Origin of the sequence: Hyphomicrobium sp. DY-1, assembly GCF_047497105.1 — a bacterium.
Classification (GTDB): Bacteria; Pseudomonadota; Alphaproteobacteria; order Rhizobiales; family Hyphomicrobiaceae; genus Hyphomicrobium_B.
In genome coordinates this window covers 2,396,523-2,454,193 of sequence record NZ_CP134870.1, presented here as the reverse complement: position 1 = coordinate 2,454,193, position 57,671 = coordinate 2,396,523, and the positions used below count along the sequence as shown (strand labels likewise).

47 protein-coding genes and 1 tRNA gene (2 of these 48 cut by a window edge) are annotated in these 57,671 nt (G+C 60.6%); 27 read left to right on the top strand and 21 right to left on the bottom strand.

Translation table 11 applies throughout. From position 1 onward, the window contains the following. Positions 1-832, bottom strand: partial view of a crotonyl-CoA carboxylase/reductase gene (gene ccrA, locus RLW41_RS11610; protein WP_013945752.1) — the 5' portion only. It extends 482 nt beyond the left edge of the window; the window shows 832 of its 1,314 coding nt (coding positions 1-832); it begins with the start codon at positions 830-832; its stop codon lies off the left edge, out of view. Between the two features lie 224 nt (positions 833-1,056). Between ccrA and RLW41_RS11605 the strand changes: the two genes are divergently transcribed. The 5 genes from RLW41_RS11605 (at position 1,057) to RLW41_RS11585 (ending at position 4,440) form a co-directional block, all read left to right on the top strand. After that, the gene (locus RLW41_RS11605) at positions 1,057-1,419 is read left to right on the top strand and encodes a hypothetical protein (protein ID WP_409561890.1); all 363 of its coding nucleotides are present in this window, start codon (positions 1,057-1,059) and stop codon (positions 1,417-1,419) included. Positions 1,420-1,554: 135 nt separating this feature from the next. Beyond that, on the top strand, positions 1,555-3,531 hold the full coding sequence (locus tag RLW41_RS11600; protein WP_409561889.1) for a methylmalonyl-CoA mutase family protein: 1,977 nt from the start codon (positions 1,555-1,557) through the stop codon (positions 3,529-3,531). A 91-nt stretch (positions 3,532-3,622) separates the two neighbouring features. Next, positions 3,623-3,925 (top strand): hypothetical protein, encoded by a 303-nt coding sequence (locus tag RLW41_RS11595; protein WP_409561888.1) that lies wholly within the window; start codon positions 3,623-3,625, stop codon positions 3,923-3,925. 11 nt (positions 3,926-3,936) lie between these two features. Beyond that, the gene (locus RLW41_RS11590; protein ID WP_409561887.1) at positions 3,937-4,281 is read left to right on the top strand and encodes a hypothetical protein; all 345 of its coding nucleotides are present in this window, start codon (positions 3,937-3,939) and stop codon (positions 4,279-4,281) included. A gap of 73 nt (positions 4,282-4,354) precedes the next feature. After that, positions 4,355-4,440: transfer RNA gene (locus RLW41_RS11585), tRNA-Leu, on the top strand. A gap of 108 nt (positions 4,441-4,548) precedes the next feature. On the opposite strand, the gene RLW41_RS11580 is transcribed toward RLW41_RS11585, so the two are convergent. Continuing rightward, complete coding sequence (locus RLW41_RS11580) at positions 4,549-5,259, bottom strand: tyrosine-protein phosphatase (protein WP_414461518.1); 711 nt, start codon at positions 5,257-5,259, stop codon at positions 4,549-4,551. A gap of 275 nt (positions 5,260-5,534) precedes the next feature. Then, positions 5,535-6,800, bottom strand: coding sequence for an MFS transporter (locus tag RLW41_RS11575; protein WP_414464587.1), 1,266 nt, complete (start codon positions 6,798-6,800; stop codon positions 5,535-5,537). A gap of 236 nt (positions 6,801-7,036) precedes the next feature. Between RLW41_RS11575 and RLW41_RS11570 the strand changes: the two genes are divergently transcribed. Then, the gene (locus tag RLW41_RS11570; RefSeq protein ID WP_414461517.1) at positions 7,037-8,317 is read left to right on the top strand and encodes a cation:proton antiporter; all 1,281 of its coding nucleotides are present in this window, start codon (positions 7,037-7,039) and stop codon (positions 8,315-8,317) included. A gap of 9 nt (positions 8,318-8,326) precedes the next feature. Here the strand turns inward: RLW41_RS11570 and RLW41_RS11565 are convergent, their stop codons facing one another. From RLW41_RS11565 to RLW41_RS11535, 7 genes are all read right to left on the bottom strand, one after another. Beyond that, entirely contained in the window at positions 8,327-8,671 is a 345-nt protein-coding gene (locus tag RLW41_RS11565) for a cupin domain-containing protein (RefSeq protein ID WP_414461516.1), read from the bottom strand. 26 nt (positions 8,672-8,697) lie between these two features. Then, positions 8,698-9,996 carry a glycosyltransferase gene (locus tag RLW41_RS11560; RefSeq protein ID WP_409561883.1) on the bottom strand — a complete coding sequence of 433 codons (1,299 nt, stop codon included), beginning with the start codon at positions 9,994-9,996 and terminating at the stop codon, positions 8,698-8,700. A gap of 91 nt (positions 9,997-10,087) precedes the next feature. Beyond that, positions 10,088-10,876: a sulfite exporter TauE/SafE family protein gene (locus RLW41_RS11555; RefSeq protein ID WP_409561882.1), complete on the bottom strand. Its 789-nt coding sequence runs from the start codon at positions 10,874-10,876 to the stop codon at positions 10,088-10,090. Positions 10,877-10,894: 18 nt separating this feature from the next. Further along, on the bottom strand, positions 10,895-12,562 hold the full coding sequence (locus RLW41_RS11550; protein ID WP_414461515.1) for a TIGR01244 family sulfur transferase: 1,668 nt from the start codon (positions 12,560-12,562) through the stop codon (positions 10,895-10,897). Between the two features lie 38 nt (positions 12,563-12,600). Then, positions 12,601-13,494, bottom strand: a complete 894-nt coding sequence (locus RLW41_RS11545; RefSeq protein ID WP_409561880.1) for an MBL fold metallo-hydrolase — start codon at positions 13,492-13,494, stop codon at positions 12,601-12,603. Between the two features lie 35 nt (positions 13,495-13,529). After that, positions 13,530-13,742: a DUF2892 domain-containing protein gene (locus RLW41_RS11540; RefSeq protein ID WP_409561879.1), complete on the bottom strand. Its 213-nt coding sequence runs from the start codon at positions 13,740-13,742 to the stop codon at positions 13,530-13,532. Positions 13,743-13,823: 81 nt separating this feature from the next. Continuing rightward, positions 13,824-14,489, bottom strand: a complete 666-nt coding sequence (locus RLW41_RS11535) for a Crp/Fnr family transcriptional regulator (RefSeq protein ID WP_414461514.1) — start codon at positions 14,487-14,489, stop codon at positions 13,824-13,826. Between the two features lie 231 nt (positions 14,490-14,720). On the opposite strand from RLW41_RS11535, the gene RLW41_RS11530 reads away from it, so the two are divergent. Beyond that, on the top strand, positions 14,721-15,206 hold the full coding sequence (locus RLW41_RS11530; RefSeq protein ID WP_414461513.1) for a hypothetical protein: 486 nt from the start codon (positions 14,721-14,723) through the stop codon (positions 15,204-15,206). Positions 15,207-15,264: 58 nt separating this feature from the next. On the opposite strand, the gene RLW41_RS11525 is transcribed toward RLW41_RS11530, so the two are convergent. Both RLW41_RS11525 and RLW41_RS11520 read right to left on the bottom strand, forming a co-directional pair. Beyond that, the gene (locus RLW41_RS11525; RefSeq protein ID WP_414461512.1) at positions 15,265-17,580 is read right to left on the bottom strand and encodes a TonB-dependent receptor domain-containing protein; all 2,316 of its coding nucleotides are present in this window, start codon (positions 17,578-17,580) and stop codon (positions 15,265-15,267) included. 218 nt (positions 17,581-17,798) lie between these two features. Then, a complete protein-coding gene (locus tag RLW41_RS11520; RefSeq protein ID WP_414461511.1) occupies positions 17,799-18,569 on the bottom strand; it encodes a phosphatase PAP2 family protein in 771 nt (256 codons plus the stop codon). A gap of 255 nt (positions 18,570-18,824) precedes the next feature. Here RLW41_RS11520 and RLW41_RS11515 point away from each other — a divergent pair, with 255 nt between their 5' ends. From RLW41_RS11515 to RLW41_RS11505, 3 genes are all read left to right on the top strand, one after another. Then, positions 18,825-19,166: a hypothetical protein gene (locus RLW41_RS11515; RefSeq protein WP_414461510.1), complete on the top strand. Its 342-nt coding sequence runs from the start codon at positions 18,825-18,827 to the stop codon at positions 19,164-19,166. After that, positions 19,163-19,444, top strand: coding sequence for a hypothetical protein (locus tag RLW41_RS11510; protein WP_414461509.1), 282 nt, complete (start codon positions 19,163-19,165; stop codon positions 19,442-19,444). Before RLW41_RS11515 ends, RLW41_RS11510 begins: the two co-directional genes overlap by 4 nt. Positions 19,445-19,694: 250 nt before the next feature. Then, a complete protein-coding gene (locus tag RLW41_RS11505) occupies positions 19,695-19,997 on the top strand; it encodes a hypothetical protein (protein ID WP_409561872.1) in 303 nt (100 codons plus the stop codon). A gap of 97 nt (positions 19,998-20,094) precedes the next feature. Here the strand turns inward: RLW41_RS11505 and RLW41_RS11500 are convergent, their stop codons facing one another. Further along, positions 20,095-20,268, bottom strand: a complete 174-nt coding sequence (locus tag RLW41_RS11500; protein ID WP_414461508.1) for a hypothetical protein — start codon at positions 20,266-20,268, stop codon at positions 20,095-20,097. A 218-nt stretch (positions 20,269-20,486) separates the two neighbouring features. Between RLW41_RS11500 and RLW41_RS11495 the strand changes: the two genes are divergently transcribed. Next, positions 20,487-21,329, top strand: coding sequence for a lytic transglycosylase domain-containing protein (locus tag RLW41_RS11495; RefSeq protein WP_409561870.1), 843 nt, complete (start codon positions 20,487-20,489; stop codon positions 21,327-21,329). 14 nt (positions 21,330-21,343) lie between these two features. Here RLW41_RS11495 and fabF read toward each other — a convergent pair whose 3' ends face one another. Then, positions 21,344-22,627, bottom strand: coding sequence for a beta-ketoacyl-ACP synthase II (fabF, locus tag RLW41_RS11490; RefSeq protein WP_414461507.1), 1,284 nt, complete (start codon positions 22,625-22,627; stop codon positions 21,344-21,346). Between the two features lie 440 nt (positions 22,628-23,067). Between fabF and RLW41_RS11485 the strand changes: the two genes are divergently transcribed. The 4 genes from RLW41_RS11485 (at position 23,068) to RLW41_RS11470 (ending at position 25,896) form a co-directional block, all read left to right on the top strand. Then, positions 23,068-24,045 carry a hypothetical protein gene (locus RLW41_RS11485; RefSeq protein WP_414461506.1) on the top strand — a complete coding sequence of 326 codons (978 nt, stop codon included), beginning with the start codon at positions 23,068-23,070 and terminating at the stop codon, positions 24,043-24,045. A 21-nt stretch (positions 24,046-24,066) separates the two neighbouring features. After that, the gene (locus tag RLW41_RS11480; RefSeq protein WP_414461505.1) at positions 24,067-24,432 is read left to right on the top strand and encodes a lysozyme inhibitor LprI family protein; all 366 of its coding nucleotides are present in this window, start codon (positions 24,067-24,069) and stop codon (positions 24,430-24,432) included. A 113-nt stretch (positions 24,433-24,545) separates the two neighbouring features. Further along, on the top strand, positions 24,546-24,854 hold the full coding sequence (locus RLW41_RS11475; protein ID WP_414461504.1) for a hypothetical protein: 309 nt from the start codon (positions 24,546-24,548) through the stop codon (positions 24,852-24,854). Positions 24,855-25,020: 166 nt separating this feature from the next. Further along, positions 25,021-25,896, top strand: a complete 876-nt coding sequence (locus tag RLW41_RS11470) for an aldo/keto reductase (RefSeq protein WP_414461503.1) — start codon at positions 25,021-25,023, stop codon at positions 25,894-25,896. On the opposite strand, the gene RLW41_RS11465 is transcribed toward RLW41_RS11470, so the two are convergent. Continuing rightward, positions 25,880-27,877: an MFS transporter gene (locus RLW41_RS11465; protein ID WP_414461502.1), complete on the bottom strand. Its 1,998-nt coding sequence runs from the start codon at positions 27,875-27,877 to the stop codon at positions 25,880-25,882. The two genes, RLW41_RS11470 and RLW41_RS11465, sit on opposite strands and share 17 nt — an antisense overlap. Before the next feature lie 359 nt (positions 27,878-28,236). Between RLW41_RS11465 and RLW41_RS11460 the strand changes: the two genes are divergently transcribed. Further along, positions 28,237-29,325 (top strand): D-alanyl-D-alanine carboxypeptidase family protein, encoded by a 1,089-nt coding sequence (locus tag RLW41_RS11460; protein ID WP_414461501.1) that lies wholly within the window; start codon positions 28,237-28,239, stop codon positions 29,323-29,325. Between the two features lie 21 nt (positions 29,326-29,346). Here RLW41_RS11460 and RLW41_RS11455 read toward each other — a convergent pair whose 3' ends face one another. After that, the gene (locus RLW41_RS11455) at positions 29,347-29,694 is read right to left on the bottom strand and encodes a hypothetical protein (protein ID WP_414461500.1); all 348 of its coding nucleotides are present in this window, start codon (positions 29,692-29,694) and stop codon (positions 29,347-29,349) included. Positions 29,695-29,860: 166 nt separating this feature from the next. On the opposite strand from RLW41_RS11455, the gene RLW41_RS11450 reads away from it, so the two are divergent. Continuing rightward, complete coding sequence (locus tag RLW41_RS11450; protein WP_409561862.1) at positions 29,861-30,097, top strand: hypothetical protein; 237 nt, start codon at positions 29,861-29,863, stop codon at positions 30,095-30,097. A 62-nt stretch (positions 30,098-30,159) separates the two neighbouring features. On the opposite strand, the gene RLW41_RS11445 is transcribed toward RLW41_RS11450, so the two are convergent. Continuing rightward, positions 30,160-30,864: a CAP domain-containing protein gene (locus RLW41_RS11445; protein WP_409561861.1), complete on the bottom strand. Its 705-nt coding sequence runs from the start codon at positions 30,862-30,864 to the stop codon at positions 30,160-30,162. A gap of 321 nt (positions 30,865-31,185) precedes the next feature. Between RLW41_RS11445 and RLW41_RS11440 the strand changes: the two genes are divergently transcribed. The 3 genes from RLW41_RS11440 (at position 31,186) to RLW41_RS11430 (ending at position 38,935) form a co-directional block, all read left to right on the top strand. Next, positions 31,186-32,361 (top strand): hypothetical protein, encoded by a 1,176-nt coding sequence (locus tag RLW41_RS11440; RefSeq protein ID WP_414461499.1) that lies wholly within the window; start codon positions 31,186-31,188, stop codon positions 32,359-32,361. Between the two features lie 19 nt (positions 32,362-32,380). Continuing rightward, positions 32,381-35,749 carry an ATP-binding protein gene (locus tag RLW41_RS11435; RefSeq protein ID WP_414461498.1) on the top strand — a complete coding sequence of 1,123 codons (3,369 nt, stop codon included), beginning with the start codon at positions 32,381-32,383 and terminating at the stop codon, positions 35,747-35,749. Positions 35,750-36,466: 717 nt separating this feature from the next. Next, complete coding sequence (locus RLW41_RS11430) at positions 36,467-38,935, top strand: transglycosylase domain-containing protein (protein WP_414461497.1); 2,469 nt, start codon at positions 36,467-36,469, stop codon at positions 38,933-38,935. Between the two features lie 29 nt (positions 38,936-38,964). Here the strand turns inward: RLW41_RS11430 and RLW41_RS11425 are convergent, their stop codons facing one another. Further along, a complete protein-coding gene (locus tag RLW41_RS11425) occupies positions 38,965-39,879 on the bottom strand; it encodes an SDR family oxidoreductase (protein ID WP_414461496.1) in 915 nt (304 codons plus the stop codon). A gap of 83 nt (positions 39,880-39,962) precedes the next feature. Between RLW41_RS11425 and RLW41_RS11420 the strand changes: the two genes are divergently transcribed. From RLW41_RS11420 to RLW41_RS11390, 7 genes are all read left to right on the top strand, one after another. Further along, positions 39,963-40,571: a TetR/AcrR family transcriptional regulator gene (locus RLW41_RS11420; RefSeq protein ID WP_414461495.1), complete on the top strand. Its 609-nt coding sequence runs from the start codon at positions 39,963-39,965 to the stop codon at positions 40,569-40,571. A 154-nt stretch (positions 40,572-40,725) separates the two neighbouring features. Continuing rightward, positions 40,726-43,116 carry a hypothetical protein gene (locus tag RLW41_RS11415; RefSeq protein ID WP_414461494.1) on the top strand — a complete coding sequence of 797 codons (2,391 nt, stop codon included), beginning with the start codon at positions 40,726-40,728 and terminating at the stop codon, positions 43,114-43,116. Between the two features lie 159 nt (positions 43,117-43,275). Next, complete coding sequence (locus RLW41_RS11410) at positions 43,276-43,851, top strand: hypothetical protein (protein ID WP_414461493.1); 576 nt, start codon at positions 43,276-43,278, stop codon at positions 43,849-43,851. A gap of 378 nt (positions 43,852-44,229) precedes the next feature. Then, positions 44,230-49,548 (top strand): alpha-2-macroglobulin family protein, encoded by a 5,319-nt coding sequence (locus tag RLW41_RS11405; protein WP_414461492.1) that lies wholly within the window; start codon positions 44,230-44,232, stop codon positions 49,546-49,548. Between the two features lie 111 nt (positions 49,549-49,659). Beyond that, positions 49,660-51,729, top strand: a complete 2,070-nt coding sequence (gene pbpC / locus RLW41_RS11400; protein WP_414461491.1) for a penicillin-binding protein 1C — start codon at positions 49,660-49,662, stop codon at positions 51,727-51,729. Positions 51,730-52,002: 273 nt separating this feature from the next. Next, on the top strand, positions 52,003-53,106 hold the full coding sequence (locus RLW41_RS11395) for a poly(3-hydroxybutyrate) depolymerase (RefSeq protein WP_414461490.1): 1,104 nt from the start codon (positions 52,003-52,005) through the stop codon (positions 53,104-53,106). 74 nt (positions 53,107-53,180) lie between these two features. Then, positions 53,181-54,131, top strand: coding sequence for a hypothetical protein (locus RLW41_RS11390; protein ID WP_414461489.1), 951 nt, complete (start codon positions 53,181-53,183; stop codon positions 54,129-54,131). Here the strand turns inward: RLW41_RS11390 and RLW41_RS11385 are convergent. From RLW41_RS11385 to RLW41_RS11375, 3 genes are all read right to left on the bottom strand, one after another. Continuing rightward, positions 54,128-55,108, bottom strand: a complete 981-nt coding sequence (locus RLW41_RS11385) for a LysR substrate-binding domain-containing protein (protein WP_414461488.1) — start codon at positions 55,106-55,108, stop codon at positions 54,128-54,130. The two genes, RLW41_RS11390 and RLW41_RS11385, sit on opposite strands and share 4 nt — an antisense overlap. A gap of 232 nt (positions 55,109-55,340) precedes the next feature. Continuing rightward, the gene (locus RLW41_RS11380) at positions 55,341-56,075 is read right to left on the bottom strand and encodes a hypothetical protein (protein WP_414461487.1); all 735 of its coding nucleotides are present in this window, start codon (positions 56,073-56,075) and stop codon (positions 55,341-55,343) included. Between the two features lie 155 nt (positions 56,076-56,230). Next, positions 56,231-57,671 carry the 3' portion of a TIGR02302 family protein gene (locus tag RLW41_RS11375; RefSeq protein ID WP_414461486.1) on the bottom strand. It continues 1,226 nt past the right edge of the window, so 1,441 of the gene's 2,667 nt are visible here — the last part of the coding sequence; the start codon falls outside the window, past its right edge — the gene reads right to left on this strand; the stop codon is at positions 56,231-56,233.

Here is a 57,671-nt window from a genome sequence, read left to right as displayed (position 1 = left end):
GCAGCTGTCCCCAGCACTTGAAGTCCTTGCGGTTGATGACGCCTTTTGCACCGAGCTGCATGACGAAGTCGCGCTTGTCGTCATCGGAAACGACGCCGATGGCGTTGGCGCCCGACGTCGCACACAGCTGCACCGCGAATGCGCCAAGACCGCCGGCAGCACCCCACACCAGCACGTTATGGCCGGGCCGCAGGACATGCGGACGATGGCCGAACAGCATGCGGTAAGCGGTTGCGAGCGTCAGCGTGTAGCAGGCGCTTTCTTCCCACGTCAGATGCTTCGGACGTTCGAGAAGCTGGCGGTCCTGCACGCGGCAAAATTGCGCAAACGAACCGTCCGGCGTCTCGTAGCCCCAGATGCGCTGCGACGTCGAAAACATCGGATCGCCGCCGTTGCATTCTTCATCGTCGCCGTCGTCTTGGTTGCAGTGAACCACAACCTCGTCCCCGACCTTCCAGCGCTTCACCTTTGAGCCAACGGCCCAAACGATGCCCGAAGCATCCGATCCAGCAATGTGGTAAGGCTGCTTGTGGACGTCGAACATTGAGATCGGCACGCCCAGCGATGCCCACACGCCGTTGTAGTTGACGCCGGCCGCCATAACGAGGACGAGCACGTCGTGGCTATCGAGTTCCCACGTCGGCACCACCTCAACCTGCATCGCCTTGTCGGGCTCGCCCTGACGCTCCTTGCGGATCGTCCAGGCGTACATGTTTTTGGGAACATGTCCGAGCGGGGGAATTTCCCCGATTTCATATAGGTCTTTCTTAATTCCTGCCGTCACCGAAGCATCGGATACTTCGCTTTTGGCTGCCAAGTTCTGGCTCGACATTGGTGTTGCGTCTCCCGACCTTGTCCCCGCGACGAGGGCCGTTATGGCTCGTCTTCTTCGCGTTTGCCCCCTGCTCTCCGCGCGGGGATCGCAGTATGAAGCACGTTTTTGCGCTGCAATGAAGAGGGTTAGTCCGCAGTTAATATTCGCTCAATTCCTCTTTAACGGGAGAACGATATTTTAGCTGCCTAATCCGCCCTATATGGGCCTCTAGGACGCACGCAATGCAAGACTTTTGGTGGCAGCTCCAGGACGTCGATTCCATCACTGTCTATATTTCCCTCGCATTTGCGGGCGCCGTCTGTCTGTTTATTCACGAGATTGTCGGCTCGCCAACGCTCGCTTGGCTCTCCACGCCCATTCTAGCGGCTGGAGGCATCCTCGCCCCTACCCTTCTGGCCCAACAGTTGATTACCCTTTCGTACGATAAGACCGTCAACACCGCGATCTCGGTGGCGATCGGGACACTGGCCGCATTGTTTCTTATTCTCATGGGCAACTGGCTTTGGGCGCTTTTCACCGAATACCGCGTGAGCCGGACGAAGCTCGTCGCCATCCCATCCAGGCCGCCGCGCATCCGCCGCTAGGCTCATTGCATCGCCGCCGACAAAACCGCCGCAACCCGAAAACGCGGCGAACTGCCGATTTTGCTGTATCGCCGCAATCGGTTACTTTAGGTCTTTTCCAGTGTCTTTGACCCGAGCCTAAGGGGCACCCTTTCGATGTCGGATAAAATCGTGCGCGACAAGCCGTGGCTGTTCCGGACCTACGCCGGACACTCGACCGCTGCGAAGTCGAACGCACTCTATAAGAAAAACTTGGCAAAGGGCCAGACGGGCCTCTCGATTGCTTTCGATCTCCCGACTCAGACCGGCTACGATTCCGACCATGAGCTTGCCCGTGGCGAAGTCGGCAAGGTCGGCGTCCCGGTCTCGCATCTGGGAGATATGCGCACCCTGTTCGCCGATATCCCCATCGAGCAGATGAACACCTCGATGACGATCAACGCCACGGCGGCTTGGCTGCTGTCGCTCTACATCGCCACAGCCGACGAGCAGGGTGCCGACCGCAGGAAGCTGCAGGGCACCATTCAGAACGACATCATCAAGGAATACCTGTCGCGCGGCACCTACGTCTTCCCGCCGGAGCCGTCGCTGCGTCTCATCAAGGACACGATTGTTTACTCCTACCAGCACGTGCCGAAGTGGAACCCGACGAACGTCTGCTCCTACCATCTGCAGGAAGCAGGGGCCACGCCGGTGCAGGAACTCGCCTACGCGTTGGCGACCGGCATCGCTGTTCTCGACACCGTGAAGGCTTCCGGCGAGGTGCCCGAGAAAGACTTCGGCACCGTCGTCGGGCGCGTCTCCTTCTTCGTGAATGCCGGCCTCAAGTTCATCACCGAAGTCTGCAAAATGCGGGCGTTTAACGAACTTTGGGATGAAATCACGCGCGACCGCTACGGCGTCACGGACCCCAAGAACCGCATGTTCCGTTATGGCGTGCAGGTGAACTCATTGGGCCTGACTGAGCCGCAAGCCGAAAACAACGTCTATCGCATTTTGATCGCGGCGCTCGGCGTTACGCTCTCCAAGAACGCGCGCTGCCGCGCCCTTCAGCTTCCGGCATGGAACGAGGCGCTCGGCCTTCCGCGGCCATGGGATCAGCAGTGGTCACTGCGCATGCAGCAGGTCCTCGCCTACGAGACCGACCTGCTTGAATTCGGAGACATCTTCGATGGCTCGGCTGAGATCAAGCGCAAAGTCGACGCCTTAAAAGAAGAGGCGAAGAACGAACTCCAGACGATTGAACGCATGGGCGGCGCCATCGCCTCCATCGATTACATGAAGCGCAATCTCGTCGAGAGCAACACCGCTCGGCTGTCCGCCATCGAGTCAGGCGAACAGGTTTTGGTCGGCGTCAACAAGTGGACCGAGACAGAACCTTCTCCGCTTGGCGCAGGTGAGGGAGCGATCCTCGTCGTCGATCCAGCCGTCGAGATCGATCAGGTCGAACGCCTGAAGTCTTGGCGCGCGTCGCGCGACGACAAGGCCGTCGCCAAAGCACTCGCAGATCTCGAAGCCGCCGCGAAAGAGGGGCGCAACATCATGGAGCCCTCGATCGCTGCCGCCAAGGCCGGCGTGACGACGGGCGAATGGGGCGGCCTGTTGCGCAAAATATTTGGCGAGTACCGCGCTCCGACCGGCGTCTCGCAAGCTGCCGTCGCGCGCGATAGCGCCGCCTTGGAAGAGGTGCGAAAATCGGTCGATGCAGCCTCCGAGAAGCTGGGCCGCCGCCTGAAGTTCCTCGTCGGCAAGCCCGGCCTCGACGGCCACTCGAACGGCGCCGAGCAGATCGCCGTCCGCGCCCGCGACGTCGGTATGGAAGTCGTCTACGAGGGTATTCGCCTCACCCCAAGCCAGATTGTTCGCGCCGCAGTCGATGAGTCGGTTCACGTCGTCGGCCTGTCGATCCTCTCCGGCTCGCACGTCCCGCTCGTCAAAGACGTGATGGATCGCATGCGCAAGGAAGGCTTGGAAGACGTCCCGGTCGTTGTCGGCGGCATCATCCCGCCGGAAGACGAAAAGACGCTAAAGGCCTTTGGGGTCGCTGCCGTCTATACGCCCAAGGACTTCCAGCTGAACGACATCATGGCCGATATCGTGAAGCTCGTGGATCGCTACGCGAAGGCAGCCTGACGACGGAGGCTCATTGTCCTCTCCCGGATCCGGTCGCCCGCCGCGGCGACCGGCGCGGAACGCGTGTCGCCGCAGCCCCTGAAAAGAATCGATGAAGACCTGGGTCGTCCTCTTCCTGATCTTGCTTGCCGCAGGCATCGCCTGGGGCCTCGCCCGTGATCTGTTTTCGCGAGAGAAAGGGGCGCTCACCGGCACCGTCGTCGCCGTCGACCGAGGGAATCCGGTGCCGAAATGGTTCCCAGCCACCCCGCCGCGGTTCAAAGTGCGGCTGCCGGACGGCCGTATGATCGACGTGGCGACCAAAAATCCCCAAAGCTTTCCCGTCGGCGCGGACATATCCATCACGGAGTGGATGACACCCTGGGGCCAGGTCTGGTACACGCAGCGCGATTAAGGGAGGGGCCCTTGCGCGAAGAAACTAGAAAGCGTCTTGAACGAGCACTCTGGATTGACCGCGCCAAAATGGCCGCCATCGGCCTCGGCATCATCGCGGTGATCGGCTTGGCATTCAGCTACGAAGAGCTGGATCTCAAGGTCGACAATAAGGACATCGGTGGCACAGTCACGGACCTGGAGCCCCTGGTTTCCAAGCAGAATTCGGCTGACGGCGAAAATGTCATCGTCCGCCTGGACGACGGCCAGCTCGTCCGCGTGCTCGCCTATAAATCCCGTAACCTCAAGATCGGCGACAAAATCCAGGTCGTCGAGCACCACCACGCTACGGGCCGGGTGACGCATACCCTCAGATAACCGCTTGCCCTGCGTTGACGTGGCGACAACGGCCGTTATAAGTCGCCGCTTCGCCCCGTTTCCGGGGCGGCTTGCCTCAGTGGCGGAACGGTAGACGCGGCAGACTCAAAATCTGCTATCCGCAAGGGTGTGGGGGTTCGAGTCCCTCCTGGGGCACCATTTTTTGCTGGCACGCTGCCAGGCACCCCCTGCGCGCGAGACATTTCGCGGTGCTGAATTCCTGAAGCGATTGGACGCCCGCAGTCGGGCACCGCCGGCCTGGAAAGCCTACCCCTCACGCCGTAACAGCTGATCGACAATTGCTGTCGGAAAAGGTCGGGGTTGAAAACGCGCGGTAACGGCATCGCGATCGTAGCAGGTTGCGACCCACTGTCGAAAATCAAGCCCCCGCGCCTCGCCTTCGGCGCGATAGGCCTTGATGACCTCTCCGAGAATCCCGGCGCGCGAAGTGCGCAAATGGCCGAAGCGAAGCGACAGCTGACGCATCGCGTCATCGGCGCGGCGGCCCTCGATCGCCATGAGATAAACGGCCGCGACGAAACCACTCCGATCCGCGCCCGATTTGCAGTGAACCAGCGCCGGATACTCGATTGATGAAAACAGATCTATCAGCGCAAGCAGATCGTTCCTGTAAGGCGCCTCTCGGCCACGAATGCCGACCTTATAAAGTTCGAGACCGAACCGCTCACAGGCTTCTTGCTCAAGGGGCCAAGGCCGGAACGGGAACCCCCCGCGCACACACAGCACCGTGCGAATGCCGCGCCGTTTTTCCCGCCGTAAGTCACGGGGAGTCGGCTGTGCAGAGCGCCACAAGCGCTGATCGACCCGATGCCGGTTGCAATAGCAGAGCCGCAGCAGACCGTGATCGACAAAAACAAGATCGAACCAGGCACGCACCCGATCGGTTGGGGTCAGCACCGGTCTGGGAGCAAAGCCCTTCGTTCCGACACCATTTGCTCTATCGACGACTTCGTCCATCAATCTCGCGCCGGGATTTCAGTCGGTTAGTACGTGTAAATCACAACGATGACGCGACGACGATGCCCCCAAACTGCCTGAAGACAGGGCGCATCCGCCGGAGCCATGCATCTATGCCTTTAACCTGGACCAAAGGGCAATTGCAAATCTCCGACGCAGATGCGCGAAGATAAAAAGAGCATGCAATTTCAGCCACATAAGTCCACGTGTCGAACGCGCTACTGTGCATCGAAATGCGCGGCGTCATACTCAGCCAGAGCCCCTAGGCAAAATGGCTATGTCGTCTGTTCACGCCGTAGCGTCACCGCCTCGTGGGCGCCGCTGCCCCTCCCGAGACCCAAGAGGGCCAGGAACGTCAGTGTGGCGGCCGCGGTGAGATAAAGCCCGACAGCGTAAATCCCGTATTTCGTCGCCAGCGTCGTCGCGATATAGGGTGCCAGCGACGCACCGAAGATGCCCGCAAGATTGAAGGCCAAAGACGAGCCGGTATAGCGAACTCCCACTGGAAACGGCTCCGACAGCGCCGTCCCCAGCGGCCCATATGTGAATCCCATCAATGCCAGGCCGATGATCATAAACATGATCACGCTGAAGGTCTGCCCCGATCCGAACAGCGTCTCGAACGATAATCCGAAGACACCGATCAGCGCCGTTGTCCAAAGCAGCACTGTCCGGCGGCCAAAGCGATCTGCGAGCCATGCCGAAAGTGGAATGGTCACGGCAAAGAAAATCACACCGAGCATCTGAATGGGCATGAATTCATCGCGCGTGAAGTGAAGCGCGCTGATCCCCCAGCTCAAGGCGAAGACGGTCATCAGATAGAACAGCACGAACGTCGCCAACGCACCGAACGTCCCCAGAATCAAAAGCCAGAAATGCTGTGTCAGCACCGTCGCCAGCGGCACACGCACGCGCTCGTCTTTCTCGATTGCGCGCTGGAAAGCCGGCGTCTCGGAAATGCGCAGCCGGACATAAAGCCCGACAAAAACCAGAACGGCACTCGCGATAAAGGGAATGCGCCAGCCGAACGCCTTGAATTGCTCGTCCGTCAGCGTTTCGGTGATCAGCAAAAAGATGCCAGTCGAGCAGAGAAAGCCGATCGGCGCGCCGAGCTGCGGAAACATGCCGAACCACGCCTTCTTCGAGTCCGGCGCATTCTCGGTGGCGAGCAGCACCGCACCGCCCCATTCACCGCCAAGCCCGAGCCCCTGAAAGAGGCGGCACGCAGCAAGCAACAACGGTGCCCAGATACCGGCTTGCGCATAGGTCGGCAGCAAACCCACGGCGACGGTCGAAAGACCCATGGTGAGAAGCGCCGCGACGAGCGTCGCCTTGCGTCCGATGCGATCGCCGAAATGGCCAAACAGCATGGCGCCGATCGGGCGCGCGAAGAACGCAATGGAAAACGTCGCGAACGATTGCAAGGTCGCGGTCGTCGGATCGGCGTTTGGAAAGAAGAGGTGCGGAAAAACCAGAACCGCCGCCGTGGCATAGATATAAAAGTCAAAAAACTCGATCGCCGTCCCGGCGAGACTGGCCATCAGCACGCGGCGCGTAGAAACCGGTTTCGATCCTGTCAAAGGGCTCACCTGGCGAAAAGCGATTCGGACTGACGGAATATTTCAGCCGACGCCGAGGTCCGCAAGCCGAAGAGGCTTCATCTTGCAATAGATGAACGGCAAATTATGACAGCGCGTCCGCCGTGATAGGCTGCCGGTCACGGTCCTTCCGTAACTGGCATTCGAGCACGGCTTCCCGCTCAGCAAGGTGAAAATCTGTGTCCGCATTCGATATCGGCGCTATTATTCTCATCCTCGCCACCGTCGTCGGTATCATTAACGAGCGCTATTTCCGCATCCCGAGCGTGATCGCGCAATTGCTTGGCTCATTGCTGCTTTCGCTTCTCGTCCTGCTTGCCAGCCACACGATCGAAAATTTCCACATCGCCGCGCTGATCGAAGAACGCATCGGCGGCGCGCACCTGCCGCGCGTCTTGCTGGACGGTCTTCTCGCGTTGCTGCTTTTCGCGTCGAGCTTGCACGCGAACCTTCGCGATCTGCGCATTAACGCCGTTGCTGTATTCAGCCTCGCGACGTTGGGCGTGATGCTCTCGACGGCGATTTTCACATTCTCGTTCTGGGGCGTGTTGCATCTTTGGGGCATGGCAATTCCCCTTGCCTGGTGTTTCCTGCTCGGAGCGATCCTGGCTCCGACCGATGCCATCGCGGTCGAAGGCCTGCTCAAGTCCGCGCCGCTCCCGCCGTCTTTGAAATCGACCATCGTGGGCGAAAGTCTCTTCAATGACGGAACGGCGATCGTATTGTTTCTGTCGGCGCTGGCCGTGATCGCGGGCGACCGAAACGTATTCGGTCACGGCCGGTTTCTGTCGGCGATGCTGGTCGAAGGAGGCGGCGGCATCTTGCTCGGTTTAGTGACTGGATTTCTCGTTTCGTGGCTGATGACCATCATCAAGGACGACGAGATCGCGATAATCGCCTCTCTCGCATTGGCACTTGGAACTTATCGGCTGGCAACGAGCATGGGATTATCCGGCCCGCTTGCCGTCGTCATTTGCGGCATCGTTCTCGCCAACCGGCCCATGTCGAAAATTGACGACGATGAAAGACAGCGGAAAATCCGCGTTTTCTGGTCACTGGTCGATAGCGTTCTCAACGTGCTCTTGTTTGTCCTGCTCGGCTTTGAGATTCTAGCGATGACCGTATCGCAATTCGCCATCGTCTCGGCGGCAACGGCGATCCCGCTTGCGTTTCTCTCTCGCTTCCTGAGCGTCGGACTTCCGCCGTGGCTCCTGCGACGGAATACGAAAGAGCCGCTGAAAACCCCATTCCTTTTGACCTGGATTGGACTGCGCGGCGCGATTTCAGTTGCGCTGGTTCAAATCGCGCCGCAAGGCCCCTACACCGATGACCTGATCGCTGCTTGCTACGCCGTCGTGATTTTCACCATCGTCGTCCAAGGACTTCTGGCGCCGCGCGTCATCGCAGCCCTCTACGGAACTCCGCCCGATGGAAAAGGCGAAGCGGTGAAGCCTTCGTAACTTGCGGCATCAACGGATCATATAGACTTTGCGGACGGTCTCGTGGACGGTGCAGACGCCCTTCCAGTCCTGCGGAAAAAATGCAGCCGTTCCCGGCAAAATCTCGATCACTTCGCCATCGTCGCGAACGTACGTGCACCGGCCCGAGAGGAAATGGCAGAACTCATCGCGCGTCACATGGCATTCCCACTTTCCCGGCGTGCACACCCAGATTCCGCACTCCGACTCGCCATTCGCGTTCTTATGCAGCAGCTTGCCCGACGTCTGCGATTGCCCTTCGAGCATCGTCGGGATGACACCCCAATCTGCAAGATCGGTAACGTTTTCTGGGTTGCGTATAATCGGTGTGGTCACGGATTTGTCCTTGCTGGATGGATCGTTCAACCGTCGTAGCGGCCGCTTTGAAGCAATGCCTCGATGATCGCCGCGGCTTTCTCCGGGCCGTTTTGTGCGAGCATCTGAGCGCTTGTCTTGGCAAGCTTTGCCTGCATTGCCGGATCGTGCAGGCAGGCGTCAAGCTTGGTCGCCAGTTCTTCGTCGCTCCAATCGTAACGCGGCATCTTGAATCCGTGCCCCGTCTCCTCGACGCGCATGGCGTTATCGTGCCCGTCCCAAACATAGGGCATGATGATAGCGGGCTTCCCGAAATAGAGGCACTCTGTGAACGAGTTGTTGCCACCGTGATGAATGACGGCATCGACCTGCGGAATGACCGACGGCTGCGGAAACCACTTATCGATGACGACGTTCGGGGGTACGGACTCATATTGGTCCATGTAATCGCCGACGTTGACGAGCGCGCGGTATGGCAGCGTGCCCATCACCCCGATAATCCGCTTCAGGAGTTCGGTGTCGCCCGATCCGAGACTACCGAACGAAACATAAATGAGCGGCTTGTCGTTGTTCGCTGCAAACTCCGGAACCTCGTAGGGCTTCTCCTTACGTACACAGCCTTCGAGATACTGAAACTGCGATGGCGTCAGAGGCTCGCTGCGGCTGAACTTTGCGGCTTCCGGATAAAGCAGCAGGTTCATGTAGGGCGAAGCCTCGAAGAACTGGCCAATCGGATACGGCGCTTCGTTGCAGTCCGCCAGAAATGCATTGAAATCGTCATGAATGGGTTTGATCACGTCGTTGAAGTGATCGCGATACCGCTGATGGCCTTCGGTATCGTTCTGCGCACATCCCGAAAGATGCGGAGGAATGGCCGGATCCTCGATCTCGTTTTCCGAGCACGAGATGATCCGCACCCACGGCTTGCCGAACTGCTTGATCGCGGGAAACAGGATCACGTTATCGACGGCGATGAGATCGGGGTTGAGCGTGCTCAAGACGCTGGGCAGATCTTTTTGCGCCCATTTCGCGCTATCGACGATCGCGGTCCAACAATCCTTCACATAGTTGTCGATCTGATCGTACGGGGATTTGCGGAAATTCGGGATATGCCCGTTGATGAAATCGATCCAGAACTTGGCCATCTCTTCCGGCGGCATCGGCTCCGACAGATTGACAGGATGAGCTTCAAAACCATACGAGCGATAAACGTCGACGAAACCGGGATCCGACAGAAAAACCGCTTTATGTCCACGCGCCTCTATGGCCTGAGCAATACCCACCGAATTAAGCGCCGGCCCGTAGGCGGCCTCTGGAAAGAACGCCACCGTTTTCTGCTCGGCCATCCGCACCCCGCTCCCTACCAGCCCGATCACCGGTCGATATCATCAACCGGCGGACCAAGCTTCGGCAAGAGGGAACTGAGCGCTTACGCGCTCAACCGGTGATCGCAGGAATGCCGCGGGCAACGACGTAGACGCCGACCACGGCCACGATCGCGGCGAAACTTTGCGACAGCAGACGCTTCTCTTTCGCCAGCGCCGAGCTGGCTTGCCGTCCGATAAGACCACCAATGACACCGCCGGAAATGAAAAGTCCGACAAGCTGCCAATCGACAAATCCCGACAGCGCATAATTGCCGGCCGTCGTGAAACCGAAAGCTGCGACGCAGAACAGTGATGACCCGATGGCGAAAATCATCGGCATGTTCGTTGCAGCCATGAGCCCTGGAACGATAAGGAAGCCGCCGCCGATCCCAAAGAACCCCGAAACGGCGCCGACCAGGACGCCATAACCCAAAAGATAGGGCAACAGTTTCGGCGCGCTTTCAGCGGTCAATTCGACTGTTTCGTTGCCGCCGGAATGTTTCTTCATGAACATCATCCCGGCAATGACAAGCATGAGAATGCCGAAGAACAGCAGCAGCTTTTGGCCGTCGACCTGCTTTCCGAGTTCCGACCCAAGTGCGGCTCCGACGATACCGGCCGCGGCAAATACGATGGCGCACCGCCATTTGACATGATCGTGCCGCGCATGATCGACAAGGCTCGCGACGGCACTTAGGGCCACCGCAACGGCGCTGGTGCCGATCGCCACATGCGGGGACTGCACGCCGACAACGTAGACGAGCAAGGGAACGGCTAGAATCGATCCGCCGCCACCGATCAATCCCAAAACGAATCCGACCAGCGAACCGGAGAAGACGGCTAGAAGATTGTGTTCCATGAAATCACGGCCTTCCCGTTAGGCCATGACTTTGGGCTTTGCCATCCACTCGCGGCCCTTCAGCATGGCCTGCCAGTAGATCGGCGGGAGAATGCGTTCCTTGAGAAGCCAAGCCGCTCGCGATGGCTTGCGACCATCAAGCAGCACCGATGGGAATGACGGCGAAAGCTTGCCGCCATAAGTGAACTCGGCAAGCACGATCTTTCCGCGTTCTACCGTGAGCGGGCAAGAACCGTACCCATCATAGACGCACTGGCTTTGGCGATACCCCATGTCGTGAAGAACGTTTTCGGCGACGACGGGCGCCTGTTTGCGCGCGGCGGCTGCAGTTTTCGCGTTCGGCGTATTGGTGGCGTCGCCGAGACCGAAGATGTTGTTGTACGTCTTATGTCTCAGTGTCGATGGATCAACATCCACCCATCCTGCAGCATCGGCCAGAACACTAGCACGAATGAAATCCGGCGCGATCTGCGGCGGACAGACGTGCATCATGTCGAATGACTTTTCGACTATCTCTTTCGTGCCATCCGGCAAAGCCTTCGCGAAACGCGCGCGCTTCGCCGGACCGTCGACCGAAACTAGATTGTGCCCGAAGTTGAGCTGCACATGGTAGCGCTCAATGTAGTTCATCAAGGCGGGAACATAGTCGGGCACGCCGAACAGCACCGCACCGGCGTTATCAAACTCGATGTTGATCTTGTTGAGGCATCCTGTCCGCAGCCAATGATCGGCCGACAGATACATCGCCTTCTGCGGCGCTCCTGCGCACTTGATCGGCATTGGCGGCTGGGTGAAGATCGCCCGCCCCGCCTTCAGCCCTTTGACCAGCTCCCATGTATAAGGAGCAAGGTCGTAGCGGTAGTTCGACGTTACGCCGTTCTTGCCGATCGTCTCCGTCAATCCTTCGATACCGCCCCAGTTGAGCTTCAACCCGGGACAAACGATGAGATGGCCATAGCGAATGGAACGGCAGCCTTCGAGCACGACGCTATTGTTGTCCGGATCGAAACCGGCAACCGCGGCCTTGATCCACGTCGCCTTTCGCGGGAGCACGGAACCCATCTTCCGCACGGTTTGCTCCGGCGTAAATACGCCGCCACCAACGAGCGTCCAGCCCGGCTGATAATAGTGAACGTCGGCCGGATCGATGATCGCGATTTTCAGATTACCCTTTCGCGCGAACAAACTTCCGGCAACCGCAGCCCCTGCAGCGCCGCCGCCGACAATGACAATATCGTATTTTTCGACCGGGCCGTTCGATGCGATCCGGCCGCCTGTAGCGATGCGACTGGCAACGCCGGACATGTCGTAACCTGCCGCACTCGCCTTCGACAGAATGTCGGCCATCGGCATGCGGCCGGCCTCGGCGAGCGCCCAAAGCGTGGTGCTGCGCGTGCCGGTCCGGCAATAAGCAAGAATAGGTTTGGGCATATGCGCAAGGGCTGCGCCGAACTCCACGGCATCGGCATCGCTGACCTTGCCGCTTTCGACCGGCACATACCGTGCCGTCAGTCCACTCGCTTTCGCAGCCCGCTCGATTTCGGCAAATGAGGGCTGATCCGACCCTTCGCCATCAGGCCGATTATCAATGATCGACTTGAATCCCATGGCCGCCAGCTCGGCAACATCTCCGGGCAAAATCTGAGGCGAAACCGAGAGATCGTCGGTAAGCTTTTTAGGGGTCATCACGAGGTCCTATGGCGAAAATCGAAAAAGGCGGGGGATTAGAGTTCGTTGATCGGCACCTTGAGCTGTCGTTTGCCGTTGGCGTCGGCATCGGGAAGATTGCCGCCGCGAATGTTGACCTGAATGGACGGAATGATCAGCTTGGGCAGCGCCAGAGTTTCATCGCGCGCCGTCCTCATCTGGACGAATTCGTCCTCGCTGACACCGTCGTGGACATGAATATTGTGCGCACGCTCTTCCGCGACCGTCGTTTCCCATTTGATGTCGCGGCCATTGGGGCCGTAGTCATGACACATAAACAGGCGCTCTTCCGGCGGCAGAGCCAGAACGCGTTTGATCGAGTGGTAAAGCACCCGTGCGTCACCACCCGGAAAATCAGCCCGCGCCGTGCCACCGTCTGGCATGAAAAGCGTGTCGCCAACGAACGCGGCGTCACCCACGACATGCGTCATGCATGCAGGCGTATGTCCCGGCGTCAGCATCGCGAACGCCACCATTCCGCCGATCGTATAGGTATCGCCGTCTTCGAAAAGGCGATCGAACTGGCTGCCATCACGCCGGAACTCGGTGCCGTCGTTGAAGATTTTACCAAATACTTCCTGCACGATCTTGATGTTCGCGCCGATCCCGAGCTTACCGCCAAGCTTGCCTTGAATGTACGGCGCCGCCGACAGGTGATCGGCATGTGCATGCGTCTCGATCAGCCATTCGACCTTCAGGTTATGATCCTGAACGAAGCGAATGATCTTATCGGCCGACTGATAGCTGATGCGGCCCGCCGCGTAGTCGATATCCATGACACTGTCGAAGATCGCGCAGGCGTCCGACTTCGGATCTTTGACGACATAGCTTACTGTGTTGGTCGCCTCGTCGAAAAAGGCGGTGACCTCCGGCTTGACTGAGAGATCGACGGGGTGGGGGATTTGATCCATCGCTGTGCTCCTCGAACGCCCCTCGCGGCGCTTTGTTATTTGTTCTTGCCGGCAGCCTTGGCGCAGCATCCGCAGGTGCTGACGCCGGCAAGCTGATAGGCCGGACAGAACCGTGCGAGACCGGTCAAAAACGGCACCAGCCCCACAAGGCCCCAAAGCGTTTTCGGTCCGACGAACACAAGGCTCAAAAGGATCAGACCGACGACAATCCTGAGCATCCGATCGAACATCCCGACATTTGGGCTCATAGTAGCCTCCGAAATTAAATTCCAGAGACTGGTCTAATGTTAAAAAAAACTCCGTATGTGATCAAGTCACATAGCAAAATACTAATGCATAGTGGCGAGCTGACGCAGGGCCCCCGGATTGGTCAAGTCAATGCTACCTCTGGATGTGGTGCCCCATCCGCGGCGCTGAAATTCGTTCAATTGCCGCCCGATCACCTCGCGCGCCGACCCAAGCTCGGCCGCGAGTTGCTGATGCGTGATTTCGATATGTCCAGCCGCGTCCGCAAGTTGCAGCAAGCGTTGCGCCAGCCGTTCGTCGATCCGTGAGAACGCCACCTCCTCGATGAGCTTGAAGAGCGTCGTGACGTTGACGCTGAAAGCCGTGAATACGAACTTCCGGAAAGCGGCAGAGCGCGCAATGGCTTCGTCAAACGTCGCTCTCGGAATGGCGACGGCCGTCACCGCTGTCTCAGCCACGCCTTCAGCCTGATAGTCCTCATATCCCATCAGGCAGGCCGTGGTCAGCGCACAGCTTTGCCCGGCGGCGACCCGATAGAGCACGATCTCGCGACCGTTCTCAGAGACCTGCTGCACGCGAACCGTCCCTTCGAGCAGCAGCAGATAATTTTCCGGCGATTGTCCCGGCCCGAAGATCCGCGTCCCGGCCGGCAAATCCACGACCATGCTGGTGCGAAGAAGTAAATTCGTGATCTCCGGTTCAAGGGGCTTGAGACCCGGAAATTTTGATGTCCACTGATGATCTGCCATAACGAACTCTTCGCGCTGCGCAATAAACGCTGATCATCGGGCATATGTCGCGATTGACCGGCGTTGAGCATGACGCACGATAACCAACAAAATTTCGAAAAAAGCCAGCAAGAATAATCGCCCGCTCACACCGAAACGTCTGCAGGCGTAACAGTACTCAATTCCGCAGCGCAAACAGGAACCAGATAGGCGGCCCAGTCGTTCTTCCGACAGGTATTCGGAGGAAAAAACATGACATACGAAGATCCGCAATCCGGACGTGAACGCAATTTAGGTCAAGACGACGTCGGTAATTCGACGGGATCATTGATCGTCGGCATCGTCTTCCTTGCTGCGATCGTCTTTGGCGGTTGGTACTTCTATAACCAAAGCCAGAAAGTCGCCGATACGACCGCAACGCAGCCCGCTACCTCATCGACCGCAGAGAATTCTAACGCGACGATGTCGCCGCAAAGCTCAGGGCCAGGCGTTGAAGGCGCAGCCGGCGGCAAGAACGGCCCGGCAGCGCAGCCTGGAAACAGCAGCTCTTCGACGGGTGCCTCGTCGGGTAACACAGGCGTCGGCGGCGACAACACCAACATCGACAAGTCGACCCTCCCTTCACAGGATGCAACCGGCGTAAAGGGTGACGAAGGTAGCAAGAACGGTCCGGCAGCGAATACGCCCGCTCCGTCAAACAACAGCAACAGCACGACAACTCCGCCAACCAATCCGTAACCGCGGATCGACATGCCGGCATGAGAAGCTCGCCCCGCCGGGGCGAGCTTTTTTCGTTCTAGAACTTCTGCGATACGCCGACGAAATATCCGCGCCGCGGACCGTACTGCGGCGCGAACACGCCGATGCCTTCACCATCGCGGATCGTGTAAACCTCATCGAACAGGTTGACGACATCGAAACGCACCGTCGTCGGGCGCCCGAACAAATTCGCAAACTCATGCGAGATCCCGAGGTTGACTTGCGTGTAGGCCGGAACGCTCGCACCGTTCGGAACGTCGTCAGTATCGGTACGCAGCCCACTGCCGTAAATCATGTCGATGCTGAGCCGCGTCCCATCCCACAGATATGAAAACCCGGCCGACGCCGTAATCGTCTGCGAATGGTCGGTGAAGATGTAATGGTCGGCAATGAACGCCAGATCATCCGGATCGATCAGGAACTGGTTGGAGATGATGTTCTTGCCCTTCTGCTGGCCGATTGCGACATTGCCGTAAGCGCTGAAATTACCCCAATTGTATTTGGTCGTAATTTCGATGCCCTTGTTGACGGCCTTTTCATAGTTGAAGGCATTGAGCACGAGAGCAGCGCCGAACTGCCCGTCATCGAGAAGATCATGCGCTAGCTTGTAGTAGGCATCGACGCCGACTTCGAGCCCGGGAAAAATCGTCTGCGTAATGCCGGCATCGAAGTAGTGCGACCGCTCAGGCTGCACGAGCCCGCATCCGCCTGCCGGACAACTGCTTGCCGCGACAGTCCCATCGAAAAGCGCAATGTTTGTCGGCCCGGATGCCACTTGCGGGGGCGGTGTGAAATACCGGGCATATCCCGCATGCAGCGTTGTTCCTTGGAACGGACGGTATTCCAAACTGACCCGCGGGCTCCACTGATTGGCATCCACGTATTCGTACATCTGGTCGAAACGCAGACCGGCATTGAGCGTCAACTTGTCGGTCAAACGAATTTCGTCTTGTGCATAGACGCCGATCAACCAGCCAAGTTTCGAAGTCTCGTCGAGCAGCCCATTCTCGACAGAGCCATCGTCGGTGATCACAGACGAATTGCTGATCGCTTTCGTCTGCTCGGCGCTGACGGTGAACCCGGCCCGCAATGTGTTGTACGCATTCAGCCGATACGAGCCGTCAGCTTGCACGCCATTGAGGAAACTGCGCCGCTGGACATCCGACGCGATGCCGTTGAAGAACAAGTCACCCGTATCGTCCGGCTTGAAATGCAGATCGCTGTAACGTGAGAAGTACGCGATTTGATAATCGCCGTTCTCGATCTTCTTCTGCAGCGCGATCACATCATAGTAGTTCTGCTCGAACTGGTTTTCGTTGAGCAGCGCCGAGTTGAAATAATTCGGAAGACCGCCATTACCTGCAAATGGCGTATCCGTCGGCAGCCCGGGCGTATTCGGAATCTGAAAATTTTGCACCGACACGCCGGATATCCAGCTCAACCGCGTCGAGTCATCGAGCACCGCGGAGACATAGCCGAACCCCTTCTCTTGATCGGTATGATCGTGAATGGCGTCCCGGCTCGACGTCGGGTTTTCAATCCCTTCATCGTTCATCAGATAGCGGCCGGTGAAAAAGTAATCGACCGCTCCGGTGCTGCCGCCATATTCGAGACTGGGCGTAAAGGTGCCGCGACTGCCGCCATAAAAGCCGATCGTGCCGCCCGGCTCCTGCGCGCCCGACCGCGTCGTGATGTCGACCAGCCCCGTGGTATGCAATCCGTACTGTGCCGGCAAAGCACCGGTCACCAGCGACAGATTGCTGATGAAGCTTGTTTCCAGCACATCGCTGAAGCCCGAAACGCCATCGGGAAGCAGAATGCCGTTGATCCGATATTGCACATTGGCGTGGTCGTTGCGCACATGGAGCTGCCCGCTCGCCGCCGAGTCCTGACTGACACCCGGCGCCTGCAGAAGCGCCTTGCTCACGGGCGTTTCCGTACCTTGCGGCAACGCGCGAAGCGCATCCTCACCGAACGAATACTGGTTCGTTCCGATCTGCGTGAAGATCTCGTTGCGCGCCGCGTTGAAGGCATTGTTCTGAAACACGAGCGGATTCTCGGCGCTTTGCGCTCCGCCAACGGACGGCTCTTGGCTCGGCGCCGATGGTCGCGCGTTTGCATGCGATGGCGGTGTTTTGGCGCGCCGAGCCGTTTTGACTTTTTTAGTCGCCGCCTTGGCGTTCGGCTCAGCCACGACGACGGCAGGAAGCTGCGCTTCCGTCGCATTGTCCGTCGTGCCCGGCGCAGGTGACGCCGTTCCCCCCGTCGTCTGCGCCGATGCGCTCGAAGCATGGATGACGCTCACACCCGAACACAGAGCGAGCATAAGCCCGCGCACTCTCGAAATAGCCATACCGGATCTTTCGTATTGTATGTTATAATATCCGATATAGAAAAGCGCGAGGCCAAACATGCAAGCGCGCGTGCCGTCGCGCCCTCCGAATCTGCGATTGCATGTTGTTGTGAAGCCACAAGCGGAGACGTGAGGCTTCAAGCAAAAAATGCCGCCCGCTGAGACAGCAGGCGGCATAGAGACGATACAAAATCAGCGAGACGATAAGCGCGCGTGATTTACGGTTTCGCAGCGGGCGTTTCGACAGACGCTTGCGCCGGAGCAGCGGCGGGCACCTCGGATGCAAGGCCCAGCGCGCCGCGAACGCATTTCGTCGCTTCGGGTAACATGGTCCGGAACTGCGCATCGTCGGAGAACTCTTCTTCCGCCACGGCCATGCCGAGCAGCTTTCCAGCTTCGATGTCGCTGCGATAATGCACGCCCGCAATCATCCGGCTGTGACCGTAATCCGCAGCCCGCGCCAGAAAGACGGCACGCTTTTCCGGCACCATATATGCGAGGACTGCGCCGAGCGCCGTACCGGCCGTCGTGTGCCCCGATGGATAGGATGGGCTATACTTGTTGCTGGACTCCAACGGCTTCAGATCGTTGTTTGGAAGATTGAACGGCCGCGTCCGGCAGAATGAATTCTTGGCATGCTCAGCCGCGGATTTCGTCCGCTCCATCAGCCGATCAAAGATCGGATGGCAAGCCTCAAGTGCCGCACCATCGAACTTGATATCAGCGCCCTCGATAAAACGCGCGAGCGAAATTTTATAATCGGCGTGTGCATGGTCTGCCTGCGCCTCTGTTCGATTTTGCTGCAATGTCTGCAGTTCTTCGAGTTCCACTTTCGTCTGTGCGCAGCTATCACAGGGTGGCGGCGACAATAATTTGACGAGCGGATCTGTCGTCGGCTTGGGGCAGGATGCCTCCTCTGCCGAGAGCGCAATCGGCATCGAGATGCATGCGACAAGCACCGCGCAAAAAATCGTGGTTTTCCGAAACATCGTGCCGAGCCTCTTTAATTGTAAGCTACGCATGGTCGCGCATTGGAATACCCCCCAATGGGCCGCGAGCGTTAAAGACCTATGACACCCATCCTTCACGAGTGCGAAGCGAGATAAAGTGTCCCAATCCCCGTTTCGCAATAGCCGTTGGATGACGGACGCCGATCCATCGCCCGCCCCGAGCAAGCCTGCGGCGTCCGATAGCAAGCCGAGCTCGGCCCCGCCTCCCTCGGTCGCACGCGCCCCGCGATTATCGTGAGCATCAATATCGCAGCGATCGTTGGTCTCTCGTTCCGGTATTTGGCTCAGCCGCAACCGGTCCTCGTGCAGGGCGAGGCTGCCGCTATTCTTCATGGTCGGCGTCGCGTGGCCGCGCGAGGTGATCCCTGCGGCGCTCAAATCCTTCAGCTTCATCTTCCCGAGCACATCGGCCATCGACGTCTAGTACGCGTCAACCGGATGGGTGCGACACTGCATGAACTGTCCCATGACTGGCTACAGCTCTGGATTCTCGTCGCCGTTTACACGGCACTGACGGCCCTGTCCGGTTGGCTTCCGGGCCGCCGCTCGGCTCGGCTTACGAACGGGCAACGATGATGAAAACCCGCATTCTCCTGCTCGGATTGGTCACGCTGTGCGCAGCGGGCGGCACCTATTATCTCCACCGCGAGCCACCGGCCGAGATCGCAACGCCCATCGGCATCGTGCGCGAAACCGAAATCAGGATCGCTCCCGAAGGCATTGCCCGGCTGGACTCGATCCTCGTGAAGCCCGGCCAGCAGATCCACAAGGGTGACGTGCTCGCGGGAAGCTCCTACCTCTCGGTGAATTCGCCGTGTGGCGCGCGGCTCGGGCCGTCAACGATCACGACCTGAACAGCTTCCTGGTACGGATCGACCCAATCAAACCGGCCGAAGGCATCGAGCCCGGCATGAGCGCCTGGATCGAGAACGCTTCGCCGCCGCGCAGCTAAATATCCGCCGCGAAAAAATCCAAATGACCGCATGTGATGCAAATGAGCCGCGATTCCACCGAAATCGACCAACGTTCATTATTTGTCATGAACACCGTTTCTTGCGCTGTGGCACCCTCTCCGCTTGCTATTCACATTGAGGAGTGAAGCCGATGCGCAAGATCACTGTTTTGACATTTGCCGCTCTCGCCGCTGCGACGTTCTCCGCCGCTCCGGCCAGCGCTCATTCGCACTCATGCTTTAAAAAATATTCGATGGGCGAGGCGCTCACCGAAGACACAGCCAAGTTCCAGGCTGACGAAGCTCTTCTTCAAGCCACAGACTGGGGCGTTTGGGCAGTTTGGATGACGGGCGCGGGAACACCGGGTTACACGTTCAGCCCGCGCAAATACCATTGCTCGCAGGGCGGCTTTGGGTGGACCTGCCATGCACAGGCGACACTCTGCAAACTCTGAGATTTCGACGAAGCAAGGCGAAGGAGGCGGCAAGCGGGCGCCCCTTCGCGATCATTTCGATGCATTAGTCCAAGTAGTGTCCACTTCGCCAATGGCGTTATTTGCGCTTCCGCCGCGCCGCATCCGTTTTGATGGGCTTATGGCGCAAAAATCCGGATAAACCCGAAGGGTCGTCAGAACTGGTTGAAACGGCGAAGATGATCGCGCCGACGACGACCAGTCCAAGCATTAGAGCGCCAAGGTCTACGAGCGAAAAAAAATCTGCCGTCATTACACGTCATCCGCAATCGCGATAAAGCGCGATGGTTCGCATGATGTCCCGCCCCCGGCTGTTCCTTGCGGAACAACCCGTCGGCATTGTCCGCCCAACGTCAGTGCGCCGAGATAAGCATTTGGCGATGCGCGCAATCTATGACAGTAAGGGAGATGGCCGACGGCCGACATTCTCAATAAGATCTTATTTGCACTCGACAATTCCGGAAGAACCGCATGTCATCCGCCCCCGTCGCATCGCCGCTGTCCAAACTCCGGGCCGCGGCCCTCGCCTGCCTCGTGCTGTCTGGAACCGCGGGACAGGCGCTCGCCCAGTGCGGCAACGGCCCCAGCGGTTTCAACGCGTGGCTACAAAAATTCCGCCAGCAAGCCGCAGCGCAAGGCATCAAATCCAGCACGGTGGTGTCGGCGTTATCGGGCGTGACGTACGATCCGACCGTAATCCACCTGGACCGCTCACAGCACTCATTCAAGCTGAGCTTCAAACAATTCTACGCCCGCCGCGTCAGCAACGCGATGATCCGGCACGGCCGCGCGCTGATGCAGCGCCATCGCGCCCTCTTCGATCGCATCGAAAAACGGTTCGGCGTGCCAGCGCCCGTTATCGTTGCGATCTGGGGACTGGAAACGAACTACGGCGCCAACCTTGGCGCCCGCTATTCGATCATCCGTTCGCTCGCAACGCTTGCCTATGATTGCCGCCGCACAGAATTCTTCACCGGCCAGTTGCTCGACGCCCTGCGGATCGTTGAAGAAGGCGACCTGACACCATCGCAATTGCGCGGCGGGTGGGCGGGCGAAATCGGCCAGACGCAATTCCTGCCGACGCCCTACATCCGCTACGCCGTCGATTTCGACGGCGACGGCCGCAAGGATCTGATCCACAGCGTACCGGACGTTCTGGCCTCGACCGCCAACTTCCTTGCCGGGCACGGCTGGCAGCGCGGCGCAGGCTGGCAGCCCGGATCGCCGAACTATGGCGTCATCGCCGAGTGGAACAAAGCCGACGTCTACGACCGCACGATCGCGGCCATGGCCGACCAGATCGCCGGCCGTTGAAACGCCGGATAACGTCACGTCGCCCAGCGGCGGAAGATCACCGAAGCGTTGACGCCGCCGAACCCGAAGCCGTTCGAGAGCACGTATTCAACCTCGCTCTTGCGCGCCTCCGGTCCAATCAGGTCAAGGCCTTGCGCTTCCGGATCGGGATCGGCGAGGTTGAGCGTCGGCGGCAAGACGCCGTCACGTAGGGCCAGCACCGAGAAGACCGCTTCAAGTCCGCCCGCTGCCCCGAGTAAGTGCCCCGTCGCTGACTTCGTTGATGAAATCGCAGCGCCGAGACCATTTCCGAAAAGCGCACGCATAGCTGCGAGCTCCCCGCCGTCTCCCACCTGCGTCGACGTCGCATGCGCATTGAGATACCCGACGTCGCCCGGCGCGATACCCGCCATCGCCAGCGCCGCCCGCATGGCGCGCAGTGCGCCGTTTCCATCCGGCGGCCCGGATGTCAAATGATAGGCATCGGCGCTTGTCCCATAACCCACCAGTTCGGCAAGCGGCTTGGCCCCGCGCGCCAGCGCATGCTCGTCTGTCTCGATCACGAGCATGCCGGCACCTTCGCCCATGACGAAACCGTCGCGCGCCGCATCGAACGGCCGCGAGGCTTTCTCCGGCGTATCGTTGAAGCCGGTCGATAACGCCCGCGCCGCTGCAAACGCACCCAGCGCCACACGATTGATGCATGCTTCCGCGCCACCGCACAGCGCGATATCGGCTTCGCCGCTGCGGATCATGCGCATGCCGTCGCCGATCGCCTGTACGCCCGCAGCGCATGCCGTGACAGGCGCACCGAGCGGCCCCTTCAAACCGAACATGATCGAAACGTTGCCAGCCGCGAGGTTGACGAGAAACGCCGGGACCGTGAACGGCGAGAGCTTTTTTGCGCCCCGTTGATCGACCGTATGAACCGCATCGGTGATGGTGAGAAACCCGCCGATGCCTGAGCCGATTACCGTCGCCGTCCGCTCGCGCGATGTTTCATTGTCCGGTGCCCACCCTGCCTGCGCCAACGCTTGGCGCGAGGCTTCAACGGCGAATTGAATGAAGCGATCCATCTTTCTCCGGTCTTTCACCGGCACGGCCTTCGCGACGTCGAAACCGTTGGGATCTTCGCTGATGTCAGGAACGACGCCCGCAACCTTGCAATCGACATCGGGAACGATGGCATCGTCGAGCCGCCGGATTCCCGATTGGCCGGCGACGAGGCGCTGCCACGTCGTCTCGACGGTCGCTCCAAGAGGCGAGACGACGCCCAAACCGGTCACGACGATCCGCGGACTTGTCTTTCGATCTGCCAAACTGCGTTCCCCTTCCGATCCAAATTTTGCTGGGCGGCCCTTCCGTGTTCGGGGCCGCCCGCGGCAACGCGCAAATACATGATATATGCAATTTAAAATGACAAGCGGACGATATGCATCGGCCACAGAAGAACGTCAAATTCGGACACGATTAGGCCCTCCAACTCCGCCCTGCCGTCAAGCCCCCTGTTGCAAGCTTGCAGCGCTATCCCAGTAGGCGTGCTGAACGCCAGCATTTTGCGCAACAAAGTGCGCTCCGGCACTATGCGGCCGCCGTCCCAAGCCCTAGAAAAAATCCATTCCGGTCACCGCAATTGCGCGCGTCCAGCTCGATTGCGGCTTTTACTATCTACCGCGCCCGCTGGATGACCCTCATCGTCATAGTCGGGCCGGACACGTCGATATGTCAGCGTCTGTTTTGTAAGCAGAGTATCGTAAGAGTGGGTAGCGTTCGGACCATACTGGCCAGCCTGTTTACGGCTCTCGGCGGCTTTTTCCTCCTCGCCATGACGGTGGGGGTGGGCTTTGCCCTCTATCTCGCAACCGCGCCTGATAGCGTCTCGGCCCCGGCCGACGCTGATGCCGTCGCCGACCGCCCTCTCGTCCGCGCCCAGCTGTCACAATCGCCGAACCTTATCCGCGAAGCCGCGATGTCGGTGCCGCGCCCGGTCGGCCTTCCCGCCCCCGCGGTCGATCGCGCCGCCCTCATTCGCAAACTCCAGAAGGCCCTGGCCCGTGCCGAATGCTATGACGGCCCGATCAGTGGCGTCTGGAGCGATGCGTCGAAAGACGCTATGCGCGGCTTCCTCAAAACCGTGAACGCCGAACTGCCGGTCGGCGCACCGGACGCAGCGCTCGCCGCTTTGATCGACTCCAACGCGGCTGCGATCTGCCGTCCCGAACGCACAATCGAAACTGGTGCTCTGGGTTCGGCGTTGCAGGCATCTGCTGCTGAGGCCAACGCCGTGCTGCAAGGTTCAAAGATGCGTGCAGCTAATGGCGCCGCGGAAGATCGTCACACCACGCCCGCACCCTCTCTGCTCGGCCGCGCCTTGGCGCCGGCTGGAATGCTGACGCCAACGGCCATGGCTGCATCGGAAGATAAGCCAGCATCATCCAGCACGCCTCGCGCCGCCGCGCCGGAAGTGACCGCCAGCAACGATGTATCGCCGACCGATGATACGTCCGCTCCGGCTTCCACACTCCATTTCGAAGGCGACAGCCCGCTTCCGGCCGCGCAATCCGTCGATCCACAACCGTCCGAGATGACGCCGCAGCCCGAGCCTCGCAAGGCAACATCGGTAAAGACGAAAAAAACCAAGACAGCGCGGCGCCGTCCTGCCAAATATGAGGACGTCGAAACGACGATCAGCAAGGGCTTCAATTCCTTGCAGCAGTCGCTCTCGTCGATGTTCTAGCAATTCCCAACGGAGCAAAGAATGATGCCGAGACGCGCCATACTTCCGATGGTGACGGCGATAGCGCTCGCAAGTGCCTCAGGCGCGGCTTGGGCTGGTGATTACGCCCCTCTCAACTGTCACAAAGCCAGCTCCCCCTCAGAAAAAACGATCTGCAGCTCATATCCGCTCGGCCAAAGCGAAGCCCGCATGGCGACGCTGTTTTCGGTCGCGACATCGCTCGTCGCCATGGGCCAGCGTGGCGACATCCAGGATGCCCAGCGCAACTGGCTCGCGTCGCGAGACGCTTGCGGCAAAGACGTTGGTTGCCTCGACGCCGCCTACCAGCGGCGCATCGGCGCACTCAATAACGTAATTGCGAATATTGCTTCCCGCGGACCGTATTGAGCCTTCCCTAACGGCTCCCCATATGTCGGGCGGAACGTGACCGGCGGCCCAGCGTTCCGCCCCGGAAACCCGCTGCGTGCCCGCATGCACGTGCGCCGATTGGAGAAACTTCCATGTTGAAGTCCAATGCCGCACAGTTCGTCTTCCTCACAGGCTCATTCATGATCGCAGCCGCGACAAGCGCTAGCGCTATCGAATGTCGGGAAGACTATCAGATCGTGAACGGCCAACCGATCTCGACACCCTATTGCCGCGACGGCTACCTTGCTAAGGTGGCCCGCGAATACGGTTTCAAAGCCTCGGCCAGCGCCATTCGAAACAATCCATCGCGCAAGGAAGAAGTTTGCCGCTTCATCGGCAACGACATCCGCGTTCAGACCGCGTGCTCGGAGGTGCTGCCGACACCGAGGGACTCGCGTTGAGGTAAACAAGCGCCGCGATCATTGGCTCGATAGAATTCGACCGGTTATCGCGACGCTTTGTTCATGCGTTGTGTCGAATGCCGTTGCCAACCAATCCTCATGCGTCCCGAACCGGGCGCGACCCTCCGACCTGAACCGCTCACTTAGAAACGAAAGGCAGGCAGCAATGTCATCGAGCACAATCGTCAAAAACCACTCCGGAGTCTTCAAGATCGGCGGCGACATGCCGGTCAACCGCCTAGGCTTCGGCGCAATGCGCATCACCGGCAACGGCATTTGGGGTGAACCCTCCGACAAGGACGAATGCCTGCGCACGCTTCGCAAGCTTCCTGAACTCGATATCGATTTCATCGACACCGCCGACAGCTACGGCCCCGAAGTCAGCGAGCGCCTGATCCGCGAAGCGCTCTATCCCTACAAGGGCATCAAGATTGCGACCAAGGCCGGCCTCGCCCGCACAGGCCCCAACGTCTGGGTCCCGCTTGGCCGCCCCGAATACCTTCGCCAGCAGGCCGTTCTCAGCCTTCGCCGGTTGGGCGTCGAACGCCTCGACCTCTGGCAACTGCACCGCATCGACCCGAAGGTGCCGCAGGCCGAACAATTCGATGCGATCAAAGAGATGCAGGCTGAAGGTCTGATCTGGCATGTCGGCTTGAGTGAGGTCGGCGTGAAAGAGATCGAAGCGGCGCAGAAATTCTTCAAAGTCGCGACGGTGCAGAACCGCTATAACCTCGCCGACCGCGCCAGCGAAGACGTGCTGGACTTTTGCGAAAAGCATGGCATCGGCTTCATCCCTTGGTTTCCGCTTGCAGCCGGTGATCTCGCTAAGCCCGGCTCACGCCTCGAAGCAATCGCCAAAAATCACGACGCCGGTCCGAGCCAGATCGCACTCGCGTGGCTCTTGAAGCGCAGCCCTGTCATGCTTCCGATCCCCGGCACCTCGAAGGTCAAGCACCTTGAGGAAAACATGATCGGCGCCAACATCAAACTGAGCGATGCTGAATTTGCCGAACTCAGCGCACTCTCTAAGCCGAAGGCATAACGCCCGGCTTCACAGGCGGAGAGCTGGCGAATGACGTCGCCAGCTCTTTCATCAAAGCGCGCACTTCCGGACGCTCGTTGCTATCCCAGTCCGCGAGCATCTTCTCCAAATTATCCTGCCGCTGACGCAGCAGGCGCGCATACAGCTGCTGACCTTTCTCCGTCAACTCCACAAAGCCGCCCGGCGCCTCGCGGGCCATGCCGGCCTCTTCGAGACGGTGAAATACCCGCGGCTGCCGCGTTTCCTTCGGCCCGAGCCGCTGGCGAAGTTCCGCCTTGTCGGCCCCGCCGCCGATTTCGCCAAGCCGCGCCAGAAGCCAGAATTCATCCGGCTGCAGCGCGACATCGAACCGCTTCGCTGCCTGCTCGTAGTAGCGCCAGCGGTTTTCTTTCGCCGTAATACGCTCGACGATCCGCGCCAGCTCTTCAAGCGACGTCGCATCGCGCGGCATTTGCAGCGGATCGTTCTGCGGCTCCACTGCCAGGGTCGCCCTTAGCGGCACCTCCTTGATCAGGAACGACAGCAGAAACGCAACGAACGCCGTTGCGGCGGCCGTCCGGAAAACCGGATGCAACGCCGCGACGAACAATTCGTTGTACGTCGCCTTCAATTCGGCGGAGAGCGCGCCGATTGCAGTCGGATCGCTCATCGTATCGGCGAGCTGCGGAGCGTGGGCTGCAATTTCTCGGTTCAATGCAAAGCCGAAGATCGCTCCAAACAGCGCCGCACCGACCGAGCCGCCAATCGACCGGAACAACGTCGTGCCCGACGTCGCGACGCCAAGCTGCTCGTAGGCGACCGCATTCTGCACCGCCATCACCAGGATCTGCATGACCATGCCGAGCCCCAAGCCGAGCAGAACCATGTAGACCGACGCCGTCGACGCCGAGGTATCGACCGTAATGGACGATAGCAGCACCAGCGCCACCGTCATCATGCCCGTTCCCATGATCGGAAACATCTTGTAGCGGCCGATCCGACTGATGATCTGCCCGCTCGTGATCGAGCTGACGAACACGCCAAGCATCATCGGCGTCAGATGCAGGCCCGCGCTCGTCGGATCGAGCCCTTTGACGATCTGCAGGTAGAGCGGCAGCAGCGTGATCGAACCGAACAGCGCCAGCCCGACAATAAACCCGATCGCCGCGGCGACAACGAAAGCGCGGTTGGCAAACAGCGTCAGCGGCAACAGCGGGTCCGCAACCCGCATCTCAATGTAAATGAATGACGCCAGCGACACGACACCGAGAAGCGAAAACGCCACGAGACTGACCGGTGCTTCCGATGCCAGTGTCGCCCCGAGGCTCGTGACGATAACGATCGACGTCAACGTCAAGGCCAGCAGTATGGCGCCGGGATAATCGATCTGGATTTGCGACGGTTTCCGATGCGGGCGGAAGGTCCTATTGATTACGGCGAGTGCCAGGACGCCGAACGGCAAGTTGATCAGAAAGATCCAGCGCCACGACGCATTGCCGACGATGAACCCGCCGATCAGCGGACCGAGCACAGTCGACAGCCCGAACACACCGCCGAAAAATCCTTGATAGCGCCCGCGCTCGCGCGGCGGCACGACGTCGCCGATGACCGCCATCGCCGTCACGATCAATCCGCCGCCGCCGAGGCCCTGCAGAATGCGGAATGCGATCAGCTCCGGCAGATTCTGCGCCACACCGCACAACGCCGAACCTACGAGAAAGATCAGGATCGCGACCTGCAGCACGATCCGCCGTCCGAACAGGTCGCCGAGCTTGCCGTAGAGCGGCACGACGATTGTCGTCGCCAGCAGATAGGCCGTGACGATCCACGACAGATGCGACAGCCCGCCGATCTCACGCACGATCGTCGGCAGCGCTGTCGAAACGATGGTCTGATCGAGAGATGCGAGCAATAACACCAGCGCCAGAGCCGAAAAAATCGCGATCCGCTCGCGCGCGCCGGTGTCGGTCGCAGACTGTTGTCCAGAATTGGAAATTGCCATGTGCCGAACATCACCCCCGCATTTTTCAGCGCATGCCATTGCAATGCACCGCGATCTCGCAGATTTAGCCCGACAAATTCAAATTGAGACCAAGCGTGTCATCACGCCTCACAGCCAACGAAAAAAGCCAGGGTATGTCCCACGAGGTGGGGAACGCGCCGATGCCGTGCTGGTATCCCACAAAAGGGCATATTAAACTTGGGGGCCGTGAATTGCTGAATCTCGATCACAGAGCAAGCTTTCCCTAAAGTAGCGCCGCATAAGCAACACAACTTGTCATAAGCTTCGCGCCGTCCGGGCCGTCGGTTGGCCCGTTCGTGCGAATATGTTAGCCCAGCCTAAGAAATATTGAGGACCGTATGCGCTCACTGACGACGGCCATCGTAGCAGCAGTGCTGATGTGGCTGGCGGCTTCACCCGCCGCAGCCGGCCCCGCTCTGCTGTTCGAGCCTTCGACGGGAAAGATTCTGTACGCCGAAGATATCGACGACATCTGGCATCCCGCGTCTCTCACAAAACTGATGACGGCCTACGTCGCGTTCGAAGCGGTCAAGAACGGAGAGATTCATCTCGACGACAAAATTCCCTGCTCATTGCCCGCAACGCTTCAACCGCCGAGCAAGGTCGGCCTGCAAGTCGGCCAGACGCTGACCGTCAAGCAGGCATTGCAGGCCGTGATCATCAAGTCTGCCAATGACGTAACGGTGATGCTGGCGGAAGCAATCTCAGGCAGCGAAGCGAAATTCATCGACCGCATGAACGCGACGGCGAAACGCCTCGGCATGACGCACACGAGCTACGTCAACACCAATGGCTTGCCTGATCCCGGACAGCTAACCAGCGCCCGGGATATCGCCAAGATCGCGCGCGCCGTAACCAGCGAGTACCCTCAGTACGCCAGCTACTGGGCAATGCCTGCCATGCACATCGGCAAGCGCCGCCTCGGCAGCCATAACGCGTTGCTCAAAACATTCCCCGGCGCCGACGGGCTGAAAACCGGCTTCACCTGCGATTCCGGCTACAACGTCGTTGCCGCCGCGACCCGCGACGATCACCGGCTGATGGCCGTCCTTCTTGGCGAGTCCTCCGGCAACGAACGCGCCATCCGCGCCGCGGCCATGCTCGAATACGGTTTCCAGAACTACGACTGGAAGCAGCTCTTCAATACCTCGACCATCGACAACTACCCGATGGACCCGAACTATAAGACGGTGCAATCCGTCCGCGATTCGGTCGCGGCATGGGGCTGTCACCCCCAACGCAGCCATACCGCCGGACACAAGCACAAGTCGAAGCGCAAGCTTGCAGCCGCCAAGAAGAAAGCCGCCGAAAAGGCCGCTGCCGCTGCGAATGCTGAACCTGCGGCGTTGAAGGGGCCGGTTGATCCAACGCCGAGCGCTCCCGCAGCGAGCGGCGATGCGCCGAGTGCTGCTGCGACGGCCGATTAACCGCAATAGCACTCGCGCAGTCTAGACCAGTAGCTCCAGCGGCCTGTCGTCAAAGGGGCATCCGGGAGGCTGAGCCGAATCCGGCGGAGATGCCTGATCGGAATTGTCGCCGTCGTCGCCATTCCCTCCATCGTCATCCGGCGACTGGGCGCTATCGTCTCCCGAAGAACCGTCGTCAGGCGAAGCTTGCGACGGTGGTTGCGCCGAATTGGCATCGGGTGCGCCATCGTCCGGCGCAACGTCTTGCGCGAGTTCCATTCCGGCACACCCGCGCAAAACAGGACACTCGCGGGCCATTACGGGCGAAGCGGTAACGAAAACAGCGATCGCAACAGCGATCAGCGCCGATGCCTCGGAAACGTTATTCATACGACTTTCGCCCTAGCTTTCCGGTCTATGCGCCCGAAATCAATCAAAAGCTGTTCAGTTTAACCTACCTTTAGGACGTACGGAAAGCATCCGCACGCAACATGGCTCCAAACTTGCTTTTCCCGAGTCGTCAGTTTTCCAACTACGACTTGAATAGGAATTTGCGATGACTTGGCCTGCCCGGGCGACCTTGAACAAAGAAATGGATTTCACGCCGCCGCCCCAGGACCTAGGCGCAATGGCCGAGGTCCTCGAAGGCAAACACGGATTGTATGCGGCGGGGATAGCCGAATTCTTCGCGCTGTATCACGGCCAGAAAGGCGATGTGGGACGCGCATGGGCCTGGACCGGCGTCGCCGAGCTTGTCCGCACGCGCGAACGCGAACGTCTCGACGAGATGTAACCTAATTTCCGCGTCGGCGGCCGGCGCGCGGAACGCGTGTCGCCGACGCCAAAATAAAACTCCTACATCGGCGCGGCGATAACGAGGGTCCAGAACGACTTGAACTCGGTATGCGGATCCTGCACCAGCGCAATACCCATGCTGGTCGCATCCGGCGTCAGCAGGTTCTTGTTGTGGCCGGGGCTTTCTTCCCAACCCTTCATCACTTCGTTGAAGTTGATCTGGCCCGTGCCGACGTTCTCCGCCGTCAAGCGCGCTTTATAGCCCGTGCGCTTCACGCGGTCCCACGGATTGGAGCCGTCAGACCCGTAATGCGAAATGCGATCCCACTTCGCGAGATCGCGCGAATGCGCCTTCGCCGCCTCGGTGAGTTCCGCATTGAGTTTTAACGGCTTCAGCCCGTACTTCTTGCGATAGGCATTGATGACGTCGCGCGCCATCTCGGCGCTGAGCGCGGTGTGCGAATAGTCGCGATTGGAAAGAACGCCCGGCTCCGCCCGTTCGTAGGTTCCAGCCGGCGCCTTATCCAGCATCGCGACCTGCGTGCCGCGCGACGTCGAAGGCTCGCCGCCAAGTCCAACGCTCTTGGGCGCCGACAGATACGACGACGGCGACACCGAAGACGTCGTTTCGGGTTCCGTAAATCCTGACGAGATAGAAGACGAGCCGAGGCTACAACCGGCGAGTGCGGTTACGAGCCCGGCGGTGAGCGCAACGCGATACATTCTGGCAACTCCCGGCACGAAACGTGCGGCTGACGTCAGCATTGCCGGAAATCCGTTAACCGGGCGTTAACGCTAACGAAATGCGACTCGCAGCATTTGGCGCGCCGCCGCGACGCCTGAGAGCCAATCATGACACCGGAACCCTCAACGAAACTCTGTCCCGCCCCGCCTCAATGATCGCGCCAACAAGGTGTCGCGATTTTGACCGCCGCACGGCGAAAGGCTGGCGCAGCAAGCGCTTGTGAGTATTTGCGCCGACCTTCCCTCACTGTGGGTCTTTGTCGACCGGCTCTTGGAAGTGCTGGACCAATCATCAAAGTTGTCGCGACAGCGCATTTGATTCGCGCCAGGAGAGACCTTTCGATGACTGCAGCCATCGAACATTCCGAGCTGAAGACCGACGACGAGCCATCGCCGCTCCTCACGGTCCGAGATCTCTTGCTACTGCGCATCGCGGTCGGCAGTGCAACGCGCGCCGATCTGCAACGAGACGTTGCGCCATTGCTGGCATCGAAGATTTCCGGCCTGGAATTCCGCCGCTCCGCCGAACTGGCGCTCAGCACGCTCGCCGGCGCTCAGCTCGTCTCAGAGGCGAAGGGCGGCCGGCTGACCGCCACCGACAAGGGACGCCAGGTTGCAGAGGCGAGCTTCGCCGCATCCCGCACCTTCCCTGCGACCTGGAGCGACGCCAAGACGTCGCTCGTCCTCGCTGCGCTCGCAGCCAGCGACACGCCATCGATCCGTAAGGGCTTGGCCCGGCCCGAGGGCCTCGCCGCACTCATCGTGCAACGGCACTTCGGCAAGACGACGGGCCGCGTTCTCTCGCCCGCCGATCTCCGCTCCGAGCTGGCTATCATCGCGCTCGAACGCGCCTTCGGAAACAAGATCAAGACCGGCTTCGGCAAGAGCGCGGGCCTGCCCGCCAAAGCCGGACGCCTGCTCGCCGGTCAGCTTTTCCGCTCGCCACGCGAAATCTCGACCGACGGCAAGCTCGTCATCCAGCTTGCATGTGAAATTGTCAGCGCCCGCGAAGGCAGCCTTGCGGCGCTCGAACTTGCGCTGCTTCGCACCCTTCTCGCGCAGAAGGAGGAAAATGCCCGCGCCGAGACGTCGCGTCCGCCGCAACAGCGTGCCGAACCGCCGAAACGTCCTCCCGTGCGCACGCCACCTCCGCTCCCCGCCAACGATCGTTTGCCGCTCGACGAAACCCAGCCGCCGCCTGCACCGCGAGTTGTCTCGCCACCCGACATGCAGGAATTTTGTCAGGCTGTTGTTGATGCGGCACGTCCTGTCGCGGAGGGCTGGCCAGGCAACCGGAAGGCGTTTATCTCTTTGGTATGGAAGGCGATTCGCAACGCACGACCCGACTGGGGTTTATCCGAGATTGCGTTCAAAGGAATGCTCGCGGAAGCCCATCGCTCTGGCCGGCTTGAACTAGCGACCGCTGATCTCAAAGACGGTCGCGATCTCAAATCGCTCGAGGATTCCAAGATCCTCTACAAGAACACCGTCTGGCACTTTGTGCGCGTTCAAGATTGAAGGCATTTCGATTAGATCAATGGGTGTTGAAGGCGCTTCCCTCAAACAGTCGACGTTCGCCCCCTCGCTCGCGCCTGACAAGCTGAGCGAGGCGTTCGAGCATTCGATCACCTGGGAAGACGATCTTTGGCGCGCTGACCCGGTCGACGTGCCGGAAATTCACGCCAAGGCGCGCCAGAAATTCAACGATCTGCTGACGGCCGTCACCTCGGGCCGCGGCTATCACATGCAGGATCGCATCCTGCTGTTTCACGGCCAGTCGGGCGCCGGAAAAACCCATCTTCTGCGCGCGCTCAGAACGGACTCGCATCGTACGGGCCAAAGCTATTTCGGCTACGCACAGATGACGCCCGACGTGCAGAACTACGCCGATTTCTATCTGCGCCGCCTCGTGCACTCGCTGGAAAAGCCCTACGATCCGGATCGCTTCGGCGAATCCGCCCTATCGCGGCTGACGAACCGGATGGTGCTCGATTCCGAGGTGATCTCTTCCGAAGACCTCGACAAGCTCCGCGACGACACGCTCGACGACAAGCAACTCGCACAGCTCATTCTGCGTCTCGCCGACCAGATCGTCGCCTGCGAAAAGTTCCAGACCCAGGAACTCGACATCAACATCGTGCGCGCGCTTCTCTATCTGCAGCGCCGCGATCCGCGCATCGACCAGCGCGTGCGCCAATATCTCAACGGCCGTAATCTGACGGCGATTGCGCACGAAGCCGTCAGCGCGCTCGACCCGAACGACGGCGAAGATCGCGCTTTCGAGATCATCAAGGCGCTCGGCGCACTCGTCTGGACGGTCGATCGCGCCGCGCTCGTCTTCTGCATCGATCAGGTCGAAGACCTGCGCTTCTTCGATAACGCCGAAGATCGTTTTCAGCGCGCCGTGCGCGATCTCATCCAGATCGCCAATCGGCTGACGAACGCCATCATCATCATTTCGTGCCTTGAAGATTTCTACGGCCAGGTGCGCAGCCTGGTCGCGCAGTCCTACATCGACCGCATCGAGAAATCCGGTCCCATCCTGCTGCGCGAAAGCCGGACGCCGGAAGAAGCGCGCCTCATAATATCGAAGCGTCTTGCCTATCATTCCGAGGTCAACGGCGACGGCTTGAGCTTCCCGGATGCCTCGCAATTCTTCGGCCCGCAGTTCTTCGAAGAGTTCGGCGGCCTGTCGACGCGGCGCCTGTTGGAGCACGCCCAATCGCGCCTGCGCGAAGCGACCTCGACCGAAGGCGATGACCGCGAGCCGGAACCCGAGCGTCCGTCCTTCATCTCGACACTTGCGCAAGCGCTTGGCCAGGCAATCGGCTTCAACGACGAACCCGACCCGCCGGGCTCATTGTCGGCCGTCCAATTCCGCGAAATGTGGGAACGCTTCGCCAACGAGAGCGAAGCCGAAATGCCCGCCGATGAGGGTGAACTCGTCGATATATTGTCCGGCGCTCTGCAGCTCGCACGCGAAGAATGGAATAGGGCGATCGAGATCACGACTAAGAGGCTGGAACTCGGCGACGAGCTGCCTGCGCTAGATCTCACCGTGCGTCACCGCACCGGATTTGCCAACGACGTGCGCATTTTCATCTGCAACGGGAAGACTCAGGGCGGCGCCTTGAAGCGCCAGCTCGACAAAGTGCTGACATCGATGCAGGGCAAGCCCTGCTTCATGCTCCGCGCGAGCGACTTCCCCCCGAACTCGAAAAACCAGACGGCCCAGGCGCTCCGGAAATTCCGCGAAAATGGCGGCCGTCAGCTTCTCGTGCCGATCCCCGAGTGGGAACGCATGATGACGGTACGAGAGTTCACCGCGCATCATCGCGGCGATGCGAGCATGACGCAATGGCTGGAAGGCGCAAAGCCATTGTCCAGCCTGATCTCGATCACGCACCTTTTGCGTCTCGATCTGCTCGGCCGCCCGGTGCCCCGCCTCGTCGCCAAAGAGATGGACGACCCGCAGTCGTCGCTCGACGGCTTCGACATGCTGTCCAACGAACAGGCGCGCGGCGCGAACCCGAACGGCAACGACTCTGGTCTTCCCGCCAACGATGACGACCTTCCGATGTCTGTCATCCTCGACGAAGACGGCAGCTACGGCGCGAGCATTCTCGCGGGCCGCGAAAACGGCATGCGCGGGCCGCGTCCCGTGACACTCAACAAGAGCGTTCTAAAGCGCCACGCGGCGTTCCTTGGTGGCTCCGGTTCCGGTAAGACGACCCTGGCGCTCTCAATCATCGAGCAGCTTTTGCTTCGCGGCATTCCCGCGGTCCTGATCGACCGCAAAGGCGACCTTGCGAGCTACGCCAACCCCGAAGTCTGGCGTTCGAGCGAAAACGAAACGCCGGACCGTCGCTCGGAGCGCGAGAAACTCGCCGACGCGATTGACGTCGCCGTTTACACTCCGGGTCGCGCATCCGGCCGGCCGATCTCGATTACATTGCTTCCGAACGGTATCAACGAGTTGCCCGATCACGAGCAGCAGTTGCTGGCAAACCTGTCGGCCGCCGCTCTCGGCGAAATGCTGCATCTGAAGAATTCCGCGACCCACCAGAAGCAGTCCGGCGTGCTCGCCGTGGCGCTGCGCATCTTAGGCTCGCTGTCGACCAACGAAGTGACGCTCGCCGACCTGATCCATCTGCTCGAAGACGAGCATCCGGAGTTAACCGACCAGACCCAGCGCATGGATCCGTCGGGCAAGCTGCGCCGCGATCTTGTCGCTCAGTTGGACTCGCTGCGCCTGCGCAACGCCGCGCTCTTCGAAGGCGGCGGCGAAAGCCTGCGCATGGAAAGCCTGCTTGGCCTCGGCCGTTATCAACGCCCGAACCGCACACGCCTGTCCGTCATTTACACGGGCTTCCTGGGCGACAACGAAAACATCCTGTTCTGGGTCTCGCAGTTCCTGTCGGAAGCGCTGCGCTTCTGTCAGCGCAACCCGAACGACGAACTGCAGGCCGTCGTCATGTTCGACGAAGCCGACCTTTACATTCCCGCCAACGCAAAGCCTGCGACCGCAGAGCCTCTGCAAAGCTTGCTGAAACGTGCCCGTTCCGCCGGTCTTGGTTTGATGCTCGCCACTCAGTCGCCGGGCGACCTCGATTATAAGAGCCGCGACCAGATCACGAGCTGGTTCATCGGCCGCGTTCGCGAAGACACCGCCCTTCGCAAGCTCAAGGCCGCCTTCCAGTCGGAATCGGGCCTCGACCCAGCCTTGGCGCTGCCGGGCCAAACCGTCGGTGAATTCCACCTTGTTCAGGAAGGTCTCGTCCGGCCGATCAAGGCCCAGCGTTCGCTGATCGGCGCCGAACAAGTGCCCTTCGACCGGATCGAGCAATTGGCCGCCGAAACCCGCGGCACGGACGAGCGGCAGCTACGCCTGTTCGACGCTAGATAAATTCAATTCGCGTTTCAAAACATGACACAGCGTGTGATGTTGCGCGGCCAGAGTTTGCCGCCGCGAGTGCGAACATGACCGCATGATGACCTGGCAAGACGCTGATATCTCAGCATAAAACAAAATTACCGCCGATTAGAAAACGATGCGCTGACCTATGGGTTAAGCATCAATCGCTATGTGATCTCTGATCTACTACGGCGACTGCAAAATCGAGGCAGGCCCTGTCAAGTTTTTTTGCAAGGCTGTATCCTGATAAAGCTGGGAAGAGGGGTTTATGCCCGGCAGCGCTGATCGGGGGCGGCTCCTTTCAGTGGAATGAGATGCGGCAACCGAGGGGGCAAACCGGTTGGATCATCGCTTAGGGCCGCGCGTAACAGTGGAGAGAACTTAAAAGTTCGAGTGCGGGGTAAAGAGTTATGGTGGCGAAACCATTCGTGATGATGGTCGTTGCGGCCCTCATCGGTCCGGCCGTTGGCGTCGGCCTTTTCATTCTTATGAACAACTTCTGATCCGGCGAGCCGTCAGGCTTGCCGATCAACAAGTCATATCACTCGCTTGCAGCTATCGGCTGCCAGCGCAGGCCACATATTTGCCGTCTCCGGGCACCGAAACCGCCCAGAGTCCGTTGAGTTGACGCCGCAAAGGTCAACTAACAATCCGTGCTGAGCCGCCGCCCGTCCCCGGCGACGGCATTAGCGCGGCTTTGCGACACCGATGTTACGTCTTCTGCGGCATCTGACCGCCCTCGCGGACTTCTGCCTCTGGGCACCGCGTTGGATTGCGCGTTGGCTGATGATGGCGGTGGCGTTCAACCCGAAGCTCGGGCCGCTCCGTCACGTCTTCACAGCCGCGATCGTCTACGTCTTCTTCGCGCTGATCCTAGTCTATATCGCTGCGCCCATCCGAGGCTACCTCGGAGATGTATCTATGCACGACAAACTCGGCTACGATGCCGAGCGCTGGCTCGCGACAGCGATCTATGACCCAAAGGGTAACTTCGTCGGCACCTTTGATCCGCGCCTCGATAGCCTGCGAGATGTGAACTATACCGACAGCGCCATCGCGCTCGGCGATTACGTCGCAAACCCCGATCACAAATCGATCCCCGTGCGCACAGTGCCGGAACAATACTGGCGCTGCCTCTCGTACCACGAAGATCGTTATCTCGGCGGTCCGCTCAATCCGTTCGGCATCGACCTTCTCGGCGTCCTGAAAATTCCGGTGACCGCCGTCACGCGAACGATCGCGTCTGGTCGCCCTTCTCTGGGCGTTGGCGGCTCGACGCTGCCTATGCAGTTCGCGCGCGTCATCTACAAAACCCCGCCAAGCGCCGACGAAAGCGGCATCGACAAACTCAGGCGCAAGTTCGGGGAATGGTGGCTCGCGCCCGTCATCTACCGCGACCTCACGCGCGGCGGTGACGACACGCTGCTGAAGCAATGGGCCGCGAACCACATCTGGCTCGCCCAGCGAACCGGCGGCCAGCCTCTTCACGGCGTGGAAGTCACGAGCCAGGTCGTGTTCGGCAAGGAAGCAAAAGACCTCTCGACTGCCGAGCAGTTCGTGCTCGCCTCAGCCGTCAACAAGCCGATCATCCTGCTCGAAGGCAGCGACCGCCTGAATGCCGTCCGCCTCGACCGCTGGCGCTACATCACAGAGGTGCGTGCCCGCACCTGCGCCGAAAAGCTCATCACCGACGAAGCCGAACAGCGCAAAGTCGTCTTCGAGCTGATGGCCCTGGCGGGCGGGCCGCCCGATCCGAAAGTCAAACCAAAACTCGAAGCCGCCCTCGAACGCTTCGCGCCGCATGAAATGAAACGCGCCGAAGCCAACCCGATGATCCGCGCCAACCTGCTGCTGCCCGCCGCGCGCTTCGGCATCCGCGAAGAGATGAAGCAGCGTTACGGATTCGCCTGGCGCGACTACATCCGCGGCGTAACGACGACTTTCGACATCGGCGACAACCTCGCCTTCCGCGATAAGATTGATGCGGAACTCTCCGTTCTGGACACAAAATGGGCCTCCCGCATCGACCCGGCCTTCACGCTCGATCCGAAAAAGGTAACCGCGGACAAGACGCTTCCGAACGTCATCGTCGTCGCGGCCGACGGCAACGGCAACATCGTCCGCTATTACGAATCCGGCGAGACCGCGGCCTACTTCGGCTCGCTCCCAGCCCGCCGCTCCGATACCGGCTTTTACGATCCATCACTCGAAAGCCGACAGGTCGCTTCGACCGGCAAGATGATCCTGGCCGTCGCGCTCGCCAACCAGGGCCGCGATGGACCCGGCAGTCTCTACACCGATCCGCAAGCGCCCGCACAAGGACTTGATACATGCGCTAAAGGCGGGAGCACCGGCAGCCGCAAAGCTATCGTCGCGTTTGCATGCTCGCTTAATGCGCCGCTCATCACTCGCGGCGCGCAACTTGGGCAAACGCCGATCAAGCGGCTGATCGACGGCTTCGGTTTCACGATGCCGCCCGCCGCCGCGCAAGGCGGCACGCCGCCATCAACCGCCGTCGTCCTCGGGCAAGTGGCGGCCGCGCCGCGACGCGTCCACTTCATGTCGAGCCTCATTCTCGCGTCTCTCATCGGCCGCAGCACGCAGCCGATGCGCCCGCCAACGCTGATCGCTGCATACGACTACACGCAGAAAGGCCAAGGCGGCGCCGGCATAGCGGCCCAGGCGAGTCCTGCGATCATCCCGAAAGCCTTGATCCGCCCGGGCGCCACCGGCTTGATCCGCGCGCTTCTCGAAGCCCCGCTTTGCTATCAGACCGGCGGACAATCCTACGGCACACTGAGAAGCCTCAGCAAATGGTGCGCGCGACGCCGTGGCGACCTCCGAGTGCACTTCGCGAAAACCGGAACCTCCGTCACGCTGGACCCCGACGCGACGGTCGACACCTGGGCCTCGGGCGGATTGCAATTCACGAACGGCGCCGCTTATTCGTATGTCGTACTCGTCGGGACCGGAAACGCATCGCGCCCCTGGGCTCGCCATTTGCACGCGGCCCAGATCGCAGCACCCCTGCTCGACGTCTTGCTTCACGACCTCGAAGACGACGCAAAATCTCACCCGCGCCGCGACTTCCTCCCGCGACGGCGCGGAGTGCCGGTCGCAGCTACGCGAACACCGACAAAAGAAATAGCTGACGCTGCGCCGGCTCACGGCCCATGAAAACTTTCGCGCCTGATTGGCGGAACCAACTAGCGATATTCGACGCCGGTCAGCGCTTCAGAGAAGGCCCATAACCTCGATGCGACGACGCTATCTTTCGCGCGATCGGGCACGACTGCCAGCCCCGGATAGCCCCGCAGTTCGTTCCAGCCATTGGGCCCATAGTAGGAGCCGCCTTCAGCCAAGGGCGATGTCGCAGCATAGAGCGTCGGCAACGCACCTTGCGCCGCCGGCTGAAATAAAAACCAGGCAAGCGACCGTAGGAGGCCCGCGGCGCCGAATCTTCCCGCCCCGTTCGGCAACAGCTCGGTCCGCGAGATACCTGGATGTGCCGCGATGCTGGAGATCCCCCAACCCTGCGCTAGGCTGCGCCGTTCGAATTCAAATGCATACATAAGGCAGGCGAGCTTCGACTGGCTGTAGGCCGACATCGGCTTGTAGCGCCCCTTCGCCTGAAAGTCCTCGAAATCGATGCGGCCGTCGCGCGCTGCCAAACTCGAAAGCGAAACGACGCGCGGCTTGTTACCTTTTTTCAAGAGCGGCAGAAGATGGCCAGTAAGTGCGAAATGACCAATATAGTTGGTGCCAATCTGAAGTTCGAACCCGTCGGAGGTTTCGCGCCGTTGCGGTGGCATCATCACCCCGGCATTATTGATCAGTAGGTCGAGGCTGTCGCGTTGCGCCCGCAAGCGACTGCCGAAGTCGGCGATGGATCGCAGGTCGCCAAGATCCAAAAGTTCAAAACGAACGTTTGCAGCAGGAATGTCCTCGCGTATCCTTTTGACAGCCTGTTCGCCCTTCTCTGGGTTGCGTCCGGCGATGATCACCTCGCCGCTAGCTCCTGCGAGTGCTAGGGCATCCTCAAATCCGAGTCCGCCGGCACCCGTGACGATAGCTGAGCGACCTTGTTGAGAAGGCATATCGGTAACGGTCCAACGTTGCACTAATCTTTGCCTTTCTCGAAATCAAAACTGCACTGAGTGCAAAAGATATTGCACCGAGTGCAAATTTACAAGAAGGTTGGGAATTGTCCGACGACAAAAAAAAGGAAGCCGCTCCGCAGGATACTGGAATTCGAGAGCGCAAGCGGCTCGAGACGAGGCAGCGCATCGCAGAGACGGCGCTCGGGCTGTTCGTGAAAAACGGCTACGACGAGACCACCTTGGACGATATTGCGGAAGCGGCCGAGATTTCCCGGCGCACCGTTTTTTCGTATTTTTCGTCGAAAGAAGACATTCTTCTGGCGTGGCAGTCGGGCATTGCGGAAGCTTTGCGGGCCGCGGTGCTGGCGGAATCCACGGATCAGGAACCATTCGATGCCGTTGCCAACGCGATGCTGAAGCTCGCGTCCGCTTACAACTCGGACGACAACATTGTCATTGATCGGCTTTTGCGTTCCACGGAAACCCTGCGCGCGAGCAAGCAGGTAAAATATATCAAACAGGAAGAAGCGATTTTCCAAGCTTTGATAACGCTATGGCCCCAGCCAGGAAGACAGCAGGCCCTCAGGCTCGTCGCAATGGCATCGGTCGGAGCTCTTCGGCTTGCGACCGAAGCTTGGGCTGCAGACAACGGTGCACACCCCGTCTCCAAATATCTTCGAAGAGCTTTCTCCAACTTGAAGGCCGAGATTTAGCGTTCGCGTCATATCAGCATGCAAACTCACTCTGCCATTCATCGACGCGCTGAAAAACGGCCGGAAGTCCGACATTGCTCAGCCGCAGTTTAACCATCAAAAACGCCGACTGGCCGCGGAGTCTTGACGCCTCTCTTGGGTAGGGTTGGCAGACATGAACCGGAAAGGCGCGGAACGCGGAGGCGAGGCAGGCTCACTGCGCCTCTGTGCAGACGCACGCGCCGAAGCAGACACGCAGCAAAAGCCTCCCCGCGACTGGAAGCGCGCCATCCTCATTGTCGGACTCGGCGCGCTGTCCTGGGTCGCAACCTACGTCGGCATGCTCGAACTGATCGAAGCCAACATGGGCGATCTGCCGATCGTCCATCGCGTCATCGTCGGCTTCTCGGTGGCGATGCTGATGACGATGATCGTCTGGCTGCTCGACCAGCTTTTTCGCCCGCATCCCTTCGTCACGAAACTTTCCTATGCCGGCGGCTACATCTTCCTGTCGCTGATCTCGATCGGATTCGGCTTTGGGTTTTACTGGAAGGTTCTCGAAAGCCGCGGTGAGGCGACGCGCTCGGCCGAAAGCGCCGTCTCCGAAGTCCAGAACGCGCTGCACGGCGCCGAGACACGGCTCGAACAATTGCAGGCGACGCTGACCCAGCTCACCCAGGTCTCGACAGAGAAGGCACAACTCGAACAGACGAAAGGCACCTCATGTCCAAACTCGAAACCGGGCGACGGACCGCGCCGGAAGATGCGCGAAGACGATGCTCAGCGTTTCTCCTTCGCGTCCGACTTTGTGAAGGGTCGGATCGGCGCCGTGAAAACGGATATGGAAGCACTGAACGGCGACTTGACGAAAATCGTCTCGGCCGACGCCTCTACGTTCGATCCCAAGACGGGAACGCGTAATGAGTTCATGCGCGCGCTTGGACGCAAGCTTGACCTGACGGCGACGGGCTTCAACGCCTTCCGCACCGATCCGCAGCTTCGCCAGATCCGTTCCGATCTCGCCGACCGCGCCGAGCGTACGACCTTCAGCGACGGCCGGAACGGCACCGTCACCTGCCCCGATCCGCAATTGCAGATGGCGCTCCGCGGCGTTGTCAAAGCCATCGATCAACTGCCTGAACTGCGGAAGCCCGAGATCGCGACCGTCGAAGGCTCGGAAGCGACCATCGAAGCCTTCCGCCGGCTGACGACGACCTTCTACGGCCTGCTCTCGTTCAAGATGCCGCCGTCCGCCGACCAACTGCGCGAACTGCAAAAGAAGGCGATACAATCAGTTGAGAACCCTGCCGAAATGCGCAACGCCGACGATCAGGCGGCGGGCTTGTCGAAGCGCGACTATGTTCCGCTTGCAGTCGCGCTGTTCGTCGATCTTTGTCTCTTCCTCGTCTCGATGGGCAAGCGCCCCGGCGGCCGTCTCGACGGTCTCGTGCCGAAGATGCAAGCCGCCGAGCGCGGTCCGGTGATCGAAATCCTGTCGCGCTTCAACGACATTCACCGCGACAAGCAGATCCGCGAAAACTTCGAGCTGTTCCGCCATGTCGTCTTCGACATGAATGGCGATTACTACGTTGCCGTGCCGCTCGATGCGCCGCCGCGTCTCAATCCGGCCGAACGCGAGAACCTGCGCGTCGAAGCCCAGCTTCTGGCCAACTTGTTCGCGAGCTTCGAGCGCGAAAAGATTTTCAAGCGCACGCTGCTGCCGACGACCGGCAGCGTCCAGAGGCGGCTGGCGCGCCAGGGTTCGAAGTTTGCGAACTCGGACTCGTTCCGCGTCTATAAGTTCACGAACGGCGCTTGGTCCGACATCATCCTCGGCGCCGTCATGGGTGCCGCCCGCCGCGCCGAACGCAACGAGTTGCGCCGCCACGACATCGACGAGCACGATGCCGCGCCGTCATCGCCCGTGCCGTCGGCGCCATCGCCGGAAACAAAGCACACGCCCAACGCCGCCCAGCAAATTGAAACGGACGCGTTCAAACCGGACGAACCAGCGCCACGTCCAAAATTCGACGCCGACATTCGCAGCGCCAGACCCGACGGCGCCATCGACCCGGAGCACGCAGCGCGCTTCGGCCCCTACGCCGGTATCTACCGCCCGGAACCGGAATTCTCGCCGCCGCAAGCGCCGCGCGTCAGACGCCCTGTCGCCAAGCCCGAGCCGGAAGCCGACGTCACCGTCAAAGCCGCCAACAGCAACACCAGCCGCGCCACGCCAAGCGAGCCACCGCCGCTGCCCGAACCCCGCCCCGCGACCGTCGTGACAATTCCTCGGTCCGTCGAACCGCGCGCCAGCGTCACCCTCCAGCGCGAAACTGCAACATTTTCCGTTCCCGTCAGCGAGGCCGTTATGCCGGATTCGTTAAAAGCCGCGATGCGTGCCTTCGATGCGCAAAGGCACGTCATATCGGCCGATGCCGACGACGATCAGCCCGATCGCGCCACCCCTCCGAATCACGGCCGGATCGTCGCATTTCATTCGGAAGATCAGCTCTCGGACGACGACCGCGCCTTTATTCGCCGCATCGCCCCACCCGCCGCCGAATGAAAAAGCGTTGGATAGAAAACGGGATAACGATGTTCGCCTTAAAAGGAACCGAGCCGCAACGCTTGTTTAACATTCTTCTTGGCTTAATGGGGTCGCCGGATGCCCAGCGGGGGGCAGTTCGATCTCCGAACATGACCGGCTCGAAATGGGAAAGAATAAATGCGCATCGCTTCACCTTCGCGGCCAATGATGATGTCTCGAACGGATAAGGAAGCACGGCTCAAGGACTTCATCGGCGAGGCCTTCACTGCCCGCGGTGGAAATCCGGCACGTGAAATTTGCCTGACGCTCTTTGTCCGCAACCCGGATAGCCCGGCCGCGCGCGCGCTTCATGCCGCCTGGTCCGATGGCCTGATCGCAGGCGCACGCATTCTCCTTGTCGTCGGAGACACGACCGTCGAAGAACCATCGTCACCGTCACTCCTCGACGTCGCAGATGTGGAATATCGTGTTCTCGGCGAGGCGAGCTTCGCACCAGCCCACGAACAGCTGACCGTCGGATCGACGCGCGTCTGGATCGGCGATTGCCTCCGCCGCGATCCCACCAAGCGCGACGCCTTCGAGCTTTACCACGGCGATGATGCGACGAACGCCGTCTTCGCGCTCGCCTCGTTTGAGAAGCTCTGGAAGCGTGCCCGTCCGCGGAAACTGCCGCGCACCGAAGCGCTCTCGCCGGAAATCATCGCCGCCCAGTCGGATGACGCCAACGCGCTCCCGCTGCGCCCGCGTCATTAACGAAGGGGCCATCGGCGACACGGCAGATCTTTAATGCCATCTTCGGCTTCGTGCCGAAGGTGGCATTTGCGTTTTTACGCCTTCGACTTCGCCCCCGAAGGGACAAGGCGAACACCTTTCAAAAATTCCCCAAACCGAAACTTATCCCCGCCCCTCGGCGCGGTGATAAATTGCTTGCCTGAGCCAACGCAGGAAAAAGGCCGCAAGAACGCGCAAGCACCGGAAATTCCTAATTATCGCCGCGCTTCGGCCTTTGGACCTTGTTGGTCTTTTGCTTGAAACGCCAACTGGCGATACTCCACCAGAGCTTCGTTGAGCGCGTGAGACCGCGTGCTCGCGCACTCGGACGTCGAGGCTTTCACACAGGATGCCACCCCCATGATTTTCCTCGCGCGCCTTGCAGCGGTTTTCACGCTCATGCTGGCGACCTTCGCAACCGCCAGCGCCGATCCCAAACCGTTCCTGCATCAGGGCATCGCCGCCGATGCCAAACGCTATGAGGCCTATCTCAAGGCCAACTGGAAACCGGACGGCAAAACGCCCGCCGCGCTGAAAGCTCAGGCCGAAAAAGACTTTGCGAGCGATCCGCGGGCCGCCTCTCGCGCGCTCGCCAATGTCGTCTCGGCAAACGCTCAGGACTCTGCTGCCTGGACGCGCCTCGCCGAAGCGCTTCTCGCCATTCCGCCTGATCCCAATAATACGAGCGAACGCTACGATCTCGCGATCTATGCCTCCGGCGCGGCTTACACCGGCTACCAGCGCGCAACCGATAAGAACGAGAAAGCCCACGCGCTTTACGTGCTCGGGCGCACGCTCGAGGCCCGCTCCTATTGGCGTCCCGCGATCGACGCGCTGAGCCTCAGCCTCGCGCTCGCCGACGACCAGACCACACGCGAAATGTATGACAAGCTGCGCGGCCAGTACGGCTTCCGCATGACCGATTACAAGACCGACAACGACGCGACGCCGCCGCGCCTCTGCCTGCAGTTCTCAGAAGACCTGTCGCGCACGCAGACCGACGTTGCGAAATTCATTTCCGTCGGCGGCAAAGACCCGCAAAACCTCGTGCAGGACGGCAAGCAGCTTTGCCTCGAAGGCCTGAAGTACGGCGAACGCTATCAGGTTCAGATCCGTGCCGGACTGCCGTCCGACATCGGCGAGAAACTGCTGAAAACCTCCGACATCGCCGTCTACATTCCCGACCGCACGCCGTACGTCCGCTTCGGCGGCAAAGCCTATGTGCTGCCCTCACGCGGCCAGCAGGGCATTCCGGTAACGACGACGAACACCAGCAAGATCGACGTCGAAGTTTATCGCATCGGCGACCGTAACCTCGCGACGACGCTGCAAAACGGCGACATGGCGCGCCAGCTTTCGAGCTACGACGTCGACAACATTCGCGATCGTTCGGGCATCAAGGTCTACGAAGGCCAGATGGACATTGCCTCCAAGCTCAACGAGGACGTGACGACCGCCGTGCCCGTGACCGACGCCACCGGCAAGCTCGAACCGGGTGTCTACGTCATGGTCGCCAAGCCCTCCGAAAAGCAAAAGCAGGAGAGCTATGAACGCGCGACGCAGTGGTTCATCGTTTCCGACCTCGGCCTCACCGCGTTCAGCGGCAATGACGGCGTGCACGCGTTCGTCCGTTCGCTGAGCGACGCCATCGCTGTCGGCGGCACGTCTGTGAAGCTGATTGCCAAAAACAATGAGGTGCTTGCGACTGCCACGACCGACGAGCATGGCTACGCCAAGTTCGACGCCGCGATCACCAAAGGCGAAGGCGGCTCGGCGCCCGCAATCCTCGTCGCACAGAAAGGCGAAGGCGAATACGCTTTCCTCGATCTGACGCTCAACGCCTTCGATCTCTCCGACCGCGGCGTGCAGGGCCGCGATCCGTCCGGCCCCGTCGATGCCTACGTCTATACCGAGCGCGGTGTCTATCGCGGCGGCGAGGACGTGAACGTCACGGCGCTCGTGCGCGATCAGTTCGGCAAATCGTCATCCGTCCCGGCAACGCTGATGGTCTTCCGCCCCGATGGCGTTGAGCAGACGCGCTTCCTGATGAACGATCAGGGTCTCGGCGGCCGCGCGCACGTCGTGCATCTCGCCAAGACCGCAATGACCGGCACCTGGCGTGCGAAGCTCTATACCGATCCGAAATCAGAGCCGATCGCGGAGCGGTCATTCCTCGTCGAAGATTTCGTCCCCGAACGCCTCGACATGACGCTCTCATCGAAAATCAAGGCGCTCGCGCCGGATGAAAACCAAGCGATTGACGCCGATGGCCGCTATCTCTACGGCCCGCCCGCCGCTGGGCTCGGCCTCGAAGGCGAAGTCGTCGTCAAGGCATCGAACGGAGACGTTCCCGGTTATACCGGCTATATCTTCGGCCAAGCTGACGAGTTCGTAACGCCGGTACGTCAGGCGCTGCCGGCGAACCTCGCGATGGCTCAGAACGGCAAGGCGTCGATCCCGATCACGCTGCCGCAAATGCCGAAGACGGCTAAGCCTCTGGAAGCCGCGATCTCGGTCAAGCTGCGTGAGGACGGTGGCCGCACGATTGAGCGCAACATCACGCTGCCCGTCGATCTGAAGCTTGAACGCGTCGGCATCAAGCCGTTGTTCGATAACCTCACCGCGCCCGAAGACCAGCCCGCCGAATTCAACGTCGTTCTGCTCGGAGCGGACGGTAAAGCCGAAGCGTCAAGCAACCTCACCTGGACGCTGACGCGCCTCGATACGACGTGGCAATGGTATCGCCGCGACGGCACCTGGACCTATGACTCCGTAACCGTGAAGCGCAAGATCGGCAGCGGCCCGCTCTCCGTCACCGCCGACGGCGCTGCCAAGATCTCGCAGCAGATCCAGTGGGGCCGCTACCGGCTCGACGTCGCCTCGAACGACTCCGATGGTCCGGCTTCAAGCCTCATCTTCAACGCCGGTTGGTACACATCGGGCGACTCAGTTGATTCACCCGAGCAGCTCGACGTCGCGCTGGATAAAGACAACTACAAAGCCGGCGACACCGCGAAGCTGCGCATCGCCTCGAAGCTGGGCGGCAAAGCGCTCGTCGCCGTGCTCGGCACCGGTCTCGACCTGATGAAAGAAGTCGATATCGCCAAGGGTGGCGGCGAAGTCGAAATCCCCGTCGATAGCAACTGGGGTCCGGGTGCCTACGCCACCGCGATCCTCTATCGCCCAATGGACGAAGCCGCAAAGCGTATGCCGAGCCGCGCCATCGGCATCCGCTGGCTGCCGATTGACCAGAGCAGCAAGCAGCTCAAAGTTGCCGTGACACTTCCGGACAAGGTGAAGTCCGGTGCACACGTCGATGTGCCGCTGAAGATTGCTGGCTTGGCACCCGGCGAAGACGCTCGCGTCGTCGTTGCGGCTGTCGATCTCGGCATTCTAAATCTCACCCGCTTCGAAACGCCCGCCCCGGAGAAGTGGTTCGGTCAGCAGCAGAAGCTGTCATTCGAAATCCGCGACTTCTACGGCAAGCTGATCGACGGTATGCGCGCTGACCGCGGCAAGCTCCGCTCAGGCGGCGACGGCACCGCCGCGCTGCAAGGCAATCCGACGGTCGAAACGGTCGTGTCGCTCTATTCCGGCATCGTACAGGTGAAAGACGACGGCACTGCGAGCGTGTCGTTTGATCTGCCGGACTTCAACGGCACCGTCCGCTTCATGGCGGTTGCCTGGAGCAAGGATAAGGTCGGCCACGGCTCGGGCGATTTGATCGTCCGCGACGCCGTTGCGCTGACCGCCGCCGTGCCGCGCTTCATGACGCTTGGCGACGAGGTCGATCTCGGCTTCTCGATCCACAACGTCGATGGGCCGGCCGCGCCGTACAAACTCACGCTGTCCCAGAAAACCGGCGACGACCGCAACGAAATGCTCTCTCCCGTTGCCGACAAGACGGCCGACTTGAAGCGGGGCGAACGCATCATGCCGCGTGTTGTCTTCAAGCCGACCGAGCTTGGTGAGATCACGTTGAAAGCCGTCGTCACCGGCCCGAATGATATCGCCGTCAAGCGCGAGATGACGTTCAATGTCTTCCCGCCCGCGGGCGACATCAAGCGCACGACGATTTCGTCACTGAAGCCCGGCGGCAAGCTCGTCGTCTCGTCCGATATCGCTTACGACCTGATCCCGTCACGCACGCGGATCAACATGTCGGTCGGACCGGCCGCGCGCCTCGACGTGCCGACACTTCTCGCCCAGCTCGACCGCTATCCCTACGGCTGCGCCGAGCAGACGGTGTCGCGTGCGATGCCGCTCGTCGTCGCCAATGCGGTCGCGGCTCAAATTGGGATCGCACAGGACAAAGAGCTGAAGGAGCGCGTGCAGAAAGCCATCGGCCGCGTCTTCGAAATGCAGGACTCGACAGGCGCGTTCGGCGTCTGGGGTCCATACAGCACCGACTTATGGCTGACGGCTTACGTCACCGACTTCCTGACCCGTGCGAAGGAAGCGAATTACGACGTGCCGCGCGAGAACTTCAATCGCGCGCTCGACCGGCTGCAAAACTTCATCGCTTATGCGTCCGACTTCGAGAAGGGCGGCGAAGACAGGGCCTATGCGCTCTATGTTCTCGCCCGCAACGCCCGCGCACCCATCGGCGATCTTCGCTACTACGCCGACGAACGCATCGACCGCTTCTCGACGCCGCTGGCAAAAGCGCAAATCGGCGCCGCGCTCGCGATGATGGGCGACAAGGAACGCGCCGAGCGCACGTTCTCGGCGGCTCTCGCCGCAATGCCCGATACGCCCGATAGCGGCTATCGCAGCGACTACGGCTCGACGCTTCGCGATGGCGCAGCTCTCGTCACGCTCGCCGCCGAAACCGGCATTGCGCGGGAAGAGCAGCCGAAGCTCGCCACCGTCATCGCCAAGGCCTACGAGACGCGCACGTACACATCCACGCAGGAACAAGCCTGGATGCTGCTCGCCGCGAAAGCTCTGAACGATGAGGTGAAAGCAACGACGCTCGCCGTGGACGGTAAACCGGTGAACGGCCCGTTGCTGAAGGGTCTGACGCCCGCCGAATTGAAGAATGGCGCGCTGACGATCACCAACAACGGCGACACCGCCGTCGATGCCGTCATCTCGGTTCTCGGCGCGGCACTCACGCCTGAGCCGCCGGTCTCGAAAGGCTTCAAGATCGAACGCGAGGCCTACACGGTCGATGGCAAGAAGATCGATCTCGCAAGCCTTACAGGCGGCAAGGCCAAGGTGAAGCAGAACGATCGCTTCGTCATGGTCGTGAAGGTCACGTCCGATGATCCGGCGGGCCGCGTCATGGTCGTCGATCGCTTGCCCGCGGGCTTCGAGATCGAAAACCCGCATCTCGTCGAAAGCGGAGCGATCGCGAACCTTTCCTGGTTGAAATCGACGGCCGCACCCGAGCATACCGAGTTCCGCGACGATCGCTTTGTTGCGGCCTTCAACTTCGGAGCCGTGGCTTCGTCGTCCGACAGCGAGAATGGCGACACCAGCGACAACACGGTCACGCAGCCCGACGGCACGTCGCAAGCGAAGCCCGCGCCGACAACGGCAATGCTTGCCTACATCGTTCGCGCCGTGATGCCCGGTACGTTCGTCTATCCGGCGGCAACCGTCGAAGACATGTATCGGCCGGAACGCTACGCCCGCTCCGCGGCCGGCACGCTGACCGTCTCGCTGAAGGAGTGACGCGACGTGCGGCTGGGGCTTCGTTTGACATCGCTTAGAAGCAAGATCTCCTCTCTCCATTTCTTGAATGGAGGGAGGAGCACGCTGAGACGCATCGCGATTGCGGGGATTGTGGTCCTCGCAGTTGCCTCGGGCGGCGCCTACGGGCTCTATCTCAAAGCCTTCGCCGATGCCGGACCGCTGCCGCTCGAAAACGCGAAGGCCGTCTCGACCACCGTCGTCGACCGCGATGACCGCTTGCTTCGCGCCTTCACCACGACCGACGGCATGTGGCGCCTGCCGCTCGACCCGAAAGACGTCGATCCGCACTATCTGAAAATGCTCTTCGCCTTCGAAGACAAGCGCTTCTATGTCCACCACGGCATCGACTCCAAAGCCGTCGTCCGCGCCGCGCTGCAGATGCTGCGTCACGGCCGGATTGTCTCCGGCGGCTCGACGCTAACAATGCAGGTCGCTCGCCTGCTTGACGGCCGCCACGAACGCACCGCCAGCGGCAAGCTTCGCCAGATGGCCCGCGCCATCGAACTCGAACGCGCGCTGTCAAAACGCGAAATTTTAAAACTCTATCTTCGTCTCGCGCCCTTCGGCGGCAATCTCGAAGGCGTCCGCGCAGCCTCGCTCGCTTACTTCGGCAAGGAACCGAAACATTTATCGTTGGGCGAATGCGCGCTGCTCGTCGCCCTGCCGCAGTCGCCCGAGGTCCGCCGTCTCGACCGCAACCCGAAAGCCGCATTGCACGCCCGCAATCGCGTGCTGAATCGCGCCGTTGCCGCACACGTCATCACTGCCGCAGAAGCCGAGCGCGCCAAGGCCGAACGCATCCCGTCAGCGCGTTACGCGTTCCCTCTGCTCGCGCCACATCTGTCGGAAAGCGAAGTCGCCGCGCATCCGACCGAAAGCGTCATCAAACTGACGCTTGACCGCTATCTGCAGGCAAGCCTCGAACAACTCGCCCAGGATCATGCCCGATTGATCGGCGACAACGTCTCGACCGCCATCATCGTCGCCAACCACCAGACCGGCGAAATCCTCGCCGAGGTCGGCTCTGCCGATTATTTCGATAAGGATCGCCAGGGCGCTGTCGATATGGCAACCGCCATACGCTCCCCCGGCTCGACGCTGAAGCCGTTCATCTATGGCCTCGCCTTCGAAGCCGGTCTCGCGCATCCCGGAACGCTCATCGAGGACCGCCCGGTGCGCTTCGGCACCTACGCGCCGAAAAATTTCGATGAGGGCTATCACGGCACGGTTTCGATCCGCGAAGCTTTGGAGCAATCGTTCAACGTACCCGCTGTCCGCGTGCTCGCGCGCGTTGGACCGGGCAAGCTCGTCGGCCGCTTCCGCCGCGCCGGCGTCGAAGCCCGCTTTCCGGACAAATCCGAGCCGACGCTGGCAATGGCGCTCGGCGGCACCGGCCTGACGCTCGAGGACATGACGCAACTCTACGCGGCCCTCGCGCGCGGCGGCGATAGCATCATGCTGACCCACCGCTGGAGCGAGCGCGGCAAGGTCTGGGCGACGTCGCATCTGAAGCCGCTCGTCAATGCGCACCGCCTGATGTCGCCCCTCGCCGCTTGGTACGTCACCGATATTCTGAAGGACGCGCCGCCGCCGCTCAACGCCAAGGGCGGACGCTTCGCCTACAAGACCGGCACATCCTACGGCTATCGCGACGCCTGGGCGATTGGCTACGACGGCAAATATGTGATCGCGGCCTGGGTCGGCCGGCCAGACAATTCGAGCATTCCCGGCCTCGTCGGCCGCAGCGCCGCCGCGCCGATGTTGTTTGACGCGTTCGAGCGCGTTCCCGGCGGCCGCACGCCGTTGCGCGGCGCGCCTGCGAACGCCATCCGCGCGACGAACGCCGAGCTTCCCGCCCCGCTGAAACGCTGGCGCGATCCCGGCGACGATCCGGTCGCCGGAAAATTTCTCGAACCGCCGGTGCTGATCTCTTTCCCGCCCGATCAATCGGAAATCGCCGAATCCGATCTCGACGGCGATCCGCTGATCTTGAAAGCCGACGGCGGCGCGCTGCCGCTGACGTGGCTCATAGACGGCAAGCCCATTCCGTCCGATACCCACACGCGCGAAGCCACATGGCAACCCACCGAAGGCTTCGCCAAGCTGACCGTCATCGACGCAAACGGCCGCACCGACCGCGCAGCGATCCGCGTGCGGTAAGCGGTGATGTCATCCTCGGGCTTGTTCCGAGGATCCATCAAGCATCAGCACGAACTGCAAAACGGCTCCTCCGCCTAAAGCCGAGGATGACAATATTAAGCAAACTAAATCCGCTCCCCCGAGCGAGCACCGAGCCAAGTCAGACTTCAAACACAAATTCGGTGGCGTACAGGAAACCAAAAGTCCCATTTGGAACCGCAACGCCGATGGTGCAGAGTGCGCTGCGTATTCCATTTTTTTGACGCTTCGCGCATTCCGGATTTCAAACGCCCTATGATGTGTTGCCATTCCTTTTTCCGCAGCTTCGCGCTCGCCTTCGCCCTGATCGCAGTCGCCATTGCAAATGGCGGCTGCAACGACGCACAGCACGATGCGTCGTCGGCGCGGCAGCTGCCCGCACTTGGCGCCAAGGTTGATGAAACATCCGTATCGGGCATCTCATCGGGCGCCTACATGGCGGGTCAATTCCAGATGGCGCACGCCAAGCGCGTGATCGGCGCCGCTATCATTGCGGGCGGCCCTTACGGCTGCTCCGAGAGCATCTTTGCCAACACCATGCCAGGCACCGGCACGGCAATCTTGAATCTCAGCAAGGCCGTCAACGGCTGCATGCTGAACCTGCTCGGCATCTGGGGCGTCTCCGATCCCGAAGACCTCGCGAAGAAAGCCGAAGAACGCGCCGCCAAAGGCGAGATCGATCCGATCGCAGACGTCGTTCGCGACCGCATCTATCTCTTCACCGGCACATCCGATCGCACCGTTGCCCCTGCGATCGTCAGGCACGCGGCGGAATTCTACGAAAAGCTCGGCGTGCCGAAAGCCAACATCGACCTTGTCTCAGACCTGCCTGCGGGTCACGCGTTCGTCACCGACGATGAAGGCAGCGCCTGCAGCGTTTCCAGCGAACCCTACGTCGTCAACTGCGGTTATGATCAGGCTGGCGCGCTGCTGAAATTCATCTACGGCGATCTCCAGCCCCGCGCGACGACGCTCTCCGGCAACTTCTTTGAATTCGATCAGCGTCCATTCGTAAGTGACGACAACAGCGCCGAGCTTGCGGAAACCGGCGTCGTCTACGTGCCGAAGGCCTGCACCGAGACGCCCGGCTGCCGCGTCCACATCGCCTTTCACGGCTGCGCCCAGAATCGCGAGGCGGTCGGCGACACGTTCATCAAGGAATCGGGCTTCGCGCGATGGGCGGACACCAACCGCTTCATCGTGCTTTTTCCACAGGTGGCGGATTCGGCCGCCAACCCCCAAGGCTGTTGGGATTGGTGGGGTTATACAGGGCCACAGTATTTAACTCGTGACGCGCCGCAGATTGCCGCAGTGAATCGTATGCTCGATGCCTTGCAAGCGCCCGGCGGAGGCGCATAAAGCCTACCAGCAACAAACGTCGGGCAACCAGTAAGACCGGCGCATCAGGAGCACGGCAAACGGGGGGATTTTCAATGCTCGCACGCGAACGCCTTTTGGCACCCTTGTGGCCAGCACCCGGATCGGTTCGCAGGCCTTCGACATCCACCATCGCCCGCGCCGTCGAGCTGACGGTAGCCGCCGCAGCGATGGGACTGCTCGTGATGGCGGCAGCGCTCCCGAACGATTCCGATACGCGTGCCGCCGCGACCAATCCTCCAGTCTCAACCGCCCAGCATCCCGGCCGCGAAAGCGACTTCGGCGCCTACCTCGGCGCGCCTTATCACTATCCGAGCGATTTTCATTACGTGAAGCCCGGCAACTCTGATCTGACGATCAAGAAGATCGACTGGTTCACACTGCCGTTCGAAAACCCGCTTTACTACGGCGTGCGCATCCAGCGCTGGTTCAGCGGCCGCTTCGGCACGATGCTTGACTTCACGCACTCGAAAGTCCACGCGCCGTTCGACGACCAGCAGTTCGACATGGAAGGCACCTTTGACGGCAAGCCGGTGCCGCCAAAAGGGCGCGTTGGCGATTACTTCAAGAAACTTGAATGGACGCACGGCCACAACATGCTGACGCTCAACGGCCTGATGCGTCTGCCGTCGCTCGGCATCTTCTCGCCCTACTTCGGCGCGGGCGCAGGTCTGTCGTTCCCGCATTCGGAAATCTATCCGAAGAACGCACCATCGCGGACCTACGAATACCAGTACACCGGTCCCGTCGCCCAGGCGCTGTTCGGCATCGAGCTGCGGCTCAAGACCGGTTCGGTCTTCATCGAATACAAATTCACGAGCGCCGATTATTGGGGGCCGCTAACGGGCCGCGACGGCACCTGGTTCCCGATCGACATGTGGCGCCAGTTCTCGCGCTGGTGGTCGGGCGAGCCGACGAAAGACGGCTGGGCGGGCGCCAAACTGACGAGCCATCAGGTGATCGGCGGTTTCCTCACGCGCTTCGTGCCGAAACCGGCAACGCCCTAAGACACGCGAACGCTGCGGGACCGGGGAGCAGCTTTGGCTTTTCCGGTCTTACGGCTTTTGATTGAAGTTGCTGTCTGCATTGATTTGAGGGCCGCCTGGAACGTCTTGAGTTCGGCGGCAAGCCAAGTTTCGAATGCCATCGCCGCGTCCGAAATCTTCGCACCGGATCGGCGCACGAGATAATAGCCGAACCGCGTCGCCCTGATATCGAGCGGCCGAACAAGCCGGCCAGCGATGAGCGCATCACCCGCCTGGATTTGATCGGCGAGCGCCAAACCTTGCCCGGCTTCGGCTGCAGCAATGATGAGGTCGCCATTAAGTGTCGGCCCGGACGGCGTTACCTCGTCCGCGACGCCTGCCGCCGAAAGCCACGCGTCCCAGCATTCCTTCGCCGTCTCCTGAATGAGAAGACTGCCGTCCAGATCGGAGGCGACAAACAATGGATTGTCGCGCAAGAATTGAGGACTGCAGACCAGCGTCAGTTCAGAGAGCGCGAGTGGCTTGCTTTCGAGTCCTTCCCAGGCCCCGCCGCCCCAGCGGATGCCGAGGTCGACGTCCTCTTTGGAGAAATTGACGAGACGGGGCGTTGCATCAAGAACGATGTCGATATTCGGGTTCTGCGCCGTAAAGCCGCCGAGCCGCGGCACCAACCAGAGCGCGGCGAAAGCCGGATCGGATGTGACCATCAAACGCTTGCGTCGCCGCGACGGCCGCGCGAACTGACTGACCGCCGAAGCAAGAAGATCGAACCCTTTTGTAAGTTCGAGCGCCAGCGACCGGCCGACTTCCGTCAGCTCCACGCCGCGTCCCGTGCGTTCGAACAGTGGCGTGCGAAATTCCGCTTCGAGCGCGCGCACGTGACGGCTGATCGCAGCGTGCGTGACGTTGAGTTCGGAAGCCGCACGCGAAAAGCTCGACAGCCGCGCCGCGGCCTCGAACGCTTTGAGCGCATTCAGCGGTGGTAATCGTCGAGCCATGGCTGATGTAACAAAAACTTACACGTTATGTAAAGTAACGCCGTTTGTCCTGCGCGCGGAGGAAGCGCACCGTTCTCTCAGTGAATTCAAGAACGGAGGACGCAATGATGCGCGTGATCGAACACCTGATCGCAACTATCGAAGCGCTGATTTATCCCGACCGCCGCCCCTTCGATGACGAACCGCGATCCTGACAGAATGGAAGTCGGCGTGGGATGCCTTTCGTCAATGTTCAGGCTTGGAGATAGTTGCCCTGCTCGTCGGCCCATGGGCGAACGACTGACGCGCGCTTATGGTCTTCGTCGTCCGAAAAGAGCTTCTGCGTCAGGATCGCATAGGCAGCTTGCGCGTCGACGGATCCTTGGTCGAACGTTTGCGCACCATTCAGAACAAGATTGTTCACCGCTTGCTGAAGCGCATCCAATTTCGCACTGTCTTTGTCGGGCGTAGCATTCCGCGCCCCGATTGTCGGGTACGCAATTTGCTGTTCGGCTAAATAAGCAGGCATGTCTTTGAGCGACGGAATGGTTGTCGATCCCCATGCCCCGCTCCCTGTCGTAAAGGTTATAGAAAACTCCTCAGGCGGAAAATCTTCGCGGTGCGCAATAATCACGTCAAACAACGCATTGTTTCGAGCGTTGTCGGGATCCATATCAAAGATACCTTGTGCGCGCCCGTTGGCGATTTCTTCGTGGATCTTTTCACTGAACTCATCTTGCAGCGCCGGGTCCGAGAACGCTTGCACCAAGCCGTCAAAAATTTCGGCCGAGTTTGTCGTGAAATGAGCTGAACCGAGAAATTTGAAGACATCCGCAGAGGCCTCTTTGTGCGACAGGCTCTTCAACGCGGCCTTGGCGATCAGCGATGGAGGAGGCAGAGGTGTCGACGAGGACTGCGTACTAGCCTCTTCGCGCATCTGGAGAATGGAGAGGGCGGTGAAGGCGCTGGCAGAGGAAATCGGATTCATTATCGGCTCAAAAAAGCTAGCGGGGCGCTTCGTGACCGACGGACAAAAAACAGTCATATGCCTTTTGACATAGACCGCGTTAAGAACTCGCTAACCAAACTCTAACCTAAGCATTATTCGGGGGCGGACGTGCCGAGCAACCTCCGCGCCCGATATTAAAACCGCTTCAGCAGCCGGTCGATGTATTCGAGTTCGTCCTCGGGACGCGTATTCTGACCGGCGCGCTTGCGCAGCTCTTCGAGGATCTCACGCGCCCGCTGGGCGTCGATCGCATCCGGCACCTTCACCGAATTGCCGAAGTCCGGACCTTGCGCCCGCTGCGGCCGTCCAAACGGATCGCGCGGTGAGGAACCGCCTCGGCCCAGCCGCTGCTGCGCGTTCTTCTGCATCTGCTCAGCCATCTGCTGCGCGCTCTGGCGCATCTGGTCGAGCGCTTGGCCTTGCTGGTTCGCGGCTTCGTCGAGATCGCCCTGCTTCAGGGCATCCTGAGCCTTGCCCATCGCATCCTGCGCATTGCCAAGCTTGTCGGGATCGCCGGCGCCCATCTGCTCAAGATCCTTCTTGAGCTGATCGAGTTCGTTGCGCAGTTGCGCCTGCCGGTCCTGCAAGCTGCCCTTGCCGCGCCGCTGCTGCTGCCCGCCGGACTGTCCCTGCTGGCCCTGCGGACCTTCGCCCTGGTCGGCGCCGCCTTCTTGATCGCCCTGCATGCCGTTGTCGCCGCGCTGCTGGCCCTGGCCCTGCTTGCCCTTGGAACCGGTCCGCGGTTGACCGTCCTGACCCTGCTGGTCTTCCTGCGAGCCGCCCTGCCCTTCCTGGCGGCGACGCTCGCTGAACGTATCGTCCATCAGCTGCTGCTGCTTGCCGGTGAGATCGCTCAGCTGATTGAGCTTCTTCATCATCTGCTCGGCGCGCTGTTGCTGCGCGCGTGCTTCCGGCGTGTTGGCCGCCTGCAGGCGATCCATCAGCTCGCGCAGCTCTGAGAGCATCCGCTCGGCATCTTCGCGTGACCCTTCCCGCGCGCTCTTTTCAAGATCCTTCATCATCTGATCGAGATCTTGCTGGCCGAGTTGCTGGCTCTGATCGTCTGGCGGATTGCCTTGAGACGGATTGTCCTTTTCCGCCTGCTTCTGCATCTCATTGAGATAGTCATTGAGCCGCTTTCGCAGCTCCGCCATCGCGTCTTGAATTTCCTTATCGTCGCCTTTCTCGATGGCATCCGACAAGCGATCCTGCGCGTCTTTCAACGCCCGCTCGGCCTGCGAAAGATCACCGTCTTCGATCTTCAGCGCGATCTGCCAAAGCTCCGAGACCGACGAATTGATCGCCTCGCGCGAGTCCTCGCGGTCGAGCCGATGAAAGACCGACCTGAGCCCCAGATAGACGCCGTTGTCCGTGATGAACCCTTCAGGCTCCATCGTCAGCGCATCGAGCGCACGCACGACCATCGGCCGATTGCGCGAATCGTCCATGAGTTTGCCGCGCTGCTCCACAACGGCGCGCGCCAGCGGATTTTTGAAACGGCGCGACGGCAGCACGACTTCGATCGTCTTGCTGCGCCCGATCTGGCCCCCGACATCCGTCGCTTCCAGCCACAGC

Bases quoted from the DNA above. Each gene is read 5' to 3' on its own strand.
- RLW41_RS11605 (WP_409561890.1), top strand. From the start codon at position 1,057: ATGCAAGACTTTTGGTGGCAGCTCCAGGACGTCGATTCCATCACTGTC.
- RLW41_RS11470 (WP_414461503.1), top strand. From the start codon at position 25,021: ATGTCATCGAGCACAATCGTCAAAAACCACTCCGGAGTCTTCAAGATC.
- RLW41_RS11575 (WP_414464587.1), bottom strand. From the start codon at position 6,800: ATGGCCAGTCTCGCCGGGACGGCGATCGAGTTTTTTGACTTTTATATC.
- RLW41_RS11405 (WP_414461492.1), top strand. From the start codon at position 44,230: ATGATTTTCCTCGCGCGCCTTGCAGCGGTTTTCACGCTCATGCTGGCG.
- RLW41_RS11475 (WP_414461504.1), top strand. From the start codon at position 24,546: ATGTTGAAGTCCAATGCCGCACAGTTCGTCTTCCTCACAGGCTCATTC.
- RLW41_RS11385 (WP_414461488.1), bottom strand. From the start codon at position 55,108: ATGGCTCGACGATTACCACCGCTGAATGCGCTCAAAGCGTTCGAGGCC.
- RLW41_RS11450 (WP_409561862.1), top strand. From the start codon at position 29,861: ATGACTTGGCCTGCCCGGGCGACCTTGAACAAAGAAATGGATTTCACG.
- RLW41_RS11390 (WP_414461489.1), top strand. From the start codon at position 53,181: ATGCTCGCACGCGAACGCCTTTTGGCACCCTTGTGGCCAGCACCCGGA.
- RLW41_RS11415 (WP_414461494.1), top strand. From the start codon at position 40,726: ATGAACCGGAAAGGCGCGGAACGCGGAGGCGAGGCAGGCTCACTGCGC.
- RLW41_RS11430 (WP_414461497.1), top strand. From the start codon at position 36,467: ATGTTACGTCTTCTGCGGCATCTGACCGCCCTCGCGGACTTCTGCCTC.
- RLW41_RS11530 (WP_414461513.1), top strand. From the start codon at position 14,721: ATGACATACGAAGATCCGCAATCCGGACGTGAACGCAATTTAGGTCAA.
- RLW41_RS11455 (WP_414461500.1), bottom strand. From the start codon at position 29,694: ATGAATAACGTTTCCGAGGCATCGGCGCTGATCGCTGTTGCGATCGCT.
- RLW41_RS11535 (WP_414461514.1), bottom strand. From the start codon at position 14,489: ATGGCAGATCATCAGTGGACATCAAAATTTCCGGGTCTCAAGCCCCTT.
- RLW41_RS11510 (WP_414461509.1), top strand. From the start codon at position 19,163: ATGATGAAAACCCGCATTCTCCTGCTCGGATTGGTCACGCTGTGCGCA.
- RLW41_RS11520 (WP_414461511.1), bottom strand. From the start codon at position 18,569: ATGTTTCGGAAAACCACGATTTTTTGCGCGGTGCTTGTCGCATGCATC.
- RLW41_RS11500 (WP_414461508.1), bottom strand. From the start codon at position 20,268: ATGACGGCAGATTTTTTTTCGCTCGTAGACCTTGGCGCTCTAATGCTT.
- RLW41_RS11465 (WP_414461502.1), bottom strand. From the start codon at position 27,877: ATGGCAATTTCCAATTCTGGACAACAGTCTGCGACCGACACCGGCGCG.
- RLW41_RS11525 (WP_414461512.1), bottom strand. From the start codon at position 17,580: ATGGCTATTTCGAGAGTGCGCGGGCTTATGCTCGCTCTGTGTTCGGGT.
- RLW41_RS11600 (WP_409561889.1), top strand. From the start codon at position 1,555: ATGTCGGATAAAATCGTGCGCGACAAGCCGTGGCTGTTCCGGACCTAC.
- RLW41_RS11380 (WP_414461487.1), bottom strand. From the start codon at position 56,075: ATGAATCCGATTTCCTCTGCCAGCGCCTTCACCGCCCTCTCCATTCTC.
- RLW41_RS11395 (WP_414461490.1), top strand. From the start codon at position 52,003: ATGATGTGTTGCCATTCCTTTTTCCGCAGCTTCGCGCTCGCCTTCGCC.
- RLW41_RS11495 (WP_409561870.1), top strand. From the start codon at position 20,487: ATGTCATCCGCCCCCGTCGCATCGCCGCTGTCCAAACTCCGGGCCGCG.
- RLW41_RS11580 (WP_414461518.1), bottom strand. From the start codon at position 5,259: ATGGACGAAGTCGTCGATAGAGCAAATGGTGTCGGAACGAAGGGCTTT.
- RLW41_RS11435 (WP_414461498.1), top strand. From the start codon at position 32,381: ATGGGTGTTGAAGGCGCTTCCCTCAAACAGTCGACGTTCGCCCCCTCG.
- RLW41_RS11560 (WP_409561883.1), bottom strand. From the start codon at position 9,996: ATGGCCGAGCAGAAAACGGTGGCGTTCTTTCCAGAGGCCGCCTACGGG.
- RLW41_RS11555 (WP_409561882.1), bottom strand. From the start codon at position 10,876: ATGGAACACAATCTTCTAGCCGTCTTCTCCGGTTCGCTGGTCGGATTC.
- RLW41_RS11540 (WP_409561879.1), bottom strand. From the start codon at position 13,742: ATGAGCCCAAATGTCGGGATGTTCGATCGGATGCTCAGGATTGTCGTC.
- RLW41_RS11480 (WP_414461505.1), top strand. From the start codon at position 24,067: ATGATGCCGAGACGCGCCATACTTCCGATGGTGACGGCGATAGCGCTC.
- RLW41_RS11545 (WP_409561880.1), bottom strand. From the start codon at position 13,494: ATGGATCAAATCCCCCACCCCGTCGATCTCTCAGTCAAGCCGGAGGTC.
- RLW41_RS11595 (WP_409561888.1), top strand. From the start codon at position 3,623: ATGAAGACCTGGGTCGTCCTCTTCCTGATCTTGCTTGCCGCAGGCATC.
- RLW41_RS11410 (WP_414461493.1), top strand. From the start codon at position 43,276: ATGCGCATCGCTTCACCTTCGCGGCCAATGATGATGTCTCGAACGGAT.
- RLW41_RS11550 (WP_414461515.1), bottom strand. From the start codon at position 12,562: ATGACCCCTAAAAAGCTTACCGACGATCTCTCGGTTTCGCCTCAGATT.
- RLW41_RS11460 (WP_414461501.1), top strand. From the start codon at position 28,237: ATGCGCTCACTGACGACGGCCATCGTAGCAGCAGTGCTGATGTGGCTG.
- RLW41_RS11440 (WP_414461499.1), top strand. From the start codon at position 31,186: ATGACTGCAGCCATCGAACATTCCGAGCTGAAGACCGACGACGAGCCA.
- RLW41_RS11505 (WP_409561872.1), top strand. From the start codon at position 19,695: ATGCGCAAGATCACTGTTTTGACATTTGCCGCTCTCGCCGCTGCGACG.
- RLW41_RS11445 (WP_409561861.1), bottom strand. From the start codon at position 30,864: ATGCTGACGTCAGCCGCACGTTTCGTGCCGGGAGTTGCCAGAATGTAT.